54 protein-coding genes (2 of these 54 running past the window's edge) are annotated in these 57,671 nt (G+C 31.5%); 27 read left to right on the forward strand and 27 right to left on the reverse strand.

The window, feature by feature from the left end; genetic code table 11:
• The 5 genes in view from BT107_RS05290 to thrC are tightly spaced (at most 31 nt apart) and all read left to right on the forward strand, a layout consistent with a single transcriptional unit that may run on beyond the window.
• On the forward strand, nt 1-202 hold the 3' end of the coding sequence (locus BT107_RS05290) for a tetratricopeptide repeat protein (RefSeq protein ID WP_072302698.1). Its footprint begins 1,199 nt before the window's first position; 202 of the gene's 1,401 nt are visible here — the last part of the coding sequence; the start codon falls outside the window, past its left edge; the stop codon is at nt 200-202.
• A 29-nt stretch (nt 203-231) separates the two neighbouring features.
• Nucleotides 232-1,152 carry a polyprenyl-phosphate transporter gene (locus BT107_RS05295; protein ID WP_072302699.1) on the forward strand — a complete coding sequence of 307 codons (921 nt, stop codon included), beginning with the start codon at nt 232-234 and terminating at the stop codon, nt 1,150-1,152.
• 6 nt (nt 1,153-1,158) lie between these two features.
• The gene (locus tag BT107_RS05300; protein WP_072302700.1) at nt 1,159-2,178 is read left to right on the forward strand and encodes a DUF368 domain-containing protein; all 1,020 of its coding nucleotides are present in this window, start codon (nt 1,159-1,161) and stop codon (nt 2,176-2,178) included.
• On the forward strand, nt 2,150-2,902 hold the full coding sequence (locus tag BT107_RS05305) for a shikimate dehydrogenase family protein (RefSeq protein ID WP_072302701.1): 753 nt from the start codon (nt 2,150-2,152) through the stop codon (nt 2,900-2,902). Before BT107_RS05300 ends, BT107_RS05305 begins: the two co-directional genes overlap by 29 nt.
• Before the next feature lie 31 nt (nt 2,903-2,933).
• Nucleotides 2,934-4,229, forward strand: a complete 1,296-nt coding sequence (gene thrC, locus BT107_RS05310) for a threonine synthase (RefSeq protein ID WP_072302702.1) — start codon at nt 2,934-2,936, stop codon at nt 4,227-4,229.
• Here the strand turns inward: thrC and BT107_RS05315 are convergent, their stop codons facing one another.
• Nucleotides 4,230-4,880, reverse strand: a complete 651-nt coding sequence (locus BT107_RS05315) for an SDR family oxidoreductase (protein ID WP_072302703.1) — start codon at nt 4,878-4,880, stop codon at nt 4,230-4,232.
• Between the two features lie 238 nt (nt 4,881-5,118).
• Between BT107_RS05315 and gcvT the strand changes: the two genes are divergently transcribed.
• Genes gcvT through BT107_RS05335 form a run of 4 tightly spaced genes read left to right on the forward strand, consistent with a single transcriptional unit; the run spans nt 5,119 to nt 8,321 of the window.
• Nucleotides 5,119-6,204 (forward strand): glycine cleavage system aminomethyltransferase GcvT, encoded by a 1,086-nt coding sequence (gcvT, locus tag BT107_RS05320; protein WP_072302704.1) that lies wholly within the window; start codon nt 5,119-5,121, stop codon nt 6,202-6,204.
• Nucleotides 6,205-6,211: 7 nt separating this feature from the next.
• Complete coding sequence (locus tag BT107_RS05325; RefSeq protein ID WP_072302705.1) at nt 6,212-7,126, forward strand: glutaminase; 915 nt, start codon at nt 6,212-6,214, stop codon at nt 7,124-7,126.
• Between the two features lie 16 nt (nt 7,127-7,142).
• Nucleotides 7,143-7,976, forward strand: coding sequence for a sugar nucleotide-binding protein (locus tag BT107_RS05330; protein WP_072302706.1), 834 nt, complete (start codon nt 7,143-7,145; stop codon nt 7,974-7,976).
• Nucleotides 7,977-8,033: 57 nt separating this feature from the next.
• Nucleotides 8,034-8,321: a 4a-hydroxytetrahydrobiopterin dehydratase gene (locus BT107_RS05335; protein ID WP_072302707.1), complete on the forward strand. Its 288-nt coding sequence runs from the start codon at nt 8,034-8,036 to the stop codon at nt 8,319-8,321.
• Nucleotides 8,322-8,363: 42 nt separating this feature from the next.
• On the opposite strand, the gene BT107_RS05340 is transcribed toward BT107_RS05335, so the two are convergent.
• Complete coding sequence (locus BT107_RS05340; RefSeq protein WP_072302708.1) at nt 8,364-9,323, reverse strand: bile acid:sodium symporter family protein; 960 nt, start codon at nt 9,321-9,323, stop codon at nt 8,364-8,366.
• 163 nt (nt 9,324-9,486) lie between these two features.
• Here BT107_RS05340 and BT107_RS05345 point away from each other — a divergent pair, with 163 nt between their 5' ends.
• Nucleotides 9,487-10,251: an exodeoxyribonuclease III gene (locus BT107_RS05345; RefSeq protein WP_072302709.1), complete on the forward strand. Its 765-nt coding sequence runs from the start codon at nt 9,487-9,489 to the stop codon at nt 10,249-10,251.
• Nucleotides 10,252-10,322: 71 nt separating this feature from the next.
• Here the strand turns inward: BT107_RS05345 and BT107_RS05350 are convergent, their stop codons facing one another.
• The 5 genes from BT107_RS05350 to BT107_RS05370 form a co-directional block, all read right to left on the reverse strand.
• A complete protein-coding gene (locus BT107_RS05350) occupies nt 10,323-11,705 on the reverse strand; it encodes a TlpA family protein disulfide reductase (RefSeq protein ID WP_072302710.1) in 1,383 nt (460 codons plus the stop codon).
• Nucleotides 11,706-11,719: 14 nt separating this feature from the next.
• Nucleotides 11,720-12,796, reverse strand: coding sequence for a TlpA family protein disulfide reductase (locus tag BT107_RS05355; protein WP_072302711.1), 1,077 nt, complete (start codon nt 12,794-12,796; stop codon nt 11,720-11,722).
• Between the two features lie 43 nt (nt 12,797-12,839).
• The gene (locus BT107_RS05360) at nt 12,840-14,237 is read right to left on the reverse strand and encodes a RagB/SusD family nutrient uptake outer membrane protein (RefSeq protein ID WP_072302712.1); all 1,398 of its coding nucleotides are present in this window, start codon (nt 14,235-14,237) and stop codon (nt 12,840-12,842) included.
• Between the two features lie 12 nt (nt 14,238-14,249).
• On the reverse strand, nt 14,250-17,753 hold the full coding sequence (locus BT107_RS05365; RefSeq protein ID WP_084639124.1) for a SusC/RagA family TonB-linked outer membrane protein: 3,504 nt from the start codon (nt 17,751-17,753) through the stop codon (nt 14,250-14,252).
• 135 nt (nt 17,754-17,888) lie between these two features.
• A complete protein-coding gene (locus BT107_RS05370; RefSeq protein ID WP_084639126.1) occupies nt 17,889-19,061 on the reverse strand; it encodes a FecR family protein in 1,173 nt (390 codons plus the stop codon).
• Between the two features lie 102 nt (nt 19,062-19,163).
• Here BT107_RS05370 and BT107_RS05375 point away from each other — a divergent pair, with 102 nt between their 5' ends.
• The 4 genes from BT107_RS05375 (at nt 19,164) to BT107_RS05390 (ending at nt 22,604) form a co-directional block, all read left to right on the forward strand.
• The gene (locus tag BT107_RS05375) at nt 19,164-19,766 is read left to right on the forward strand and encodes an RNA polymerase sigma factor (RefSeq protein WP_084639128.1); all 603 of its coding nucleotides are present in this window, start codon (nt 19,164-19,166) and stop codon (nt 19,764-19,766) included.
• Between the two features lie 150 nt (nt 19,767-19,916).
• On the forward strand, nt 19,917-20,942 hold the full coding sequence (locus BT107_RS05380) for a COX15/CtaA family protein (RefSeq protein ID WP_072302715.1): 1,026 nt from the start codon (nt 19,917-19,919) through the stop codon (nt 20,940-20,942).
• Nucleotides 20,943-20,978: 36 nt separating this feature from the next.
• Nucleotides 20,979-21,491, forward strand: a complete 513-nt coding sequence (locus tag BT107_RS05385) for an IS1096 element passenger TnpR family protein (protein ID WP_072302716.1) — start codon at nt 20,979-20,981, stop codon at nt 21,489-21,491.
• Between the two features lie 54 nt (nt 21,492-21,545).
• Entirely contained in the window at nt 21,546-22,604 is a 1,059-nt protein-coding gene (locus BT107_RS05390) for a nucleoid-associated protein (RefSeq protein WP_072302717.1), read from the forward strand.
• 60 nt (nt 22,605-22,664) lie between these two features.
• On the opposite strand, the gene BT107_RS05395 is transcribed toward BT107_RS05390, so the two are convergent.
• Complete coding sequence (locus tag BT107_RS05395; RefSeq protein WP_072302718.1) at nt 22,665-23,750, reverse strand: hypothetical protein; 1,086 nt, start codon at nt 23,748-23,750, stop codon at nt 22,665-22,667.
• 170 nt (nt 23,751-23,920) lie between these two features.
• Between BT107_RS05395 and BT107_RS05400 the strand changes: the two genes are divergently transcribed.
• The 5 genes from BT107_RS05400 (at nt 23,921) to uvrB (ending at nt 33,120) form a co-directional block, all read left to right on the forward strand.
• A complete protein-coding gene (locus tag BT107_RS05400) occupies nt 23,921-26,374 on the forward strand; it encodes a DUF11 domain-containing protein (protein WP_084639130.1) in 2,454 nt (817 codons plus the stop codon).
• Between the two features lie 102 nt (nt 26,375-26,476).
• The gene (locus tag BT107_RS05410; protein WP_072302719.1) at nt 26,477-27,379 is read left to right on the forward strand and encodes an ABC transporter ATP-binding protein; all 903 of its coding nucleotides are present in this window, start codon (nt 26,477-26,479) and stop codon (nt 27,377-27,379) included.
• Nucleotides 27,380-27,406: 27 nt separating this feature from the next.
• Complete coding sequence (locus BT107_RS05415; RefSeq protein WP_072302720.1) at nt 27,407-28,240, forward strand: ABC transporter permease; 834 nt, start codon at nt 27,407-27,409, stop codon at nt 28,238-28,240.
• 30 nt (nt 28,241-28,270) lie between these two features.
• On the forward strand, nt 28,271-31,000 hold the full coding sequence (locus tag BT107_RS05420; RefSeq protein ID WP_072302721.1) for a T9SS type B sorting domain-containing protein: 2,730 nt from the start codon (nt 28,271-28,273) through the stop codon (nt 30,998-31,000).
• A gap of 134 nt (nt 31,001-31,134) precedes the next feature.
• On the forward strand, nt 31,135-33,120 hold the full coding sequence (gene uvrB / locus BT107_RS05425; RefSeq protein ID WP_072302722.1) for an excinuclease ABC subunit UvrB: 1,986 nt from the start codon (nt 31,135-31,137) through the stop codon (nt 33,118-33,120).
• 102 nt (nt 33,121-33,222) lie between these two features.
• Here the strand turns inward: uvrB and BT107_RS05430 are convergent, their stop codons facing one another.
• Nucleotides 33,223-33,645 (reverse strand): Hsp20/alpha crystallin family protein, encoded by a 423-nt coding sequence (locus tag BT107_RS05430; RefSeq protein ID WP_072302723.1) that lies wholly within the window; start codon nt 33,643-33,645, stop codon nt 33,223-33,225.
• A 218-nt stretch (nt 33,646-33,863) separates the two neighbouring features.
• On the reverse strand, nt 33,864-34,316 hold the full coding sequence (locus BT107_RS05435) for a TerB family tellurite resistance protein (protein ID WP_244543099.1): 453 nt from the start codon (nt 34,314-34,316) through the stop codon (nt 33,864-33,866).
• A gap of 88 nt (nt 34,317-34,404) precedes the next feature.
• On the opposite strand from BT107_RS05435, the gene BT107_RS05440 reads away from it, so the two are divergent.
• Nucleotides 34,405-34,794: a DUF1456 family protein gene (locus tag BT107_RS05440; RefSeq protein ID WP_072302725.1), complete on the forward strand. Its 390-nt coding sequence runs from the start codon at nt 34,405-34,407 to the stop codon at nt 34,792-34,794.
• Between the two features lie 68 nt (nt 34,795-34,862).
• On the opposite strand, the gene sucC is transcribed toward BT107_RS05440, so the two are convergent.
• Nucleotides 34,863-36,053 (reverse strand): ADP-forming succinate--CoA ligase subunit beta, encoded by a 1,191-nt coding sequence (gene sucC / locus BT107_RS05445; RefSeq protein ID WP_072302726.1) that lies wholly within the window; start codon nt 36,051-36,053, stop codon nt 34,863-34,865.
• A 214-nt stretch (nt 36,054-36,267) separates the two neighbouring features.
• Between sucC and lysA the strand changes: the two genes are divergently transcribed.
• On the forward strand, nt 36,268-37,515 hold the full coding sequence (lysA, locus tag BT107_RS05450; RefSeq protein ID WP_072302727.1) for a diaminopimelate decarboxylase: 1,248 nt from the start codon (nt 36,268-36,270) through the stop codon (nt 37,513-37,515).
• Nucleotides 37,516-37,548: 33 nt separating this feature from the next.
• Here the strand turns inward: lysA and BT107_RS05455 are convergent, their stop codons facing one another.
• On the reverse strand, nt 37,549-38,220 hold the full coding sequence (locus BT107_RS05455; protein WP_072302728.1) for a hypothetical protein: 672 nt from the start codon (nt 38,218-38,220) through the stop codon (nt 37,549-37,551).
• 196 nt (nt 38,221-38,416) lie between these two features.
• Between BT107_RS05455 and BT107_RS05460 the strand changes: the two genes are divergently transcribed.
• Nucleotides 38,417-38,950 carry a thioredoxin family protein gene (locus BT107_RS05460; RefSeq protein WP_072302729.1) on the forward strand — a complete coding sequence of 178 codons (534 nt, stop codon included), beginning with the start codon at nt 38,417-38,419 and terminating at the stop codon, nt 38,948-38,950.
• A 69-nt stretch (nt 38,951-39,019) separates the two neighbouring features.
• On the opposite strand, the gene BT107_RS05465 is transcribed toward BT107_RS05460, so the two are convergent.
• The 12 genes from BT107_RS05465 to BT107_RS05520 form a co-directional block, all read right to left on the reverse strand.
• Nucleotides 39,020-39,529: a DUF3124 domain-containing protein gene (locus tag BT107_RS05465; RefSeq protein ID WP_072302730.1), complete on the reverse strand. Its 510-nt coding sequence runs from the start codon at nt 39,527-39,529 to the stop codon at nt 39,020-39,022.
• 53 nt (nt 39,530-39,582) lie between these two features.
• Entirely contained in the window at nt 39,583-40,623 is a 1,041-nt protein-coding gene (gene arsB / locus BT107_RS05470) for an ACR3 family arsenite efflux transporter (protein ID WP_072302731.1), read from the reverse strand.
• Entirely contained in the window at nt 40,623-41,237 is a 615-nt protein-coding gene (locus BT107_RS05475) for an arsenate-mycothiol transferase ArsC (RefSeq protein WP_072302732.1), read from the reverse strand. The genes arsB and BT107_RS05475 overlap by 1 nt, the downstream gene beginning before the upstream one ends.
• 23 nt (nt 41,238-41,260) lie before the next feature.
• On the reverse strand, nt 41,261-41,731 hold the full coding sequence (locus BT107_RS05480) for a DUF6428 family protein (protein WP_072302733.1): 471 nt from the start codon (nt 41,729-41,731) through the stop codon (nt 41,261-41,263).
• 22 nt (nt 41,732-41,753) lie between these two features.
• Nucleotides 41,754-42,086: an ArsR/SmtB family transcription factor gene (locus BT107_RS05485; protein ID WP_072302734.1), complete on the reverse strand. Its 333-nt coding sequence runs from the start codon at nt 42,084-42,086 to the stop codon at nt 41,754-41,756.
• A gap of 118 nt (nt 42,087-42,204) precedes the next feature.
• Entirely contained in the window at nt 42,205-43,677 is a 1,473-nt protein-coding gene (guaB, locus tag BT107_RS05490; protein ID WP_072302735.1) for an IMP dehydrogenase, read from the reverse strand.
• A gap of 59 nt (nt 43,678-43,736) precedes the next feature.
• Nucleotides 43,737-44,441, reverse strand: coding sequence for an Insecticidal toxin complex protein (locus tag BT107_RS05495; RefSeq protein WP_072302736.1), 705 nt, complete (start codon nt 44,439-44,441; stop codon nt 43,737-43,739).
• Nucleotides 44,442-44,475: 34 nt separating this feature from the next.
• A complete protein-coding gene (locus tag BT107_RS05500; protein WP_072302737.1) occupies nt 44,476-44,973 on the reverse strand; it encodes a hypothetical protein in 498 nt (165 codons plus the stop codon).
• A complete protein-coding gene (locus tag BT107_RS05505) occupies nt 44,973-45,509 on the reverse strand; it encodes an FMN-binding protein (protein ID WP_072302738.1) in 537 nt (178 codons plus the stop codon). The genes BT107_RS05500 and BT107_RS05505 overlap by 1 nt, the downstream gene beginning before the upstream one ends.
• Before the next feature lie 97 nt (nt 45,510-45,606).
• A complete protein-coding gene (locus tag BT107_RS05510) occupies nt 45,607-46,785 on the reverse strand; it encodes a hypothetical protein (RefSeq protein ID WP_072302739.1) in 1,179 nt (392 codons plus the stop codon).
• Nucleotides 46,786-46,933: 148 nt separating this feature from the next.
• On the reverse strand, nt 46,934-47,800 hold the full coding sequence (locus BT107_RS05515; protein WP_072302740.1) for a hydroxymethylglutaryl-CoA lyase: 867 nt from the start codon (nt 47,798-47,800) through the stop codon (nt 46,934-46,936).
• Between the two features lie 33 nt (nt 47,801-47,833).
• A complete protein-coding gene (locus BT107_RS05520) occupies nt 47,834-48,460 on the reverse strand; it encodes a LysE family translocator (RefSeq protein ID WP_072302741.1) in 627 nt (208 codons plus the stop codon).
• A gap of 85 nt (nt 48,461-48,545) precedes the next feature.
• Between BT107_RS05520 and BT107_RS05525 the strand changes: the two genes are divergently transcribed.
• Nucleotides 48,546-48,965: a Dabb family protein gene (locus tag BT107_RS05525; RefSeq protein WP_072302742.1), complete on the forward strand. Its 420-nt coding sequence runs from the start codon at nt 48,546-48,548 to the stop codon at nt 48,963-48,965.
• Here BT107_RS05525 and BT107_RS05530 read toward each other — a convergent pair.
• The gene (locus BT107_RS05530) at nt 48,962-49,999 is read right to left on the reverse strand and encodes a quinone-dependent dihydroorotate dehydrogenase (RefSeq protein WP_072302743.1); all 1,038 of its coding nucleotides are present in this window, start codon (nt 49,997-49,999) and stop codon (nt 48,962-48,964) included. The genes BT107_RS05525 and BT107_RS05530 overlap by 4 nt on opposite strands.
• A 161-nt stretch (nt 50,000-50,160) precedes the next feature.
• On the opposite strand from BT107_RS05530, the gene pepT reads away from it, so the two are divergent.
• A complete protein-coding gene (gene pepT, locus BT107_RS05535; protein WP_072302744.1) occupies nt 50,161-51,384 on the forward strand; it encodes a peptidase T in 1,224 nt (407 codons plus the stop codon).
• A gap of 221 nt (nt 51,385-51,605) precedes the next feature.
• Here the strand turns inward: pepT and BT107_RS05540 are convergent, their stop codons facing one another.
• On the reverse strand, nt 51,606-54,239 hold the full coding sequence (locus BT107_RS05540; protein ID WP_072302745.1) for a valine--tRNA ligase: 2,634 nt from the start codon (nt 54,237-54,239) through the stop codon (nt 51,606-51,608).
• A gap of 194 nt (nt 54,240-54,433) precedes the next feature.
• Between BT107_RS05540 and BT107_RS05545 the strand changes: the two genes are divergently transcribed.
• Entirely contained in the window at nt 54,434-54,832 is a 399-nt protein-coding gene (locus BT107_RS05545) for a DUF1573 domain-containing protein (RefSeq protein WP_084639132.1), read from the forward strand.
• Nucleotides 54,833-54,884: 52 nt separating this feature from the next.
• On the opposite strand, the gene BT107_RS05550 is transcribed toward BT107_RS05545, so the two are convergent.
• Nucleotides 54,885-56,213: an aspartyl protease family protein gene (locus BT107_RS05550; RefSeq protein ID WP_072302747.1), complete on the reverse strand. Its 1,329-nt coding sequence runs from the start codon at nt 56,211-56,213 to the stop codon at nt 54,885-54,887.
• Nucleotides 56,214-56,359: 146 nt separating this feature from the next.
• Between BT107_RS05550 and BT107_RS05555 the strand changes: the two genes are divergently transcribed.
• Together BT107_RS05555 and murB are read left to right on the forward strand one after the other, a co-directional pair.
• Nucleotides 56,360-57,550 (forward strand): pyridoxal phosphate-dependent aminotransferase, encoded by a 1,191-nt coding sequence (locus BT107_RS05555; protein WP_072302748.1) that lies wholly within the window; start codon nt 56,360-56,362, stop codon nt 57,548-57,550.
• Nucleotides 57,550-57,671: the 5' portion of a UDP-N-acetylmuramate dehydrogenase gene (gene murB / locus BT107_RS05560; protein ID WP_072302749.1), read on the forward strand. It continues 895 nt past the right edge of the window; only the first 122 of its 1,017 coding nucleotides appear in the window; it begins with the start codon at nt 57,550-57,552; the stop codon falls past the right edge of the window. Before BT107_RS05555 ends, murB begins: the two co-directional genes overlap by 1 nt.

Here is a 57,671-nt window from a genome sequence, read left to right on the forward strand (position 1 = left end):
CCCTAGCAATTCAGATGTTTTGTATAAAATAGCTGGTGCACATATGGTGTTAGATCAAACTATAAAGGCAAAAGAATTTTTAGTTAAAGCCTTAAAAGCCAATACTAAAAAAGTTGCTATGTTTAAATTGGAATTTCCTCAGTTTAAAAATAATGTTTGGATAAACAACATTATTCTAGAATTTGGCAACTCTTCCAAATAAATCTATATTTTTACGTTTTTATTATAATTATGAAAGAACGTAGCATATTACAGTATTTTTTTATCACTCTTAAAGGTTTAGCAATGGGCGCAGCAGATGTTGTTCCTGGAGTATCTGGTGGTACAATTGCATTTATCTCTGGTATTTATGAAGAACTTATAGAGACCATTAACAATGTTAATTTTTCACTTTTTAAAACTTTAAAAGAAGAAGGTTTTAAAGTAATGTGGACTAAATTAAACGGTAACTTCCTAGTAGCCTTATTTTTAGGAATTGGTATTAGCGTACTTTCTCTAGCAAAAGGTATTAGCTGGCTTTTAGAGAATCATCCTGTTTTAGTTTGGTCTTTCTTTTTTGGTCTTGTAGTTGCTAGTATTATCATTATAGCTAAATCTATAGAAAAATGGAATGCTGCAGCTATTATAGGTCTTATTTTAGGTGCTGTAGTTGCATATTACATTACAACACTACCTGTTAGTGACAACTCTGCTAGTCTACCATTTTTATTTTTATCTGGTGCTTTAGCTATTTGCGCAATGATTTTACCTGGTATTTCTGGCGCATTTATACTTGTACTATTAGGTTCGTATAAAACAATATTAGACGCAGTTCACAGCTACGATATAAAAACTATAGCTATTGTAGGTGCTGGTGCCATTTTTGGATTATTAAGTTTTGCACGATTATTAAAGTGGATGTTTCATCACCAAAAAAACTTAACACTAGCTGTATTAACTGGTTTTATATTAGGTTCATTGGCTAAAATATGGCCTTGGAAAACAGTACTAAAAACTAAAGTTTTTGGTGACAAAATAATACCTGTAGTTGAGCAAAACGTTTCTCCTTTTTCTTTTAATGGCGACAACCAATTATTAGCTGCTGTATTACTAGCTGTCTTAGGATTTTCGCTTATTTTTATACTAGAAAAAGTAGCTTCAAAAAACAAGTAGATAACAATGGCACATACTAGAACATTTATAGACAAGCTTCTCCTTGTTGTAAAAGGACTATGTATGGGCGCCGCAAATAAAGTTCCTGGAGTTTCAGGAGGTATTGTAGCCTTTGTTGGTGGTTTTTATGAAGAGTTTATATACTCTTTACAGAAATTTAATTTTAAAGCTTTAAAGCTACTTTTAAACGGCAGATTAAAAAGTTTCTACACTTATATTAATGGTACATTTATTACGCTACTAATTTTTGGTATGCTTATAAGTTACTTTAGTGTTTCTAAAGTTTTAGACTATTTTTTAGAACATAATGAGCTTAATGTTTGGGCTTGTTTTTTTGGGATGATTATTGGATCTATTTACTACATAGCAAAGGACTTTGACCACTGGAATAAAAAAACCTTCTTTGCTGCAATTGTTGGTTTGGCAATAGGAATTTCAATAAGCTTTTTAAATCCTGCTACAGAAAATGATAACTTATTCTTTATATTCTTCTGCGGAATTATTAGTGTTTCTGGTATGACGCTACCAGGTTTATCTGGCTCTTTTATTTTAATTTTATTAGGTAACTATGTACTTCTCTTAGTAGACTCGGTTAATGCATTGTATGATACATTTGCAGAAATAATTAAAGGAGATTTTAGTTTTACTAAAAACTCAGAACGCTTAAACACCTTAACTATACTTGGTGTTTTTACAGCTGGCTCTGCTGTTGGCTTGGTTAGTTTATCTCACATTATAAGTTATGTTTTAAAACATTTTAAACATATAACAACTGCTGTTATTCTAGGCTTTATTACCGGCTCTTTAGGTGTTGTTTGGCCTTGGAAAAAAACAGTTTACAAACTAGATAACGTTGGGAATACTTTAATAGACTCTAACGGAAACGAAATTATCAAGAATTATTCGCGCTATTTTCCAGATTTTGTGATTTCTGAAACATGGTGGGCAGTTTTTTTTGTAGTTATAGGAATAAGTATTTTATTAGGTCTAGATTGGTATGGAAAACACAGAAAAGCAACAGCATAAATATGGGCTAATAGGAAAAGATATAGAGTATTCTTTTTCTAGAAATTACTTTACCCAAAAGTTTAAAAATCTTGGCCTTTCTAATTACGAATACGTAAATTTTGACTATCAAGAAATTGACGAATTTAAAACCACGTTAGCGAACAACCATAACATTATGGGTTGTAATGTTACCATACCATACAAAGAAAGTATTATTCCGTTTTTAAATGATTTAGATGTAAAAGCTAAAGCCATTGGTGCTGTAAATACAATAAAGTTTACAAAAAATGGACTAGTGGGTTACAATACAGATGCATACGGATTTAAAAAATCTATAGAACCTCATCTTAAAAAACACCATAACAAAGCTTTAATTTTAGGTACTGGAGGTGCTTCTAAGGCAGTAAAATATGTTTTAGAAGAACTAGGTATTGTATGTACATATGTCTCTAGAACAGCAAAAGAAAATCAATTTACATATACAGATTTAAATAAAAATAAAATTGAAGAACATACTGTTATTGTTAATTGTTCTCCATTGGGCACACACCCAAACATCACAGAAAAACCAGCTATTCCTTATCAATATCTAACAAAAGATCATTTACTTTTTGATCTTATTTACAATCCAGAAAAAACAGCTTTTTTAAGTGCGGGACAAGCACAAGGAGCTGCCATTAGTAACGGACAACATATGTTAGAACACCAAGCAGAAGAGTCTTGGAAAATATGGAATAGTTAAATAGAATATTAAATTTTAGAATAGCTTAAAAATGAATTATTACTCGTTAAACAAAAAAGCACCTAACACTACATTTAAAAATGCAGTTGTAAAAGGTTTGGCTCCAGATAAAGGTTTATACTTTCCAGAAAGCATTACTCCTTTGCCTGAAGATTTCTTTAAAAACATAGATCATTTATCTAATTCAGAAATTGCGTTTACTGCAATTAAACAATTTGTTTCTCCGGAAATTCCTGAAGCTATTCTAAAAACTATTGTAGAAGAGACATTATCTTTTGACTTCCCAGTTGTAACGTTAGATAAAAACGTATCTACTTTAGAGCTTTTTCACGGTCCCACAATGGCATTTAAAGATGTCGGCGCTCGTTTTATGGCTCGTTGTCTTGGCTATTTTAATAAAGATAATACTAATGAGGTTACTGTACTGGTAGCTACATCTGGAGATACTGGCGGCGCTGTTGCCAATGGCTTTTTAGGAGTAAAAGGTGTAAACGTAGTTATTTTATACCCAAGCGGAAAAGTAAGTGACATACAAGAAAAGCAATTAACTACTTTAGGACAAAATATTACAGCTTTAGAAGTAGACGGTGTTTTTGACGATTGCCAGGATATGGTAAAACGTGCATTTTTAGACGATGAATTAACTAGTAAAATGCAGTTAACATCTGCAAACTCTATTAACGTAGCACGTTGGTTACCACAGCTCTTTTATTTTATATTTGCCTATAAGCAACTACACAACACCCATAAAAATATTGTTTTTTCTGTACCTAGTGGTAATTTTGGAAATATATGTGCAGGTATGGTAGCACAGCAATTAGGTCTGCCAATTAAGCATTTTATAGCATCTAACAACGAGAACAATGTTGTAACTAACTATTTAAAAACAGAAGATTACAACCCTAAACCATCTGTGCAAACTATTAGTAATGCTATGGATGTAGGTAACCCAAGTAACTTTATACGTATACAGGAAATTTATAAAAATAATTTTTCTGCTTTAAAAGAAAACTTATCTTCTTTTAGTTTTTCTGATAAAGAAACTAAGGAAGCATTAGCTACTATTTACAAAGAATACAATTATGTAGCAGATCCGCACGGAGCTGTTGGTTACTTAGGCTGCAAAGCATATCTAAAAAATAATGAAGATGTACACTGTGTATTTTTAGAAACTGCACACCCAACTAAGTTTTTAGATGTGGTTGAAGAAGTAATTAAAGAAAAACAACCATTACCAGAACAGATACAGTCGGTAATACATAAAACAAAAGTAGCCACCAAAATTGGCAGCTACAATGAATTAAAATCTTTTTTATTAAAAAATTAATTAAGCATTTACAGTAGAAAATTTATCTAAAGCTTCACCTATTAAAGTATTTCCTTTAATAATTTCAAAAGTGGCTTTGTTTGCTACATCATCATTTAGAGTTCTAACTAATGTTTGTGCAACATCACTTCTACTAATTTCACCTCTTTTATTTAACTTTCCTTGGAGCTCTATTTCATTATGGGGCTCTTCGTTAGTTAAAGATCCCGGGCGTACTATACTATAATTTAACCCGCTGGTTTTTAAGTATTCATCTGCATTATGCTTTGCTTTTAAATACTCTTGTAATTGTTCTGCTTCTTCCGGCTTATCTGCCCCCATAGAACTTAACATTACAAACTTTTTAATATTGTTTTGTTTAGATGCATCAATTAGTCTCTTTGCTCCTTCTTGGTCTACTTCTATTACTTTTTTTCCCCCAGAACCAGCTGCAAATAAAACTTTATCTACACTTTCCATTTGGTTAAATACTTTGTTTATATCGCCCTCTAAATCACCAAGAACAGTATCTATATGTTTTGCTTTAAAATATTCTTTCTGCTCTTCTTTTCTAACCATTGCAATAGGGTTAAAATATTGAGATTCTTTTAAAAGGTTCACTATTTGTTTTCCTGTGGTACCGTTGGCACCGGCTACTAATATGTTTTCCATACTCTAGTATAACATTCAACAACGCCAATTCCTAATATATTAAGTGGTTTAACGTTAGTTTAATACAAATTAACAAAGCCTTTGCACTACTTTTCTTTACTAAAATTAGCAATCTTAAAAAAGGAATAGATCAACCTAGAAACAACAAATTTTTATACATACACAGGTTTATAAAAACGAACAATTTTCGATACCTTTGAAAAAAACTAACTATAGTCTAATTATATAAATTGTTTTAATGAAAAATACTGCATTATCATCTACTCACGAAGCTCTTGGCGCTAAAATGGTTCCTTTTGCTGGTTATAATATGCCTGTTTCTTACGCTGGTGTAAACATAGAACATGAAACTGTACGCAAAGGTGTTGGAGTTTTTGATGTATCGCATATGGGAGAGTTCTTAATTGAAGGTCCAAATGCTTTAGACTTAATACAGAAAGTTACATCTAACGATGCTTCTAAATTAGTTATTGGTAAAGCTCAGTATAGCTGTTTACCAAATGAAACTGGTGGTATTGTAGATGACCTTATTGTTTACAAACTTAAAGATGAACAATATTTATTAGTAGTTAATGCATCTAATATTGATAAGGATTGGAATCATATTTCTAAATACAACGAAACTATAAAAGCAGAAATGCGTAATATTTCTGAAGGATATTCTCTTTTAGCTATCCAAGGCCCTAAAGCTATTGAAGCTATGCAGTCTGTAACATCTGTAGATTTAGCTGCAATTAAATTTTACACTTTTGAAGTAGCAGATTTTGCTGGTGTAGAAAATGTAATTATTTCTGCAACTGGGTATACTGGTTCTGGAGGATTTGAAATTTATTGTAAAAATGAAGATGTAAAACAAATTTGGGATAATGTTTTTAAAGCTGGTGCTGAGTTTGATATTGCTCCTATTGGTTTAGCTGCTAGAGACACATTGCGTTTAGAAATGGGTTATTGTTTATATGGTAACGATATTAGTGACACTACGTCTCCGTTTGAAGCAGGTCTTGGGTGGATTACTAAGTTTACTAAGGACTTTGTAAATAGTGAGGCTTTAGCTAAGCAAAAAGCAAATGGCCCAGAACGTAAATTAATTGCTTTTGAACTTACAGAGAGAGGTATTCCTAGACACGATTATGATATTGTAGATGCTAATGGCGCTAAAATTGGTATTGTTACTTCTGGTACTATGTCTCCTTCTTTAAACAAAGGTATTGGCTTAGGTTATGTACCAACAGCAGTATCTAGTGCTGGTTCAGAAATATTTATACAAATTAGAAAAAAAGCAGTTGCTGCAACTGTTGTAAAATTACCTTTTTATAAGGCTTAATTTTTATATGACAGATTTTCAAAGTATTATCAACAACATCCATAACCAATTAATTAACGAAGAAGTTAAGGGTGTTGTTGCATCTTACATTCCGGAACTTTTTAAACAAGATATAAATAGTTTCGGTATTTTTTTACAACATATAGATGGTAGCACTTATTCTGCCGGACAAGCAGAAACTCCATTCTCTATACAAAGTATTTCTAAAGTACTTGCGCTATCTAAAGCTATTGCTTTTGAAGACAATCGCATTTGGCAACGTGTAGACGTAGAACCGTCTGGCAACCCATTTAATCATTTATCTTTATTAGAGTTAGAAAATGGTATTCCTAGAAATCCGTTAATAAACTCTGGCGCATTGGTTATTGCAGATATACTACTAACACATTTAAAAAATCCTAAAGAAGACTTTTTAAACTATGTTAGAACAATTGCAAATGACCAAACTATAAATTATAATACAAAAGTAGCAGCATCAGAAAAAAGAACTGGCTACACCAATTACGCAGCAGCAAATCTTTTAAAATCTTTTAAAAATCTAACTAATGATGTAGATGATGTTTTAGATTTTTATTTTCATCAGTGTTCTATAGATATGAGTTGCTCCCAACTAGCTAAAGCTTTCTATTTGTTTGCAAATAGTGGTAAATGCGTAAACAATATACAACACATACCAGTTAGCCAAGCTAAACGTATAAATGCTATTATGCTTACTTGTGGTTTTTATGACGAGGCAGGCGAGTTTGCTTTTAGAGTTGGTTTACCTGGCAAAAGTGGTGTTGGCGGCGGTATAGTTGCTTTGCTACCTAATAAATTTATTATCTCTACTTGGGCTCCTGGTCTTAATGCTAAAGGAAATTCTTTATTAGGAATGCAAGCATTAGAACTATTTACGACTCAGACTAAACTCTCTATTTTTTAAGTCGACAAACTGAGTAATGAAAGAGAAAAAATCTAAACATAGAATTTTAATTCTGGGTGCAAGTGGCTTTGTTGGTAACTCTATATACAAAGAGCTACACGCTTATTACGATACTTACGGAACGTATTGTTACAACGAGAAGGATTATAAAGATAATGGTCAGTTTTACCATTATAATGTAGAAGAGACAGACATTTACGAATTATTAGAAATTGTAAAACCAGATTATATTATATCTGCCATACGAGGTAATTTTGCTGCACAGGTATTGGCACATCAACATATAATAGAATACGTTACCACACATAATACCAAATTACTGTTTTTATCTTCTGCTAATGTTTTTGATGCGTATAGCAAATACCCATCGTATGAGTTAGATAAAACATTATCTCTTAGTATTTATGGTCGATTAAAAATTAAGATTGAAAATATGTTGTTAAGATTACCAAAGAGCAAAGCAATTATTATACGCTTGCCAATGGTTTTTGGTAACAACTCTCCCCGAATTAAAGAAATTAAAACGCTATTACACAACAAAGAAGCTATAGAGGTTTTTCCTAATTTAATTTTTAACGTTACGCACATAGATAAGGTTACGCAGCAAATACACTACATTATTAATCACGATAAAACAGGTGTTTTTCATTTAGGGAGTAGCGACTTGGTACATCATGAAGATTTTATAAAAGAAATAATTACCAAAATTGGTTTGTACAACCCTATATACAAAAGAGTGTTTGCTTCTAATGAAGATAGATATTTAGCAGTTTTACCAAAAAGCAACAAACTGCCTAAACATCTACGTACCACATACCAAGACACAATAGATCATCATCTTTTCTCTTAATACTTGTTTTAACGTTGTTACTTCTTGTAACTTTGCGGTACACTAAATTTTAGAAAGATGCAAAAATATACAACTGAAGAAATAACTAGTAAATTAAATAATTTAGACGGTTGGGATTATACTGATGGTGCTTTAGAAACTACATTTGAATTTAAAAACTTTAAAGAAACATTCTGTGTAATGACTCGTATTGCTTTTGAATGCGAAATACAAAATCATCATCCAGATTGGAGTAACTTGTACAACACATTAACCATACGTTTAAGCACACATGATGCAAATGGTGTTACAGAAAAAGACTTTGTATTAGCTAAAACTATTGAAGAAATAATAGACAGCGAGTAGCATTAAAAAATATAAAGCCTAGCCATTATGTGCTAGGTTTTTTTATGCTTCTCTTTTAGCAAGCTTAGTTGCTACAACACTTATTATTAATATTTGTATAGCGTGAAAAAGCATTATTGGCAATAACACAATACCTATAACGGCCATATTACCAAATATAATTTTAGAGAAAACTGTACCGTGAACCAAGGACTTTTTTGTGCCACAGAACTGAGCAGTAATTAAATCTTCTTTATTGAAATTTAATTTTGACGCTATAAAACCTGTACTAAAATATGCTATGGTAAATAAGATTAGTACGCCTAGTAATATTAGTACTAAATCTAACATAGATACAGTACTAAAAATTTTATCATTAAAGGACGATGCAAAACTTTTGTATATAATTAATAAAATAATAGACTTATCAAACAACGTAATTTTACTACTGTGTTTTTGTGCAAAGTCACCCAAATAACGTTGCAACAATACTCCTACCACAACTGGTAAAATAATTTGCACAATAAGCTTGGTATAAATATCTACAAAACTAAAGCCAGCTTGGTCACTAGTCACAAACAAGCCCATCCATAAAGGAGTTACCAAAATACCAATTATACCAGAGATACTAGCATTAAAAATAGCTGCAGGTATATTTCCTTTTGCTATAGAAACCATTACCACAGATGATGACACCGTAGATGGTAATGCTGCTAAAAAAAAGAAAGCCAACCATATTGTTTCTTGTTCTTGGCTTTGCAACAATGGCCTAACTAATAAAACTAGTAACGGAAATAAAATAAATGTAGATGCTTGTATTAATATATGAAGCTTCCAGTTTTTTAAGCCGGCTTTAAGTTTAGACGGACTTAGTTTTAATCCATAAAAAAAGAATATTAAAGATATACCAACACTGCTTATAGTGTTAATAGGGATTAAACTGTCTTTAGCTCCCCATTGCGGAAAAAAATAAGCCACAGTAATTACAGCTATAATAAATAAGACAAACTTATCAATCTTCATTTTTATTCTTTGTTTTTTACCCTACAATATTAAGTACTTGTAGTTAGATTGAGAAAGATAATTGCTTTAAAATATCCTCTTTTTTTAAGGTTAAACCAATTCTATTATTTAATTTCATCCTAGAATTACATAATTCTATTTTTAATTTAAAAAGTATAGAGAAATGCATATAGTATCTTGGAATGTAAATGGTGTACGTGCTGTTGTAAAAAAAGAATTTTTAGAATCTGTTGCTAGTATGCAACCAGATATTCTTTGTTTACAAGAAACTAAAGCACAAGATGATGAGGTTGCCAAGGCCCTTGATCCATTAAAAGATTTTAGTTTAGCATCTAACTCTGCAGATAAAAAAGGATATTCTGGAACTGCTACGTTAAGCAAAGTAAAAACTTTAAGTAGTAAGGCAGATATAGGTATAGAAGAGCACGATTTAGAAGGTAGAGTACTTTGTACAGAATACGAGCATTTTTATGTGGTAAACGTATATGTACCTAATTCCGGACAAAAACTAGACAGATTAGAGTACAGAAAGCAATGGGATAAAGATTTTTTAAATTATTTAAAAGAGCTAGAAAAGAAAAAGCCTGTAATTGCATGTGGCGATTTTAATGTAGCACATACTGCTATAGATTTAAAGAACGATAAAAGCAATTACAACAAAACTGCTGGCTACACACAGACAGAAATAGATGGAATGGATAATTTTATTGCTGCCGGCTTTATAGACTCTTACAGACTATTACACCCAAAAGAAGTAGCGTATACTTTTTGGAGCTACCGTTTTAAATCTAGAGAACGTAATACGGGTTGGCGTATAGATTATTTTTTAGTGAGTAAATCTATTGCAGACAAAGTTAAGGAGGTAACCATTTTCTCTGGCATTATGGGATCTGACCACTGCCCTATTGGTTTAAAAATTAATTTTTAAATAATATAAGTAAAGTAAAAACGCCTAAAGAGTTTAATTCTTTAGGCGTTTTTTATTGTAATTAATTAAGTCTAAATCCCCAGCTCATTAAACAAAGTAATTAAATCTTTGTTAGATGGTTTTGGTGCATTGCTTCTAACAATTTTTCCTTCTGGATCTAATAAAATAAACTTAGGAATACCTTTTATAACGTAATCTTTAGCAAAGTCCGAGTCAAAAGATTTATTAGCATACAACTGTACACCTCCCATACCTTTTTCCTCTACCATCTTTTTCCATTTGTCATGGTCTCTTTCTGCATCTACAGAAATGCTCACAAACTCTATGTTTTTATTATGGTATTTTTTTTCAATTTCTTGTAAAAAAGGAACCTCATATAAACAAGGTCCACACCAAGTTGCCCAAACATCTATAAAAACATATTTTCCTTTATAGTCGTCTAAAGAGCTAGTACCTCCTTTATAATTTTCATAACCTATAAACTTAGGTGAAGGTTGCCCTTCTGCTGTCAATTGCAGTTCGTTATATAGTTTTGTTATTTGCCCATTGTTTTCTTCATTAGTAGAATACTTTAAAAAATCGTTATAATACGTAGTCTTATCAAAAGTAAAAGTTAATGTAAACTCAGCTGCCTTAAACAAAAGTGTATTTCTAATGTAATCGTTGCTGTTTTCACCTACTGCATTTAAATACGATATATCATAATCTTTGCCTTGTTCATCTTGTATTTTTTTTGCTTCTTTTTGATAATGAGAAGCTACTAACCCTTGGTAAGTAGCAGAATAATTATAAACTTCCTCTTCTTCTAGAGATATATTTTCTACATCTTTTAAAAAATCTTTAGAAACTGTATAAGTAGAATCGTTAGCAAAATACCTATACATTTCTTGATGCTTTAAAAGCATATCTAACCTAAAATAATTTAGATCTTTTTTTTCTAAAGTTTTAAAAGTTGAGTCTATTCCTGAATCGGTATCTAAAACTTGCTCTAATTTAGTTTTAAATTTTTGCAACCTATTCTCATATTCCTTTTCTCCTGAAGCATAAAATTTTTGTCCTATTTCTCCGTAAAACTGTTCCTTTTCTTTAGATTTTAAGATTAAAAAATTAGTCTCGGGTGCACCAATACCAGTAATAGTTAAACTATTTTTAAAATCGCTTGCATTAAAATTGATATTAATATTACGACCTTCTTTTATGTAAACTGGTATAAAATTTTTACCAGCCTGAATGCTATAAGTATCCGTACCTAACCTAAGCGTATCTGTAAAAGTACCATCTGTGTTAAGAGTAATTTCTGCTACAGATTTGTAATTTTTATTTACTTTTAAAGAAGCCTCTGGCGAGTTTTCTATTTTACCAGAAACTAAAACGTAATCTATAGTTTCTTGCTTATTCTCTTTACAAGACGTTACTAAAACTAGAGTTAAAAGTGTATATATTATTTTTCTCATTCTAGGCTTTTAGATTAATTATTGAATCCATATTTAGCTAATTCTTCCCAAATTTTTTCTTCATGGAAATTTCCTCTAGATACAATAACACCTTCTGGGCTAATAATTACTAAATGAGGAATTGCTGTTATATTAAAGCTATTAGATACTTTTTTAGTGTCTAATAATTGTATCCACGGCATTTTTTCTTCTTCTACTGCTTTTTCCCATGCACCTCTATTAGCATCTGTAGATATACTTACAATTTCTAAGTTTTTAAATGCTTTATGTATCTCTTTTAAGTTAGGGATTCCTTTACGACAAGGACCGCACCAAGATGCCCAAAAATCTATTAAAACATACTTACCTTTGTAATCTGATATTTTAAAATCTCCTTCTTTTTCTGCATACGGAATTGTAAACAAAGGAGCTTTTTGACCAACTGCGGTAGTTAATTCTGATTTAAGTCTTTTATCTAAAGACATTAAATAATAAGAATCTTTAACGTCTGGAGAGAAACCATCAAGTATTTTTTGTAATGTATCTGCCTTTGCTCCCCAAAACTCCTGATTAATTATTGCTGGCAAAACATAACTATTAGGGTACTTATCTATTGCTTTTAATAAAGATGGGGCATAGCCTGCCTTAAAAATAGAATCGTTAGCGACTAAATTTCTTTTATACTTTAATTTAGACATTCTTTGGTATCCTAATTCTTTACCAATACTTAAAAACTCTTTTTGGTAATCGTTTTCTTCAATTACAAATTCGCCGTTTTCTAATCTAATATTAATAGCTAAAGGACCTGTAAAAACTTCTAATTTATAATACTTTTCTGCTAATTGTATATTTACAGTACGTAATACTTTAGTTGTATCTAAGTTTAGTCTAGTTTCAGAAGAATTTATCTCTTTAGTTATTGTTAATTTCTCTGCTTCTTCTCTAGATGAAAGAATTTGATACGGATAAACTACCACTTTACCTTCTTTTACATTTCCAGTATGTATTGTAATAATACATTCTTGTGCTTTGCTTACTTTCTCTTTTGGCTGACAGCTAACTACACTGCATAGAAATACAGATAGCATAAGCGCTATAAATTTTATTTTCATCTTAAATAATGTGTGTTTTTATAAAAAAACATAAGAGATTAAATTAATCTCTTATGTTGTCACCTATTGCTGGTGTAGCGTTAATATATTTTTTAGCTATTGGTAAAGCCCAATTTTTTCCGTTTGCTTGTAAGTTATATGTTTCACCGTTTAAGCTTCTAGACAATGTAATGTTTGCATTATCAAACTCATTATAACGTTTTAGATCAAAAAAGCGTAAACCACTACCTACTAGTTCCATTCTTCTCTCATTCTTAACTATATCTAAAACTTCTGCTTTATCTGTACTTACCAAAGGTGTATATGTACCAGTTTTAAACCTGTTTTCCCTAATTAAGTTTACATCTGCTAAAGCCAAGTTTAAATTATTTAGACGAGCATTACACTCTGCCCTAATTAACAATACTTCTGGTACTGTAAAACCAGAACCTCTATAGTTTGTAAAAAATGGCGCCCCAAACGCATTACCTTCTTCTTGTATTCCGAATAAGAAAGAAATTGGTGAAAACATTGTCTTACGTAAATCGTCTTCTGTATACATAGAAAATAATTCATCGCTTGCTACTAATAAACTATATGTATTAGGAGACCCTTTTGACCATAATAATTGTTTGTCATTTTGTGGTTGATCTAGATATAGAACATCTAAATAAAAACCATAATCATTATAATTATTTATGGTATTATATATTGCGTAAGAACTATTTGCTGCATCTAATGCTTTTTCATAATCTGCCATATATAAATATATTCTTGCTAAAAAAGCATACGCATTTACTTTAGATGGCCTGTGTTTATGATTATTACTTTCTGGTACATCTGGTAAATTAGCAATAGAGCTCTCTACGTCTTCTATTATTAAGTTATAAACTTCTTGTACAGATTTTCTAGATAAATCTGCTCCTTCTAAATTAGAATCTAAACGCATTGGCACTCCTGGATTAGAAGCTGCATCTGTATTGTAATGTAAACCATACAAGTTTACCAAAGCAAAATAACTAAATGCTCTTTGTATTTTTGCTTCTGCTAGAATTTCTAACTTTTCTGACTCGGACCCATTAGTTGCAGACATTATCTCTTCTACAATAATATTTGTTGGATATATTTGACCATATAATGTTGCCCAATCGCTATCTTCTTCGTTTGCTAAATACAAATCGTTATCCCAAGTATATGCTCTTATAACCTGCGCTCCAAATCGATTAGACGTATTATCATTAATTGTAAAATCGTCTGACATATAATCTGTGTTAGCATACGTATCTCCAAAGCCTGGAGATACTCCTTGATAGGCCCTCCCTACTTGATCTAACAATAAACGATAATCTTTTACCGTTGTTGGTATTACTTCTCCTTTTGGCTGAATTTCTAGCCACTCTTCTTTATTACAAGATGAAATTAATACTAATACAAGTATTAATACTGAATATTTTAGTTTCATATATACTGTATTTTAAAAATTAAGTGTAAAGTTTAAGGTAAACGTAGGAGTTGTTGGTAGATAAAAGCTTTCTGGATCTTCATTCCATTTATTAAAGTTTATTAAGCCAATATTTCTTGCTTGTAAACTAATTCTAAAGGCATCTAATCCTGTATTTTCTAAAACTTTAGAATCAAAATTATATCCAAAAATTATTTCTTTAAATCTAATGTGCGATGCAGAGTCTATAAACTGATCTCCATATGCATAATAGTAGTACCCCGAACTTCCAACATCATTTGGTCCTGTTGGAACTCTGGGAATACTTGTTGTGTTTTCATCTCCCGGGTTTTGCCATCTATTTTCAAAATCTGAATGAATATAAGCTGTCGTTTGTCTTCCATAATCAAGTACATTATCATTTCTAAATACGTGTCCTAATTTATAGGTTACTAATGTTCTTACATAAAAATTCTTATAACTAATATTATTTACCCATGATCCATAGTACTTAGGTGTAGTTGTACCGCTATAAACCAATGCATCTGTATTTTGTATAGGTGCCTCTTCTAAAGTACCATCTACATCTATTCTACCATTTACATCTACTAATTGTCCATTTTCGTTTAATGTTAACGGATCTCCGTTTGCATCTAAACCAGCAGACTCAAAACTATAAATATATCTTAAAGGTTTACCTTCTAATGGTTGCCCTAATAAATATGTGTCTACTGTTTCTTCTGGCACATCTACTTTTGTAACTGTGTTTTTATTATGACTAAAACGTAATGTAGTACTATATTTAAGGTCTGTTTTTTGAGCAACACTAACATTTAAGTTAACATCTACACCTTCATTTTCCATTTCACCAACATTAATTGTGGCATTATTAAACCCGTATACAGACGGAAAAGAAACTGGAGATAATAAATCTGTACTCTTTTTATAGTAATAATCTACATTACCACTTACAACATTGTTAAACAAACCAAAATCTAAACCTAAATTAGTTACATAAACTTTTTCTAAACGTAACTCTGGGTTTTTAACATTTCTTATATAAGCAAATTCTACATCTGTAGCATAGTGTCTTGAGTTTTCTGCAATTAAATGAGGCCCAGTAGTACGGTCTACATTGCCATTTACACCATAAGTACCTCTTAAAGAAAGGCTATTAAATATATTTCCTTTAAAGAAATCTTCATTGTGTATATCCCATTTACCACCAACTGAATATAAAGGTATATTTCTATAATCTTTACTTGCTCCAAACAAATTGGTATCGTCTAACCTAATACTACCTGTTACTGTATATTTATTAAGATATGTATACGCACCGTTTGCGTAATAAGACACAAACCTATTTTCTAAATAAGTAACAGATGCTGGGTTTATTACACTTCTAGTACCACCACCACTAGCAGTAACTGGCACTCTTTCTCCAAATGCCATAGAAGCAGAAGTTAATGCTTGTGGATCAAAACCATACAATGTATTACTATTAAAGGTGTTTTTAACCTGTCTAAGTTCATACCCTGCCAATGCCGTTACCCTATGCTTAGCATCATCAAAAGACTTATTAAAGTTTAATTGTATTCTTCCTTGTCTTGTTTTGTTGGTTCCGTTACTGTAACTATAAATACTACCTTTATTTATATGGCTTATTAAATCACCATCCTCTTCTCGTGTAAATGTATTTACAAGGTTTCTAACGTAATATGTGTTTTCATTATAAAGAGAACTCCCTTCATAATTACTCCACTCATATTGGTAAGATCCCTGAATAGATAAGTAGTCTAATAATTTATAATCTATAGCAGTTTGTATACGCATAGAGGTACCTTCTACAGTATTGTCTTTATTATTAAACTCTTGCATTAAATTATAGTCCCAATTATAAGGGTAACCTTCTGCTACTTTTTCCTCTTTAAACTCTTGGGCTAAACCAAAAGGTTGCACTATTTGATTTCCATTAACATCTAATATTTTTTGATATTGATAATGGTTTCCGTAGTCCCCAGAAGACATACCATTATTTTTTTGCTTGCTAGAGGTAAAGTTAAAATCGTTAGAGATTGTTAACTTAGGAGTTACATTAAAAACACCTCTTAAATTTGCTATTAATTGGTCCGAGTCGTTATTTTTAAAAAAGCCGTTGCTCTCATTTTTATTGTATGACACAGAACTTCTGTACATACTATTTTCGCCACCACCGCTGATTGCAAAATTGTATTGAGACCAGTAAGAGTCGTTCATAAACAAATCTTGGAACTCATTACGACTATCTACCCCTCTTAAACCGTTAATAATACCATCTGCATCTGCTTGCGAAATTAACCCTTCATTTAATTTTAAGTATGTTTCTAAACCAGCTCTTAATGGTGGCTGATTACGGCCTTCTGGCAATAATGCCCATCCATTATCCGCCTTATGTTTTTCATACTCTAAAAAACTACTAGTAGATGCGTAGTTTAAGTCTTCTAAGTTGTTTTTAGGTGTTACAGAATAGTTTGTAGAAAACTCTATAAGAGGTTTTCTATTTTTATTTCCTTTTTTAGTTGTAATAACAATAACACCATTTGCTGCTCTAATACCCCAGATAGATGCAGCAGCGGCATCTTTTAAAACTGTAATATCTTTTACATCGTTAGGGTTAATAGATTCTAATCCTTGAGATATAGGAAAACCATCTACCACTACTAATGGCGTAGCACTTACTTGTAAAGAACCAATACCTCTAATTACCGGACCATCTGCATCATCAAATAAAAGACCAGATAATTCCCCTTCAATTTTAGATAAAATATCCTGAGAAATTTTAGTCTCTAAAACTTTGGAGTCTACCTTATCAAAAGAACCTGTAGCTCTTTCTTTAGATATTTTTTGGTATCCTGTACTTAAAACTACTTCATCTAATTGTGTTGCATTTCTTAACAATACTGCATCTATAACAGTAGCATCTGTTACTTCTTGTTCTATAGCCTCAAAACCAACATAAGAAAAACTTATTACATCTCCTTTAGCTGCGTTTATACTATATAAACCATCAAAATCTGTGTATGTTCCTTTTTTAGTTCCTTTTACTAAAACCGTAACACCCAATAATGGCACACCGTTTACATCTGTAATTTTACCTGTAATTTTTTGCTGTATTGTAAAACTAGATCTTTTGGGACTTATAATTATTGTATTGTTCTTTGTTAAAGAAAAATCATATCCTTCCACATTAAAACAATTATTTAATAACTCATTGGTTTTTATACTCCCTCTTTTTACTGTTAAGAAAGGAAAACCCTTAAATAAGTCTTCGTGGTACAGAAAAGTATAATCTGTCTGAGTTCTTATAATATTAAAAACCTCATCAACAGAAATTACTTTATCGGCATCTATATAGACTTTTGCTGTCTGAGAAAAAACCTCATTGGACGAAAAACTAAATACGGTTGTACAAAATAGAAACAGAAATATTCTCATAATAAACTTCAAGACACCTGCTCTCTTGCGAAAGTAAATGGAGTTAATAACTTTTATTTTCATAAATTTGAGTTGTTAGTTGGTTAAACATTTAGTTGATTAATTAATTGATAATTTTTTTAAAGAGGCAGGGTCTTAACTTTCCACGGCATAGACTCTGCTCTTTTCTTTTTACTCTTTGTTGTTCTCTCTTCTTTTTTAATTTAAAATTATACTTGTATTATTTATTTTATATGATGTAATAAACCCTGAATTTTTAATGGATAATAATATATCTTCTAAAGGAGAATCTTTACTTATAACCCCCATAAATTTGGCATTTTTCACTTCCTCATTTGTAAATTCAAAATCTACATTATACCAACGAGATAAAACTCTTGTAATCTCTTCTAAAGGTTTACTTTTAAAGCTAAACACTCCGTTTTTCCAAGATGTAACATCGTAAACATCTACAATATCTTTACTATAACTTTTAGTATCTACATTAAAAGCAATTTGTTCATTTGGTTTTAATATATCACTGTTACCATTTAGCGTAAGAGCCACCTTACCCTCTACTAAAGTTGTATACACTGTATCTTCATTTGTATATGCTTTAATATTAAACTCGGTTCCTAAAACTTCTACTTCTTGGTACTTAGATAGGACTTTAAACTTACTTCCTAAGTGGTTTGTACTTGGAGACACATCAAAATAAGCTTCACCATAAACCAATTCAACTTTTCTTGTTTTGCCTTCTGTAAAATGTTTTGGATATTTTAATTGAGATTCAGAGTTTAACCAAACTTTTGTTTCATCAGATAACTTCACAAAATATTGTCCTCCTCTTGGTACAGTTAAATAATTGTATTCTATTGTAGCATTTGGTTTTATATTGTTATTTGTATAAACCAATTTGTTTTTAGAAGAACTAACAGAACCGTTTTCGTATATACTATCTTTCTGCAAAACTACATCTGTACCATCTTCTAATGTTAAAATAGCTTTTTCTGTTCCAGGAGTTATTGTATGTTCTGTTGCAACAACTTCAATTAGTTCATTTTTAGGAGCACTAGTATTAAATAAATAGTAAGCTCCTAAACTTGCAAAAACAATAAATACAGCTGCATACTTTAAAAAAGAAACAAACTTTTTCCTTTTTAAACCCTTATCACTATCTTTAATTAGCTGAAGCAGTTTTTCTTTTTCTTTCTCTGTCTGAAAATCTTTCATACAATAATCAACTATGTAATTTGCTTTAACATAGCTTTTAAATAATTCTTTGTTAGACTCTTCTTTTAATGCATCTAGTAACTTATCTAAATCTTTTTCTGTACTAGATTTAGATAAATATTTAGTTATAATAATTTCTATGTTTTCTGAATTTGGCATTATTATGCTCTTTTTAACTAATGACGCAACTATTTAACACTACCCCAACGTTTTTTTATTTTTTTTTTTACATTGCACTAATATTTATTAAAAAAACGAGCTATGAAGATGATTTTTACTAATGAAGAAGAGCTTAAATCCGAACTAAAAAAAGGTAATGAAAAAGCATTATCTTATTTAATGGATACCTACCACCAACCTCTATGCCTATACGTTTATAGCCTAAGTAACGACTCTGACAGTGCCAAAGATATTGTGCAAAATATTTTTATTAGACTTTGGGAAAAACGAAATAAAACAGACGGCATTATTTCTATAAAAAGATTTTTATACAAATGCTGTTATAATGAATTTATAAATCAATATAGAAAAGATAAAAAAATTTTAGCTTTTGAAGTAGAACATGTAAATGCCCTTGAAGAACTTATTAAAGATGAAAATGAAGCTTTACTTAAAAGACAAATAGAACTACTAAAAAAAGAAATACAAAATTTACCTCCGCGTTGTAAAAAAACATTTTTACTCAGTAAAGAAGATGGACTTTCTAATATGGAAATTGCACATAAAATGGACGTTACTATAAAAACTGTAGAGGGGCAAATTACAAAAGCTTTTAAAATATTAAGATCAAAATTGGGAGACCAGATAAACCCTGTTTTATTTTTGCTTTTTAATTCCAAAAAATTTAATCCAAATATATTTTAAACTCACTTTTATTATAATGTTACTCTTCTTTTAAAAGTAAGCCTAAAAACAAATATACATTTGTATTGGTTGGTAAAAAGATAGCTTTTAAAACTTTATTTTATAGTAAAAGAGGCTTATTTTTGCATTCTATTTTAGACTTCCAAAAAAATGCAAAAAACTTTTATAAAAACAGCTAAGATATCCTTAGTTTTTGTTTACCTCGTTATTATTGCTGGTGCAGTAGTTAGAATGACTGGTAGCGGAATGGGGTGTCCTGATTGGCCAAAATGCTTTGGACAATACATACCACCAACAGATATCTCAGAATTACAATGGCAACCGTTTTCGTTCTTTAAAAAAGGAGAAGTGATTATAGTAGATAAAACATTGCAAGTTGCAAGTACCGATTTTACATCTAGTGCCCAGTTTAACAAAACTAATTGGCAAACCTACACAAAACATAATTATGCCATTTTTAATGCCACACATACCTGGATAGAATATATTAATAGACTATTTGGAGCTCTTGCTGGTTTAGCTATATTTTTTCTAGCTCTTTTATCTTTTAAATACTGGAAGAATAAAAAATCTATAACAATATTGTCTTGGATTCTTGTTTTTGCAATGGGTTTTCAGGCTTGGTTAGGAGCAACTGTAGTTTATTCTCTTTTAAATCCTGTTAAAATTACAATACATATGGTTATGGCTTTAGCAATTGTAGCTATTTTGCTATACATAATTTATAGTATAAAAGACAAAACAGTAACGGTTTATAAAGACAAAAAAACAAGACAACTTATTTTGGTTGCTTTACTTTTAACTCTAATACAAATAGTTTTAGGAACACAAGTTAGACAAATGGTAGATGACCAAGCAGACATAGTTGGCGATGCTGCAAAAAACTTATGGCTAGACAATGTTACCGTTACATTCTACATACATAGGTCTTTTTCTATACTCGTTGCCTTATTAAATCTTTTCATTTTTTATAGAATTACAAAACTAAAACTAGGCTTAACTAAAATAAAATGGGTGTTATTACTGTTATTATTAGAGATAATTACAGGTGTAGCTATGAATTATATTCACTTTCCGTTTGGGAGTCAAACACTTCACCTTGTTTTAGCCTCTCTCCTATTTGGAGTTCAGTTTTATATGGTTTTAGAACTATTAAATACTACTAAAAAGAATTAAAACTTTGTAACTTTGCAAACCCGCAATATTTAAAAAATGATTTATAAAATTAGAATTATCCTAGATGCAAAGGATGATGTTTTCCGAGATATAGAAATTGAAGATAACAAAACACTAGAAGATTTTCACAATGCAATAACACAAGCCTTTGGTTTTTTAGGTAGTGAAATGGCTTCTTTTTACACTTGTGATGAAGAATGGAACCAAGATGAAGAAATTGCTCTTTTTGATATGAGTGAAAGTGGTTCTGATGTTAAACTTATGAATGAAGTCTTTTTAGAAGATATACTTACAGAAAAAACACCTAAATTAATTTACGTGTACGACTTTTTAAGTATGTGGACTTTCTTTGTAGAACTTGCAGACATTGTAGAAAAAGAAGATGGCTTAGCATACCCTAATGTACTGTTTAGCTTTGGAGAAATACCAGATAGCCCACCAGAAAAAAACTTTGAGGCTGACGGGCCTAAAGAAGGTGATTTTGATGATGAATTTGGTGAAGATTTAGGCAGTTATGAGGATTTAGATTTTGATGAAAATTGGAACTAAACTCTTAAACGAAAAGCATATTTTTACAACAACTAATATTAAAACAATATACCATTGATAAATTTATATTCTACCCAAATAGAAAGTATTTCTATACACCGTGTTGGTAATAAAAACAAAGGAGAAGGCGCTTTTTTATCTAATCAGCCTTTTACTTTAAACGATGAAACAACTGGTCTTTTAAAAGAGTATTTCTTTAAACCATTTAGAGAAAAAGAAGAAAACTACTTTAAGTTTACAAATGAGGTAGATGTAGAATTTAATGAAATATACAAATTAGCTGCAGAAATTTTTGACGCTCCAGAAAGTTGCCATGCTGTTTCTAAAAAAGTAGCAACACACTTGTTTGAGCAATCTAATCACCCACATATAAAAAGTGGAGAATTATATGTAACGCATTTAACAGATGTATTACTAGATAACAAAAAAGTAGATGCCATTGGTATATTCAAAAGCGAGCTTAAGCACGATTTTCTACAGTTAATAGAAGATGGTGAAAATATAGACATTAATATTCTACAGGGAATAAATATTAATAAATTAGATAAAGGTTGCTTAATTTTTAATTCTCATAAAGAAGAAGGCTACAAAGTTTTATCTGTAGATAGCAACCGTTATGACACCAAATATTGGCTAGAAAACTTTTTAGGAGTAGATGCTTTAGCTGATGAAACATTTTACACTAAAAACTACCTTAAATTCTGTCAGAATTTTGCAAAAGATGTTGTTTTACCTGCCGAAGATAAGCAACAAGAAGTTTTGTTTATGAACAAGGCTGTAAACCATTTTGCAAAAAACGATTCTTTTGAAGAAACAGACTTTTTAAACGATGTAATGGAAAACCCTGAGCTAATACCAGAGTTTAAAAATTACAAAGTAGAAAAAGGACCTAAGTTTAGTGTAGAAGATGTATCTAACTTTAATATTGCTAACAAAGCAGTATCTGATGTCCGTAAAAAAATTAAAAATGTTATTAATTTAGATACCAACATCCAGATAAAAATGGACTTTATAAACCCAGAGTCTGCAGAAAAATTTGTAGAAAAAGGTTGGGATGAAGAGCGCCAGATGTATTATTACCTAGTTTACTTTAATAAAGAAGAAAAAAGCTAAAAACTACTTACTTAGTAACTTTTAGCTTTACATATATTTTAATTGTAATGGAGAATCGAATTAATCAATTTTAATTCTGTTCTCCATTATTTGTTTCATACTAACATCTTCATAATTACGCTTTACAAAATCTAAAGCTAAATCTAAAACTCTACCCATTTTTCGGCATTTTTTAAATTGCATATCTAAAGTTAACTCATAAATCTGCTCGCGTAGCATTTTAATATTTTCTGGTGTAGAAATTGTATCTTTTTTACAAATAGCTCTTAGCTTTTTAATTCTATTACCAGAACTTTTAATTCGTTTTGCTACTATAGATCGTTCCTCTAATTTATATTGGTCTACAGAGCTTATTAAAAGTTTTTTACGAACCAATTCTACCATTTGAAAGTTTTCTTTAAAAAACTGAGGTCTATATACCTTTAATTTACCTTCAAAACATTGCTGATCAAAATCTATTGCTCTTATACGGTACACTACATGATCAAAATCATGCACAGGTACAATTACATAGTTATAAGATCTCATATCACCCAAAAGACGAATCATACAACGTTCATTAAACTTTACAAACTCTTTAGCTAGTTGTGCTTTTTCAGACTCTGTACATTTGGGTAACATATCCTTGATAAAAACATCTCCGGGAATACCAGCTATATGCTCCTCTATTAAAGTGTCTTTATACACTAAAAAGTTAAGGTTATAGGGAGATAACATATGCTCTAGCTCTAAGCCATAAATTCTAGATGCATCCGTCTTTTTTATATAGAAATACGTAAAGTTATCATTTAAAATATTACGTACTTTTATCCTAAAAGGCTTAGAGTTTCCAAAAGTGCAAAAATCTACAGCATCAATATTTAAGTACTGTATAATATTATCTCCACCATCAGAAAGTAAAATAGAATACACTTTTTTTAAGCTTAAATCTATCTCTACTCTATCATATTCAGAATAATAAACACGCACCCATAGTGTATCGTTATCGTCTGAGTCGTATACAACTACCGAGCCTGAAAAACGTAACAAATCTTCATAAAAAATAGGAATCTCCATTTTTCTATTATAATGTTCTAAATAAGCGTCTAATTGACTACTTACTGGGTAAGCAGGTTTCTTTTTAGACATTAGTTTTTCCTCTGACATTAACTTCTAATTTTATTACAAAATAGTCAAATAGTTGAAATAAAAAAGAAAAATATTCTTTTATTAAATTCCATTATCACATATCACAACAGTATAAGAAGCCCTTACAACATTTATTAAGATACCAGAAAATCTATTTGTTATTTTGCAAATACAATAAAATATAAACAATGCCTATACATCAAAAACATTTCAAATTAATCTTAGTTTTATTTGTCTGTTTTTTAAATTATTTTGGATATTCTCAATTAAGCGATTTACACTATTTACCACCTTTAAAACAAGGAGGAAACAACCAAGCTGTTAGAGAACAGGCTGTATATTTATCTACTCCAGAAACTGCTGTTTTTACGGTAAACGTTTACCAAGGTACAATTACAACACCCATAGCCACTTTAACCCTTTCTAATGGCGCTCCTGCTACATACAACTTAACAAATGGAGATAATGACATTACATTAGTTAAAAATGCAAATACAGGTATTGTATTAACTCAAAGTGGTTTACGTTTTGAATCTCCTGGAGGAGAAAAATTTTATGTAAACTATAGAGGTAGTTCTGGATCACAATCTACATCACTTACAAGTAAAGGTAGACAAGCAATGGGGCAAATTTTTAAATGGGGTGGTATTCCTAACCGTGGCACCCACAACAGTTTAACAAACGCTCTAGGGATAATGGCTACTGAAGATAACACAGTAGTAAACTTATCTGGCTATGACCCAAACAGTGAGTTTAGACTAGGAAATAATGCTGGTGGTATTACAAATGATACGTACCAAATAACTTTAAATAAAAATGAATCTTTTGTTTTTGAAGCTTACGTAAAACAAACTACAGCAAATATAGATGGTTGGCTAGGAGCAACAATACAATCTACAAAAAACATTGTAATTAGTAATGGTGGTTTAAATATTGGAGTAAGAGTAGGAAATGCAAGCAGAGATGCTGCTATTGACCAACCAGTACCAGAAAATAAAATAGGAAAGGAATATGTTTTTATTCGTGGTAATGGTAATAATGAAACAGAAAAACCAATAATTATTGGCACACAAAATAGTACTGCTATTTTTGTAAATGGTTCTACAACACCTATTGCTACTATAAACAACGGGGATTATTTTGAGATTCCAGAAAGCAATTATTCAAATTCTGCATCTGGTGGCAATATGTTTGTTACAACGTCTAAAGATGCTTATGCTTACCAATCTTTAGCTGGTGGTAGTTCTATAGTTACTGTGGGCTTAAATTTTGTTGCTCCTGTAAACTGCTTATTACCAGATAACCTAGATAACATTCCAGATATAAAAGATGCAGCTGGTATTACAATGAATGGAGGTGTTACTATTATTGCCTCAACTTCTACTCCAGACTCAAATATTAGCGTAACAGATGGTAACGGAAATGTAACCTTACCTGCAGCATCAACTGTTACAGGCTCTCCTGACTGGAAAACATTTTATGTACCAAATTTAACAGGTAATGTATCTGTACAATCTACAGGACCTATTGCTGTTGGCTTTATAGGTTTTAATGGCGCTAGAGGTATTGCTGGATATTTCTCTGGTTTTGATACTGTACCAGATGTAGATTTACAAGTCTCCGGTGGTGGTTGTTTACCAGGATCTATAATACAAGTAAAAGATCCTAATTTTGATGCCTACCAATGGTACCAAAATGGTACAATTGTACCTGGGGCAATATTCTCTAGTTACACTCCTAATGAAGCTGGTGATTATTTTGTTCGAGTTACAAAAGGTGGCTGTACATACGATTCTCAACCAATTGCAGCTTATTATTGTTTGCCAGATATTGTTGTTAAAAAAACAGCCGATCTAAATTCTGTTTTAGAAGGTGATATTGTTAAATTTAAAATTACAGTAGAAAGTCTTGGTGTTAATAATGTTACCAATCTTAAAATTAGAGACGTTTTACCTGCTGGTTTAACATTGTTATCTGCTAGTCCAACAGTAGGTAGTTGGTCTGCACCGCAATGGACAATAGGTACCCTTAGTCAAGGAGAACTAGTTTCTATTATATTAGAGGTGCAAGTAGATGAACTACCCTTTAATTCTACTATAACATCTTATACCAACACAGTAACTAATACTCAAAACCAAGTAGATAGCAATACAACACCAGATGATATGTCTGAAACACTAACTGTTGCTAATAATGAAATTATAATATCTAAAATTGCTTTAGCTGCACCAGATGGATCTTATGACAGTTTAAATGAAGAAATTAGATATTTACTAGTGGTAACAAATAATGGTCCAAATACACTAACAAATGTAACTATTACAGATCCCATAGCAGATGCTGGTAGCATTAGTCCGACTTCTGTAGCAACACTAGCCCCTTCTAGATCAGCAAAATTTACATTAACACATAGCATAAATAATACCGATTTAAGTGCTTTATTAGTTACAAATACCGCAACAGCACAAGGAGAATTACCAAATGGGTTTAGTATATCTGATACTTCTGATGATCCAAATGAAAATGCTAATGTAGATAACAATGACGATGGGGAACCAGACGACCCTACTATTGTAATTTTAGGAAGACCTAAAACAGTTATTACGAACAGAAAAATAACGCATAGGGTAAAACTTAACTAAAAACCTTTGTATCATCTAAATTTTAAAACATTTTGTAAGATTTTGTAACAAATTCTTGAACCGCTCGTCTTATGACCATAACAATCATAAAACCAACGACCCTTGGAAAAAATACTTACAGTTAAAAATCTTACTAAAAAATTTGGCTACTTAACCGCAGTAAAAAACCTGTCCTTTACCATAGAAAAAGGGAATGTATATGGTATTTTAGGCCCAAACGGAAGTGGTAAATCTACAACTCTTGGTATTGTACTAAATGTAGTAAATAAAACTTCTGGAGATTTTAGTTGGTTTGATGGAAGCATAAATACACACCAAGCCTTAAAAAAGGTTGGTGCAATTATAGAAAGACCTAACTTTTACCCTTATATGACTGCGGTTCAAAACCTGAAGTTAGTTTGTAAAATTAAAGAAGTTAGCGAGGATAAGATTGAAGAAAAACTTGCTTTGGTTGGTTTATTAGATCGCAAAAACAGTAAATTTAAAACCTATTCATTAGGTATGAAACAGCGTTTAGCTATTGCTTCTGCTCTACTTAACGATCCTGAAATACTTATTTTAGATGAGCCTACTAACGGTTTAGATCCTCAAGGAATTCATCAAATTAGAGAAATTATAAAAATAATTGCAGCACAAGGAACTACTATTCTATTAGCTTCTCATTTGTTAGATGAAGTAGAAAAAGTATGTAGTCACGTTGTAATTTTAAGAAAAGGAGAAAAATTATATTCTGGCCGTGTTGATGAAATGATTGCTAGCTATGGCTTTTTTGAATTAAAAGCTGAAGATAATGAAGCGCTTTTATCATTTTTAAAACTAAATCCAAATTTTAGTTCTTTGGAAGAAGAAAATGGCATAATCACAGCTAATCTAAAGACTGAATTAAGTGCTACTGAATTAAATAAAGAACTATTTAATAGTGGTATAATTTTATCGCATTTAGTAAAACGTAAAGAAAGCTTAGAAGAGCAATTCTTAGAACTTACTAAAAACGAATCTAACTAATCAAATCAACCAAAAAACTATAAAATTATGTTACGCTTACTACAAATAGAATTTATAAAATTATGGAACAATAGGGCAAGTAAAGTATTAATACTTTCTTACTTTATTTTAATGGTTCTTATTGCCGGAATATCTATGATAAAAGTAGACTTTGGACCTTTAAAGTTTCATATTGCAGATGTAGGTATTTTTAATTTTCCTTACATATGGCATTTTAATACCTTTATGGCTGCTTTTTTAAAGCTATTCTTAGCCATAGTTATTGTATCTATGATTGCTAATGAATATAGTAACAAAACAATAAAACAAAACCTAATAGACGGCTTATCTAAAAAGGAATTGATACTTTCTAAATTTTTAACAATTGGGGTATTTTCTTTAGCTTCTACTGTCTTTATATTTCTAATATCTTTAATACTTGGCTTAATCTACTCGGACTTTAATGAAGTTTCTATTATTTTTTCTGACTTAGAATACCTCCTAGCCTATTTTGTAAAACTAATTGGTTTTTTCTCTTTTTGCTTCTTTGTCGGGGTACTAGTAAAACGATCGGCTTTTGCTTTAGGATTTTTATTTATCTGGTTTATTGGAGCGGAAATTATCCCTTACACATACTTAGCATCAAAATACTCTAAAGAAGTTGCAGATTCAGTTTCTAGGTTTTTTCCTTTTGGATCTATGTGGAGTACAATAACAGAACCTTTTAGCAGATTAAATGTTATAAAATCTGCTGCACAGCAAGTTGGTGAGGATATCTCTAGAGATTATAGTGTGCAACCTTTACAATTACTAATTGTATTATGTTGGACCACTATTTTTATATATTTATCATATGTGTTGTTAAAAAAGCGAGATTTATAAGTATATTGAAGCGTTATAGAGAACGCTTATATGAAACCAACCGTAAAATTACTCGCATTAGCTTTGCTTTTGCCTATGCTATCTATTGCGCAAAGTCAAGCTTCAAATTGGTACTTTGGAGATGGTGCAGGTATACGTTTTAACGATAATGGTAGTGTTACCGCTCTTACAGACGGAAAACTAAACACTAAAGAGGGCTGTGCTACAATATCTGACGATGATGGTAATTTGTTATTTTACACAGACGGCATACGTGTTTATACAAAAGACCATGTTATTATGCAGAATGGTAACGGGTTATATGGTGATCCTTCTAGTTCTCAATCGGCTTTAATTGTTCCAAACCAAAAAGACACAAATATTTTTTACATTTTTACAGTAGATACAAGTGTTTTTGAAGCAGATCCAGATTACGGTTTAAATTACTCCACCGTAGATATGTCTTTAGATGGCGGCAAAGGAGCAGTAACCATTAAAAATACTAAGCTTTTAGATTATTGCTCAGAAAAAATTACTGCAGTATTAAAAGATTGTTTTGATAAATCTGTTTGGGTAATCACATACGCTAATGAAAATGGTAGCGAAGGTGTTTTTAATACTTTTCACGCTTTTGAGGTTAATGATAGTGGTGTTGTAACTACATCTGTAAAATCTAAAGTAAATAGTTTTGTTTCTGATAAAAGAGGGTATTTAAAATTATCTGCAGATGGTAGCAAAATGGCCTCTGCTAATGTTAGTGAAGGTTTATTTTTATATGATTTTGATGCTGATACTGGTACACTTACAAATGAGCAGCGAATAAACATTAGCGCTACTAATAAAAATCCTTACGGATTAGAATTCTCTCCTAACAATGAGCTTCTTTACGTACACACTTATAATGCGCAACAAGGTTTAGCTGTAGAGTCTTCTAATTTATTGCAGTACAATTTAACTGCTGCAAATATATCTGCTAGTGAAGTTGTCTTAGACGAACAAAATATTTTTAGAGGTGCATTACAACTTGGTGAAAATGGTAAAATATATAGATCTGTAGCTAACTCTTATGATCAAGGCACAAGTTATTTAGGGGTTATTAATAATCCTAACCAAGTTGGTACAGCTGCTGGTTACCAGCATAACGCTATTAGCTTACAAGGCAAATTAGCTACCCAGGGATTACCTCCTTTTATTCAGTCTTTTTTTGCTAAAGAAGATTTAGTAAAAAACACAGATGGCAGCACAAGTGCATCATTAACTATTTGCGAGACCGAAGAACTTACTTTAGAAGTAGATGCTATTCCGGGAGCAACATACACTTGGTCTCTTAACGGATCTGTTTTAATTGGAGCTAACAGTAATACTTATACAGTTGCCACAACAACTATGACAGATGCCGGAAAATACACTTTAGAAGTAACTCCTGCAGATCCGTCTGAATGCCCTATTATTGGTGAGGCTCAAATTAATATAAATCCATTACCTGTAATTAACAACGCAACATTAACTCAGTGCGATTTAGATGCCTCATCCACAGATGGTTTTGCTATTTTTAATCTTGAACAAGCTAGTTTTGATATTTCTAACGGTATAGCAGAGAATACGGTTAGTTTTTATGCCAACCAAGCAGACAGAGATTCTAATATACCTATTACAACCCCTATTGGTTTTACTAATACAACTGCTACAAACCAAACTATATACACTAGTGTTACCAATAAAAACGGGTGTATAGTCTATGCTGAACTGGCTTTAGAGGTGCAACCTACCACGAGTAGCCTACCAAAAGCATTACCATATTACGCTTGTGATATGGATTCTTATGATGCTGAGCAAACCGGAATGTTTGACTTAGAGTCTATAAAAACAATAGATTATCCTGGTCTAGAGGTTAGTTTTTATGTTTCTATAGAAGATGCCGCTTTAGAATTAAATCCTATCTCTGACGAAAATTATATTTCTACAACTGCTACTCTATTCGCTAGATTAGAAGCAAGCAACCAATGTCAAGGCGTAGAAGAAGTTAACTTAATTGTACAACCAACTCCTGTAGTTGTTATTGAGGATGAATATTATTTTTGCACAGACAATCCTATTTTAGAACTTACAGCAGAACTTGGTTTTGATACGTACAAATGGTTTAAAATTGAAGACAATGGTACAGAAACTTCTATATCTAGTTCGGTTAATACAACTATTACCAATGTTGGAAACTACAGATTAGAACTTGGCTACAGTTACAATAGTGGTGCGCAAATCTGTACTAACAGTAAAGAATTTAAAGTTACACCATCTAATATTGCTGTAATAACTAATGTTGAAGTAAAAGATATAAGAAAAAACAACTCTATTACAATTTTAGTTAGCGGAGATGGTGATTATGAATATGCTATTACAGACCCGTTTGGACCATACCAAGACAGCAATAATTTCAATAACGTACCTGCCGGAATTTTAGAGGTTTTTGTTAGAGATAAAAATGGCTGTGGTACTACAGAACCTTATGACGTTTCTGTTATTGGTTATCCTAAACTATTTACACCTAATGGTGATGCAATTAACGAAACCTGGCAAATTAGCGGTATTAGCAATACATTTTTAGCTAAAAGCGATATTTATATTTTTGATAGGTATGGAGTTCTTGTTGCTAAAATAGATCCTAGTTCTGCTGGCTGGAACGGTACTACTAGAGGTATACCTGCACCTGAGTCTGACTATTGGTTTAGAGCCAAGCTAGAAGACGGTAGAGATTTTAACGGTCATTTTTCTTTAAAACGATAAGCTGCGCTAGGGATTGAAGCGGCACCACGTATTTGCCTTTTTGCAAAACGTAGTACAGCGTAAAGCCCGCTCGAGCGCCCAAAATACCTGACTAATTTGTATGCTGTTATTGCGGTATTTGTTACTTTTAATCTATGAAATTTAAAGTTGTATCAAAATTTGAGCCTACTGGTGACCAACCCCAAGCAATTAAGGAGTTGGTTAAAGGCGTTAATGAAGGAGAAAGACACCAAACTTTACTAGGAGTTACAGGCTCTGGAAAAACATTTACTGTTGCCAATGTAATAGAAGATTTACAAAAACCAACCTTAGTTTTAGCACATAACAAAACGTTAGCAGCCCAATTATACTCGGAGTTTAAACAGTTTTTTCCTGAGAATGCTGTAGAGTATTTTGTGTCTTATTATGATTATTACCAACCTGAAGCATATATACCAACTACGGGTACTTTTATAGAGAAAGATTTATCTATTAACGAGGATATAGAGAAGTTACGTTTAAGCGCCACCTCTTCCCTATTGTCTGGCCGTAGAGATGTTATTGTTATTGCGTCTGTATCTTGTTTGTATGGTATTGGTAACCCTGTGGAGTTTCAGAAAAATGTTATTTCTATAAAAAAAGATCAAATAATTTCTAGAACTAAATTTTTGCATCAACTAGTGCAAAGTTTGTATTCTAGAACTACTGCAGATTTTAGAAATGGTAACTTTAGAGTTAAAGGTGATGTTGTAGATGTTTTTCCTAGTTACGCTGATCACGCTTTTAGGATTCACTTTTTTGGAGATGAAATTGAAGAGATTGAAGCTTTTGAACCTTTGCATAATAAGGTTTTAGAGGTATACGAAACATTAAACATTTACCCTGCTAATATGTTTGTTACTTCCCCGGATATTTTGCAAAATGCTATACACGGTATACAAGCAGATATGGTTAAACAGGTTGAGTATTTTAAAGAAATTGGAAAACATTTAGAAGCAAAACGTTTAGAAGAACGTACTACGTTTGACTTGGAAATGATACGTGAACTTGGCTATTGCTCTGGTATAGAGAACTACTCTAGGTATTTAGATGGTAGAGAACCTGGCACAAGACCATTCTGTTTATTAGATTACTTCCCAGATGATTATTTAATGGTGATAGATGAAAGTCACGTTACTATACCACAAGTACACGCAATGTACGGTGGAGATAGAAGTAGAAAAGAAAACTTAGTAGAATATGGTTTTAGGCTACCTGCTGCAATGGACAATAGACCATTAAAGTTTGAAGAGTTTGAAATGATACAAAACCAAGTAATACACGTTAGTGCAACACCTGCAGATTATGAGTTGCAATTAAGTGGTGGTGTATATGTAGAACAGGTTATTAGACCAACTGGCTTACTAGACCCTATTATAGAAGTTAGGCCAAGTTTAAACCAAATTGATGATTTGGTTGAAGAAATACACTTGCGAATAGAGAAAGACGAACGTACTTTGGTGACTACGCTTACCAAACGTATGGCCGAGGAATTGGCTAAATACCTAGATCGCATTAGTGTACGTTGCCGTTACATACATAGTGATGTAGATACGTTGGAGCGTGTAGAAATTATGCAAGATTTACGAAAAGGTTTGTTTGATGTGCTTATTGGTGTAAACCTTTTAAGAGAAGGTTTAGATTTACCAGAAGTATCTTTAGTTGCTATTTTAGATGCTGACAAAGAAGGTTTTTTACGTAGTGCACGTTCTTTAACGCAAACTGTTGGTAGAGCTGCTAGAAATTTAAATGGCAGGGCTATTATGTATGCTGATAAAATAACTGCTAGTATGCAAAAAACTATTGATGAAACTAACTACAGAAGAGAAAGACAAATTGCATACAATACCAAACACAACAAAAAGCCAATGGCTTTAAATAAAAGCTTAGATAGTGTGTTGTCTAAAAATTCGGTTTCTACATATCATTTTGAGAAAGAAGAAATGCGTGCTGCAGAACCAGATATGGCTTATTTGACTACGGACCAAAAAGAAAAAATGATTCGTGAAAAGCGAAAAGCTATGGAGATAGCTGCTAAAGATTTAGATTTTATGCAAGCAGCAAAGCTTAGAGATGAAATTAAAGCTTTACAAGAGAAATAAAAAAATGCCCTAAACAACCACGTTTAGGGCACTTTACAAAAAACTAACCAACTTAATCAACCATTGTTTTATGTAAATACATAAAACAAAACCTTAAACTTATTATGCAATATCTAATGACCTTTTTGGCTTAGGTAATGCTTCTTCTTTTTTAGGAAGTGTAAATTTTAGAATTCCGTTTTCATACGCAACACTTATACTTTCTTCTTTAATAGTATCTGGCAAACTAAACGTTCTTTTAAAGTCACTAATCTTAAATTCTTTTAAAGAATACTTCTCTTTTAAGTCTGTATTTATTTTTTCGCTTGTTACAGACACAGATAAAATATCTTTATCAATTTCTACTTTAAAGTCTTCCTTGTTTCTACCTGGGGCTAATAACTCTAACGAGTAATCTTTTTCGTTTTCCTTAATATTTACTGGTGGTATAGTTGCTGTATTAGCTTCTAAACCTCCGTACCAATCTGTATTTAATAACTCGTTTAATAATGATGGAAAAACTGTATTTTTTTTAACTAAACTCATAACTAACAATTTTAAATTTAATATTTATTCTTGTTAGGTTACATTTCAAATGATGTACCAACTACAGAAATCAGACTTTTTGTCATTTTCACACCAACAAACAGTGACAAAATGTCGTTATTTTATTTAAATAAACGACAGAAAGCCACTTATTGCATCAAAAAAATGCAATAGTGAGTTATAAACTATTCGTAAATGGGTTTGTAAAAAAACTTAATTTAGTTCTGTTGCGCTTTAAAAGCTTCTTCTATTACAGATAAAGGAACTTCTTTATTAGGGTAATTATGCATTATAGATAATACTTGTTGTATAGCCATTGGAGATAAGCCCATACTTAATCCTAATTTGTGCAATTTATTAATTTCTAATATAGATTGCTTATCATCTACATTCATCAATTTTATTAAATTACAAAAATGACTTACTTTTTCTGCTTCTGTACCTGGTTTAATTCGCTCTATTTTTGTCTGAAAAAGAGAGTCTAAAACCACAGCATCTACACCTAAATCCTCTGCTACTTCTAATAAAAAGTCGTATTCAGATTGGACTAAGCCATCTACCTTAGCTAAATCAATTAAATCTAATAATATGCTTAATTTCTTTAAATAATTGGTTTCTACAGACATAGTAAATTTTATAGGCAGCAATATACAGTTTTTCTTAAAAAGCATACAACTAATTTAATAGAAATGTATAACTGTCACATCTTTATGTATCAATGGTATATTTATAGTAACTTTGTGCAAAATATTTTTATATATGACAAATAATGATACTCTAAAAAAACTAAGGGTGGCGCTTATGCTACGTGATGATGATATTGTAGAAATTTTAAAGTTGGTAGATTTTAAAATTACGACAAGTGAACTAGGTGCTTTTTTTAGAAAAGAAGATCATCCAAAATATATGGAGTGCGGAGATCAAATTCTACGTAACTTTTTAAATGGGCTTGTAATATACTTGCGTGGCTCTAAAGAGAACCCTACTACACCTGCAGAGGCATTAGCTAAAAAAGGAAAAACTACTACTGCACCTAAGAAAAAGATTTATGCTAGCAATAAGCCTAAACCTGTATATAAGGATAGAGTTAGAGAAAAAAATAAGAATCAAGATCTTAGTAGTGTAAAATATAAGAATAAGAAGAAGTAATTTAATTCTTAAGCATAAAAAAAGGGACAATCTTACGATTGTCCCTTTTTTAGTATCTAAATTTTAGCTTAAGCTAAAACAGCTTTTACTTTATCTGCAGCTTCTTGGAATTCTACAGCAGACTGTACATCTAAGCCAGAATTATCTATTAATTCTTTAGCTATATCTGCATTAGTTCCTTGTAAACGTACAATAATAGGCACATTTATAGTTCCCATATTCTTGTAAGCATCTATAACACCTTGTGCAACACGGTCACAACGTACAATACCACCAAAAATGTTAATTAAGATTGCTTTTACAGCAGGATCTTTTAATATAATTTCAAAAGCAGCTTCTACACGTGCAGCATCTGCAGTACCACCAACATCTAAAAAGTTAGCTGGCTCACCACCTGCTTGCTTAATTAAATCCATAGTAGCCATTGCTAAACCAGCACCGTTAACCATACAACCAACGTTACCGTCAAGATCTACATAGTTTAAACCTAATGCTCCTGCTTCAACCTCAATTGGGTTTTCCTCACGCAAATCTCTCATTTCTGCGTACTGCTTTCTTCTGTATAATGCATTATCGTCTATAGATACCTTAGCATCTACAGCCATTATTTTATTATCTGATGTTTTTAACACTGGGTTAATTTCAAACATACTAGAATCGCTTTCTACATACGCTTTGTATAATGAAGCAACAAATTTTGTCATTTCTTTAAAAGCTAATCCAGATAAACCTAAGTTAAAAGCAATTTTACGTGCTTGAAAAGCTAATAAACCTGTAGAAGGATCTATTTCTTCTGTATAAATTAAGTGCGGAGTTTTTTCTGCAACTTCTTCAATATCCATACCACCTTCAGTAGAATACATAATCATATTTCTACCAGTAGCTCTGTTTAACAATACAGAAACATAAAATTCTGATGTCTCACTTTCGCCAGGATAGTAAACATCTTCTGCTACTAAAACTTGGTGAACTTTTTTACCTTCTGCAGAAGTTTGCGGAGTAACAAGGTTCATCCCTATAATACTTCCTGCAATTTCTTCAACTTCGTTTAAATTTTTGGCAAGTTTAACTCCACCACCTTTACCTCTACCACCAGCATGTACTTGTGCTTTTATCACATGCCATCCAGTACCAGTTTCTTCTGTAAGTTGCTTTGCAGCAGCAACAGCTTCTTGTGCATTATGTGCAACTATTCCGCGTTGTATACGTACGCCAAAGCTTGCTAAAATCTCTTTTCCTTGATATTCGTGAAGGTTCATATATAATAGGTATATTTTGTTCTGGTACAAAAATAAGAAACCAAGGTCAATTTCTCTAATTAATTTTAAGTAAGCTTTCTATAATTACAACCTTTACATCGAATTAAATTTAAAAAATGTTTTATTTATAACAAATTGTTATTTTTTAATAATATTGCAACCAATTTTTTGATGCGTAAAATAACTATCTTAGTTTTGTAAAAAAAAATATACTATGCAGGCATCCGATTTATTGAAGATTGCAAAAACATACGGCGATCCCGTTTATGTTTATGATTCGGAAAAAATAATTTCCCAGTACCAAAGACTTACAAATGCGTTTAAGGGCGTAAAAAAGTTACAATTAAACTACGCCGCTAAGGCATTATCTAATATATCTATATTACGTTTAATGAATTCTTTAGGTAGTGGTTTAGATACCGTTTCTATACAAGAAGTAGAATTGGGTTTACTTGCAGGCTTTAAACCAGAGTCTATTATATTTACACCAAACGGTGTTTCTCTAGAAGAAATAGAAAAGGCTGCTGCTTTAGGCGTACGTATAAACATAGATAACCTATCTGTGCTAGAACAATTTGGTGGTAAACACCCAAATGTACCTGTTTGTATTAGAATTAACCCACACGTTATGGCGGGCGGAAACTCTAATATATCTGTAGGACATATAGATTCTAAGTTTGGTATTAGTATTCATCAGATTCCACACTTATTACGTATTGTAGAACTTACTAAAATGAATATTAACGGTATACATATGCATACTGGTAGTGATATTTTAGATATTGATGTTTTCTTATATGCGTCTGAAATACTTTTTGAAACAGCTAAGAATTTTAAGAATTTAGATTTTATAGATTTTGGTAGTGGCTTTAAAGTTCCTTATAAAGAAGGTGATATTGAAACTAATATTGAAGAATTAGGAAAAAAATTAAGCTCTAAATTTAACTCGTTTTGTAAAGAATACGGAAAAGAATTAACTCTTGCTTTTGAACCTGGTAAGTTTCTTGTGAGCGAATCTGGTTTCTTTTTAGCAAAAGTAAACGTAGTAAAACAAACTACATCTACCGTATTTGCTAGTATAGATTCTGGTTTTAACCATTTAATTAGACCAATGCTTTATGGATCTTCTCATAAAATAATAAATATCTCTAACCCTAAAGGAAGAGAACGTTACTATTCTGTTGTTGGCTACATCTGTGAAACAGATACTTTTGCTAGCAACCGTAGAATTAACGAAATATCTGAAGGTGATATTTTAGCTTTTCATAATGCAGGTGCTTATTGTTTTACTATGGCAAGCAACTACAACTCTAGATTTAGACCACCAGAGGTTTTATGGCACAAAGGTGAAGCCATATTAATACGTGAACGCGAAACTTTTGATGATTTAATAAAAAATCAAGTAGACGTTAAAGACCTTTTTTCTAAAAAGGAAACTAAAAAAGAAAAAGCCACTGTTTAAAACAGTGGCTTTTGCCTTTTAAAAAGGATAAATTTACAAACTATCTTCTAACTTATTTTCTAATTGCTTATTAAAATCGGCTTCAAACTTTTCTTTAAAGTTGACTTCTAATTCCAAATTACCTTCTAAATTTTTCTTTACATTTAATTTATTAGTTGTAGATGATATTGTTAATACATTAACAACTTCTAATGCCTCTTTACCATCTTTATAACCCCCAATATTCTTTAAACTCTGCATTAAGCTTGAAAAGAACTGTTGCATTTGAAATTTTTCAATTTTAGAATCTTTTACTTCCTCTAAAGCTGTATTTACTAGTGTAACACCAAATGTGCTTTTTAAATACTCTTCAATCTTTCTTTGTTTTCTTTTTAATTCTAATGGTGTTGGCACCAATTCATCCTTTACCTCAAAATAAGTATCATCAGTTAAAATATCGACAAAACGTGTAAAATTTATAATACGAATACAGTCTATTTGCGTGATTTGCAAATAGCTAATTTCTTCTCCAGAAATAATTACTAGAATATTATTCTCTGTATTTATTTTAATTGGAGTACCTTCTAAATAAATACCAGAACTTAAATGTAAAGAAACTACAGCTTTGTTTTTTTGATTCTCTACTGCATTATGTTCTATAATTTTATCTAAAATAACTCTTGGAGTTTCTACCAATAAAGACGGAAAAAGTTTTTGTATATCCATTATATATTAACTTATATTAAACTTGTATTAAACTTGTATTACAATGCAAAATTAAGCTGATTACACACCATAAAACACCCCAATTTCTGCTAAAATAACTCCCTGTAAACAGGGTGTTTTATATTTTAATAAAATAAATACCCTAATTTTTCGTTAGCTTTGTTAAGGTTGATGGACTAAAAACAAAATATCTACTATGAAATTAAAATCTTTAAACACCATAAAAATTTGTGCTATACTTTTTTTAGCATTCACTTCTTTTACAACTAGTGCCCAAGAGGTAGAGTGGTTAAGCTGGGAAGAAGCTGTTGAATTAGCAAAAACAGATAAAGCACCTAAAAAAATGTTTATAGATGTTTATACCGACTGGTGTGGCTGGTGTAAAAAAATGGATGCAGATACTTTTCAAAATCCTGAGGTAGCTACATATATGGCCAAGAACTATTATATGGTAAAGCTAGATGGAGAACGAAAAGAACCTTTAGAATACAAAGGACAGACTTATAAATTTGTTGCTTCTGGTAGAAGTGGTTACCACGAATTTGCTGCGGCATTAATGCAAGGTAAAATGAGTTACCCAACAACTATTTTCTTAGATGAAAAACAACAAATGCTTTCTCCTGTTCCTGGATACCAAAAACCAACGCCATTTTTAAAAATAGCGAAGTATTTTGGAGAAGATATTCATAAAACTAAAAAATGGGCAGAATACGATACTAAAGCCGAATAAAACCTATTTTACAAAATAAAAAAAGCGCTCTAAATTAATTTAGAGCGCTTTTTTTAAACTATAATTTTACTATTCAATTGTTTTACCTTGACTAACAAAAGATAACCCTTGCTGACCTTTGGTAGAAATAAAAACACCTTCAAAAATTGGCTCGCTAGTTTCTTTATTTATTTTCCAGTCAAAAATAAAATTACCTCCGGTACCACCTTCTCTATTGTCCTCTTCTATAACAATTGCAATACTTTCCATTGGAGCTACAAATATTTTATCTTTTGTATAATTACGAATAGATTTACCCGCTGTATCAAAATATTCTGCGTGTAAAATATATAACGTATCTGTGCTACTTGTGTTACGCATACTTATTGTTGCCGTTAAATTGTGCGTAGTATGTTCAGTCTGACTATACACTTGAGAGTAAACAGACAAATATGTTTTACCTGCTTTTGAGGAGTCAGATATTTTATAATTTACACTTCTTTTACTCCAGTTAATTTCACTGTTAACATCTACATCTTTTGGCTCTATACAAGAACTAAAAGTAATAGTCAAAATCAGTAATAAAATAAGGCTTTTCATCTATCTCTATTTTAAAGACTAAGTTACGTAAAATTAAATTCTATAAACACTTTTTATGCTTTAGTAAAGTACTTTTTTCTTAACCAAAAAGATACTTTAACCAAAAGTATTAACGCTGGAACCTCTACTAATGGTCCTATGACACCTGTAAAAGCTTGACCAGAATTTAATCCAAAAACTGCAATTGCAACTGCAATTGCCAATTCAAAATTATTACCTGCTGCCGTAAAAGCCACTGCCGTTGTTTTATCATAACTAGCGCCCGATGCTTTTGTTACAAAAAAGCCAATAATAAACATTAATGTAAAGTAGATTAATAATGGTACTGCTATAATTAAAACATCCATAGGTATTTCTACTATTAACTCTCCTTTTAAAGAGAACATTAAAACAATAGTGAATAGCAACGCAATTAAGGTTAATGGTGAAATACTTGGTATAAACTTAGTGTTGTACCACTCCTCACCTTTTAATTTCACAAGTATTAATCTACTTAAAATACCTAATAAAAAAGGCAAACCTAAATAGATTGCGACACTTTCTGCTATAGCACCTACAGAGATGTCTACAATAGCACCTTCAAACCCAAAATAAGGAGGTAACACAGTAATAAACAACCACGCATAAAAACTATATGCAAATACCTGAAAAATACTATTTAAAGCTACTAAACCAGCTCCATACTCACTGCTACCTTCTGCCAAGTCGTTCCAAACTAAAACCATTGCTATACAACGTGCCAAACCAATTAATATAAGACCAACCATATATTCTGGGTAATCTCTTAAAAAAGTAATAGCCAAAACAAACATTAATACGGGTCCTATTATCCAATTTAGAATAAGAGATATTGATAAAATCTTTGTGTTTTTAAATACCTTAGGTAGTAATGCATAATTAACTTTTGCTAACGGAGGATACATCATCACTATTAAACCAATAGCAATAGGTATATTAGTTGTACCTACACTAAAAGAATCTATAATTTCTGGAAAAGTAGGCACAAAATACCCTATACCAACACCTAAAACCATTGCAATAAAAATCCACAAGGTTAGGTAACTATCTAAAAAACTTAATTTTTTACTAGCCATTATTTCTTAATATTTGAAAATAAATAAAACATTTCTGAAGCTATTTGTAAACTTCTCTCTTGGTATTTTTCTGCTTGTTGTGGTGTACCATCAAAAGCTTTTGGATCTTCAAAAGTTATAGGAACACGCTTTTCTGCCCCTGCAATAAAAGGACAACCGCCATCTGCCTGTGAACACGTCATTATTGCTGCAAACTGTGATTCTGGATTAAAAGCATCGTCATATTTTTTAGAAAAACCAATAATTGGTTGTGCATTTGCTGCATACTTAATACTGTAAACCGGATTGGTAGTATCTGCTAACTTTTCAATTTTAAAGCCTGTATTACTTAACGTTTTAGCAACCATAGGAAAAAGTGCTGTAGCTTCTGTACCTCCAGAATAACATACCACATTTTTAATGTTAAAATATGCTGCCATTGTTTGTGCCCATACCTGAGACAAATGACTTCTTCTAGAGTTGTGCGTACAAATAAAATTTAAACGTACTTCTTCGTCTTTTTCTACTTTAGCTTGCACAAAGCCTATCAATGGTTTTAATATAGCTTTTCGCTCATCACTAACAGCTACTTCTTTTAAATTACCAATAAAGGAATTAATTTCTTCAAACATCATTATAAGTATTTAATTATTTAAGTCTAGCAACAACCAGAATTTGGTTCACAACTATTACCAGATGCTTGTATGCTAGCTAATTTTACTTTTTCTTTCTTATCTGGAATACCACATTTATCTTTAGCCAAACAATCTGTTAATTTTGAAGTTAGTAAAAAGTTAGTTCCATCAAAATCTAATCCGTATCTACCAATAGTATCTCCCTGGTACTCTACTTCTACCTCTAAATCTTCAATTCCTAAAACTTTTTCAGATAATTCTATAATGTTCACTAGTTTCTCTGGGTGCAATCTATGATCGTAATCTTGCTCATTCCATAACTGAAAACTTACAGCTTCTTCATTCCTAACCGTACCACCACAGTCTATAAAGTTTTTTGTAACCTTACCCACTTCTGTGACGTGAAAATGACTCGGTACTAAATCACCATTAGGTAATTGAAATGCAATTTTATCTAAACTTTTTAAATTTGCTTTAACTTCTGATAATTTCATATTATTCTATTTTAAATTATACTTAACAACAACCGTTGTCTATTTCTAAATCTTGATCTAAAAACTGATTCATTACAGTTTTCATTTTTGTCCAATTTTCTGGGTGTATACAGTAACAAACACTGGTACCTTCTACACTACCTTTTATCAACCCTAATAATTTTAATTCTTTTAAATGCTGAGAAATGGTTGGTTGTGCCAAACCAATAACACCAACTAAGTCGCCACAGATACACATATTAATTTTAAACAAATGCTGAAGTATTGCCACACGTGCAGGATGACTAAAGGCTTTAGCATAAATTGCTATTTGATTTTGTTCTTCTGTAAATATTTCTGTCTTGGCTAAACCCATTTCTTTATTTGTTTATTGCAATATTACGATTAATAAGAATGCAAATGAAAAATAAACACAAAAAAATGCGACATAACTTTTAAAGCTATGCCGCATTTTTATAATTTATCTTCTAAAACTATCTGCTATAATTAGGAGACTCTTTAGTAATAGTAACATCATGAGGGTGACTCTCATTAATACCACTTGCAGTAATTTTCACAAATTTACCTGTCTCTTTTAAAGTCTCTATATCTTTAGCACCACAGTAACCCATACCAGCACGTAAACCACCTACAAATTGATGAATACTCTCGTATAACTCACCTTTGTAAGGTACGCGACCTACAATACCTTCTGGTACTAATTTTTTAATATCATCTTCTACATCTTGAAAGTAACGATCTTTACTACCTTGTTTCATAGCTTCTACAGAACCCATACCACGATAAGACTTAAACTTTCTTCCTTCGTAAATAATAGTTTCTCCTGGAGATTCTTTTGTACCTGCCAATAAAGAACCTAACATAACAGTATCTGCACCAGCAGCAATTGCTTTTGGAATATCTCCTGTATATCTAATTCCGCCATCTGCAATTACAGGAACACCACTACCTTTTATAGCAGCAGCAACCTCTAAAACAGCAGAAAACTGAGGAAAACCAACACCCGCAACAACTCTTGTTGTACAAATAGACCCTGGTCCAATACCAACTTTAACCGCATCTGCACCAGCTTCTACTAAATATTTAGCAGCTTCTGCAGTTGCAATATTACCTACTATAACATCTAAATATGGGAATTTCTTTTTTACCTCTTTTAATACAGTAACCACACCTTTGGTATGTCCATGAGCTGTATCTATAACAACAGCATCTACACCTGCATTTACTAAAGCTTCTGCACGTTCTACAGCATCTGCAGTAACTCCTAAAGCAGCAGCTACTCTTAATCTACCATAAGTATCTTTATTTGCAATTGGCTTTAATGTAAGTTTTGTAATATCTCTAAACGTAATTAAACCAACCAACTTATAATTCTTATCTACAACTGGTAATTTTTCAATTTTGTTAACTTGTAAAATATCTTCTGCTTGCGCCAAAGAAGTGCCTTCACTAACAGTAACCAAGTTTTCGGTAGTCATTACCTCTGCAATTGGTCTATCGTTATTTTTTTCAAAACGAAGATCTCTGTTGGTTACAATACCAATTAGTTTACCATCGCCATCTACTATAGGAATACCACCAATACTATACTCTTTCATATTAGCTTTTGCATCGCCAACAACAGAGTTTAACGGTAAAGTTACCGGATCTATAATCATACCACTTTCTGCACGCTTTACTTTACGTACTTTAGCAGCTTGTTCTGCTATAGTCATATTCTTATGTAACACACCAATACCGCCTTCTTGCGCCATAGCAATAGCCATACGAGATTCTGTAACGGTATCCATTGCCGCAGAGACAATTGGTACATTTATAGTTATGTTTCTTGTGAATTTTGCTTTTATACTTACTTCTCTAGGAAGTACTTCTGAAAAAGCGGGAACTAAGAGTACGTCGTCGTAAGTTAGACCTTCTCCTACAATTTTATTTAGGTGAGCTTGCATAGCAATTAGAGATTAATTGCGTGCAAATATACAATTTATAAATCTAAACAGCCATATTTTTACCAATAAGAGTTTTCACAATGTTTTCTTAACGTTTCGGTAGCATAGGTATACCTATCTTTAGGACTAGTTAAATCTCCTTTAAATCTAATTTTTTTAGGTACAACCAAACCATAAAAAAATTTCCCTTTAGCTATACGTTCTAATCTTTTTAAAGTTTTAGCATCCATTTCTTTATATATAGCTACAATCCAAACATATTGTTCTTTATATAAAAGGTTATTATCCCAAATTTTACTCTCTTCTTTGCTTAATATTTTATCTTGAAGATATAATTTCTTTAAACTTTTAAAGGCCGAATTAAATACTTTTTCACTACCGTTTTTAGATGATAAAACAACATCTTTTTTCACTACTATATTGTAAGGAAAACGAGAGGTTAAACTTAATTTTGAAGATATAAAATGTGCCATTCTTGGCCATACAACCTTATGTCCTTTTTCTTCTATTGACAATGCAAACCATTTGTAAAAATCTCTTCTTTCTGCTATAGTTTGATATTCTAAAAATAGATTATTAGTTAGATTGAAACTATTTGCCTGTTGCCAAACAATAGTATTCCTTAATCTATCCTTAGTTAACCAATCTTGTGAAGTAAGTATTGTATCTCCTGTTTCTTGTCGATATTCTTTTAGGTTCTTCCACTCGGCAGCAGAGCCATCAATAAAAATTAAAAAAAGAATAAGATTTAAGAAGTAACGCATAGTTGTATAAATCTACTAAACTATACGGTAAAAACTATGTTGTGGCTTGCTTTTTAAAAAGTTGTAATAAAACAACCAATACAGACATAGTAAAAGTAAGCGTCATTAACATACCAGAAACCATAACAACATACTTCATCCATAGCATACCAGACCATAGCATATAAATACCTCCAAAGGTTAGTATTACAGATAAAAAAGGTTCTACTGTTAAAAATAACTTTAATTTTTTAGGAAGCTTTGTTATCCATACTAAAGCACCTAATAAGAAAAAAATAAAAGACATAGATAATATATGCGTATGTACAGTAGTAAGCATTTCTCTTTTGCTTTTCTTAAACTTCATTACTTCTGCATCTTCATCTTGCTCGTTACCTAAGTAACTTTCTTCTATACCTCCTGGATTAGATTCTGTAGTTTCATTAACAAATAGAAGTCCACTATAAAAACCAATAGATAAGATAACCACAAAGGCTCCTATAAATAGTTTTATTTCTGATGGAAAAGTGTTAAGTAGTCCGTTGTAGATCATTATAAAACTTTACGCTCTTGAAGCATACCAATGGTTTGCAAAAGATTATCCATTGCATTAGTCATAGACCTAACTGAAATTGTAGCACCAGAAATAGCATCTATATTTGTATTTAAACTAACACGGTCTTTACCTGTTTTACCTAGAAATTGTTTTAACCATCTAGAACTTCCTATTTCACCACCATATTCTTCTCTATAAATTAAAACTTTAGAACTTACAACTTCTAAGTTTTCATTAAAAAGAACTAAATAATCAAATTTAGCTGTCTTACTAGATGCCTGGTCTACAAAAACGTAGCCAACTAATTTATTATCTTTTAATAGGCTGTAAAAATTATCTTCAGTAATTTTTACAGGTAAATCTTTATTTAGTTCACCAGAGACAGATACAGATTTTAGCGTAGCATCTTCTACTCCAAAAACTTTTACAATCTCTTTTTTTACTTTTTTATGAATAGCTCCAGATAATCCAAAACCAAACAAAGTAAAAGAAAAAATCAAAATAGCTACCGTATATAATCTACTTAACTTCATAAAGCAAATATACTAATTTAGAATCATTTTTAATAAAAAAATAAGGCTATCCCAAAAAATATAGGATAGCCTTTAGTTATATAATCATTACTTACTATTAGAACCAAACACCAATTCCAAAATTAAGCTGATTATCTACGTTATCTCCATTTAAAGCATTATCTCTAAACTGGTAATCACCTTTTAATACAACACCAGGAGCAATATGGTAAGATAATCCAGATGTAATATCTGTTCTATTATATGCATCGTTACGCACTAATGCACCATCTGTGCTGTTGTGTGTATCGTACTGCTCGTATCTTGTAAATACAAATAATTTTTGATCGTTAGATCTTGGCAGTAAATTGTATGCCCCTTCAACATAAAAACCTTGCATTGCACTACCTAAATCTTTTCCTGTTGCAGTATTATATTCTTCTGTATCTGATAATGATGCGTGTATAAATTGACCTCTAGCTGTAAATCTATTGTATGCATAACGAGCGTCTAAACCTACCATAGAAATACCAACATTAGCACCATCTAAACCTTCTATATCATCATCTGCTTGTGTTTTTCCAAAATAACCAGACAAACCTAAACGTAAACCTGGTAATCCGTAATATTCTAACTTAGTAGAAAAAGTAGGACTATCTACTGTGGATTTAATTCCTTTTTGTCTTCCGCTTCTTAACCCGTTAGAACCTTTTAAAACACCTGTTAAACCTCCAGCGCCATCTGACATTGTAGATCTAAATCCGTTAAAAATATACGCTTGGTACCCTAAAGAAGCTGAATTTAATTTACCACTTACACCAACACCTAATTCTCTCCATGTAGTTGGTACAATAACATTATCCATTGCCGGACGTTCTACTCCGTTAAAAGTAGTTGGCTCGTGATACTCATTTACAATACCCATAGGTATTAGCATTAAACCACCTCTTAAGTTTGTATTGTTTGCAACGCTATAGTTTACAAAAGCTTGCTCAACAAACACTTCCTCTACGTGTTCAAACTCAATTTCCGTAAAAAACTGAGTCTTATCGTTAAACCTATACCCTAACAATAAAACCAAACGTTGTACATCTAATTCTCCGTTTTTACCTTCTGGCTGATTATATGTCATTTCGCCATAAGCGCCAACTGTTACGGCTGACCCATAGTTACCAGATAAAATACGTTGTGCAGAGTTTAATTGTTGCTGTGGATCTAGCATTATAGAATCTGTTGCTGTCTGCCCAAATGCAACAACTGCAAAACAGATAGCTAAAAGTGATGTTATTTTTTTCATTATAAAACAGTTGTTTTTATTTAGATTAATTCTTGTTAATGAATTTCAGGGCGCAAATATAAGCGTGAAAATTTATTTCACAAATTTATTTGTATTAAATCTAAATAAAATTAATTACTGCATTAGGAAATAAAAATAGAAAAGTCTTTTAGTGATATTTTAAAAACAACTCAGTTGCTTTATTGTACGCTGCTTCAAACACCATCCAATTTACATTAGTATCAACTTTTTCTGCTGTAAAATAAGACAACATTTTTTCGGTAGGCATATTACCTGTTAAATCGTCTTTTGCCATTGGACAACCACCAAAACCTTGAATTGCACCATCAAACCTAACACAACCTGCCTTATATGCTGCATCTATTTTCTCTTGCCACTTAGTTGGTGTAGTATGTAAGTGTGCTCCAAATTTAATATCTGGATACTTTGGTATTAAATTAGAAAACAAATAGTCTATAACATCTGGCGTAGAAGAACCAACTGTGTCTGATAATGATATAATATTAACTCCCATATTAGAAAGTTTCTCTGTCCACTCACCTACTATTTCTACATTCCAAGGGTCACCATAAGGATTACCAAACCCCATAGAAATATAAGTTACCACCTGCTTATCTGTTTTATTAGCTATATCTAAAATTTCTTTTAGTGTTTCTACAGATTGCGCTATGGTTTTGTGTGTATTACGCATTTGAAAATTCTCTGAAATTGAAAACGGATACCCTAAATAATCTATAGGTTTATGTATACTTGCATCTTGTGCTCCACGCACATTAGCAACTATAGATAACAGCTTACTTTGTGTATTAGAAAGATCTAACTTATCTAAAACCTCTGCAGTGTCTACCATTTGCGGTATTGCTTTTGGAGAAACAAAACTACCAAAGTCTATAGTGTCAAAACCACAATTCAATAAAGACTGAATATATTTCACCTTTAAATCTGTAGGTATAAATTCTTTAATACCTTGCATTGCATCTCTTGGGCACTCTGTTATTTTTACTTTAGTAGACATACACATTTGTTGTTGACTTTTTCAAAATTACTATTATTTATCCGATAAAAGGATATAAATTCCTAAGCCTATAAAAACAACAATTTGTAGCCATTTAAAAATTAATCCAACCTTTTCATTTTTAGTGATGTAACTAGATATAGAACCAGCCAAAACTGCTATTAGCCCAAAAATCATAAAAGAAACCAACATAAAAAGAAGGCCTAAAATATAGAACTGAACAACTGTACTAATACTATCACTAAATAAAAACCCAGGAAAAAAAGCTAAGAAAAACAAAGCTACTTTAGGGTTTAAAACATTCATTATAAAACCTTGTCTAAAAAGTGCAGGCATACTCTTTTTAGGTGCATTACCATTAGATACTATAAGACTAGCATCACTCTTAAAAACTTTATAAGCAATAAAAAAAAGATACAATGCCCCAAAAATCTTTATACCCAGAAACAAATTATCATTAGCTTTAATTATGGCAGACACACCAAAAGCTAAAAGTGTAGTATGTACCAAACAGCCAGACATTAGACCTGCTACAGTAGCTAAACCAGATTTTTTACCATTAACCAAACTTTGCGTTAATACATAAATGTTGTCTGGGCCAGGAAAAAAAGCTAGTAATGCCGTTGCAGACATAAAGGCAATAAGTATATCGTAATTCAATTTTAGAAATTTTTAAGAATGAAAAATACAAATTTTAAAGAACTAAGCTTTCTAATTTTATATCTTTCAATAAAATTAGTCCGTAATGAAAAATTTAGCAATCTTTATTTGTATTAGTCTTAGTATAACTTGTTATGCTAATAAGCCAAAAGACAACATAGATTCTACTGTACCAAACAAAGTTTTAATGCAAAAACAAGATAGCGTCCTAAGACACGTAGTTATTTTTAAATTTAAACCAGATGCTACAAAAGAACAAATAACTAATGTAGAAAAAGCGTTTAGTGCTTTACCATCTAAAATACCACAAATAATGAGTTATGAGTGGGGATTAAACAATAGTCCAGAAGGTTTAAGCAAAGGTTTTACTCATTGCTTTTTTGTTACATTTAAAAATGAAAAAGACAGAGCTACTTATTTACCACATCCAGACCATAAAGCTTTTGGCACTTTATTAAATCCTATTTTAGAAGATGTTTTTGTTTTAGATTATTGGTCTAATTAGCCCTTAGCCAAAATTGCTTTATTTATTCTTTTTACAAGACCTGGTCCTTCATAAATAAAACCTGTCCATATTTGTATTAAGTCAGCTCCTGCGTCTAATTTTTCTAAAGCATCTTTTTCAGAGTGTATACCTCCTACTCCAATAATAGGGAATGCTTTATTGCTTTTTTCTGATAAAAAACGAATAACCTCTGTGCTTCTGTTTGCAAGTGGCTTACCACTTAAACCTCCATTTTCTTTAGTAACACTCTCTGGAGATTTTAAATTGTTACGCTCTATGGTTGTGTTGGTTGCTATAACACCATCAATCTTTGTAATTGCAACAATATCTATAATATCTGTTAACTGATCGTCTGTTAAATCTGGAGCAATTTTTAATAGTATAGGCTTAGCTTTTACACCTTTTTGCGTAACATATTTTTTATTTTCAGTAACAAGTGCATTCAGTAAATTTGTTAACGGTTCTTTATCTTGTAACTCTCTTAAACCAGGAGTATTTGGAGAACTTACATTTACAACAAAATAATCTACGTGAGCGTATAAAGCTTCAAAACAAATTAAGTAATCTTCAACAGCACCATCATTAGGTGTAATCTTGTTTTTACCAATGTTACCACCAATTAAAACATTGTGTTGCGCCTTTAAACGTTCTACCGCTTCTAAAACACCTCCATTATTAAAGCCCATACGGTTAACAATAGCACTATCAGCTTTTAATCTAAATAATCTTTTTTTAGGATTTCCAGATTGCGGTTTAGGAGTTAATGTTCCTATCTCTATAAAGCCAAATCCAAAATTAGAAAGCTCTTTAAAAATCTTAGCATCCTTATCAAAACCAGCAGCTAAACCTACAGGGTTTTTAAACTTTATTCCAAAAACTTCTTTCTCTAAACGTTTATCTTCTACCACATACATAGCTCTAAATAAACCTCCAAATCCTATTTTAGAAAAAAACTTGATTAACGAAAAAGATAAGTGGTGCACCTTTTCTGGATCCATCAAGAAAAATAAGGGCCTAATAATTACTTTGTACATAGATTTTTAAACTTTTGGCAAAAATACAAACTACTAAGAAGTAGAACTATTTTAACATTGCTTTTTATTAACAGTTTTTATAATTTTTATAACTAAAATACAGAGCTATAAATCTATTTAAAAAACGAAATAAACTGTATTTTTGAGTAAAATTTAAACTCATGCAAGATATTCTAGATAGATTTTTAAGTTATGTTAAGATTGATACGCAAAGCGATGCCAGTTCTAACACTACTCCCAGTACAGCTAAACAATGGGATTTAGCCAATAAATTAGTTACAGAGCTTAAGGAAATAGGAATGCAAGATGTTACTATAGATGAAAACGCCTATATAATGGCAACTTTACCTAGCAATGTAGACAAAGATGTACCTACAATAGGTTTTGTTGCACATTTTGATACTACTCCTGATTTTTCTGGAACAAACGTAAACCCGCAAATAATTAGAAATTATGACGGTAAGGATATTGTTTTAAATGCTGAAAAAAATATTATTCTATCTCCAGATTATTTTGAAGATTTAATGCAATACAAAGGTCAGACTATTGTTACTACAGACGGCACGACTCTTTTAGGTGCAGATGATAAAGCTGGAATTACAGAAATAATGACAGCTATGGAATACCTAGTTGCACACCCAGAAGTAAAACACGGTAAAATTAGAGTTGGTTTTACACCTGATGAAGAAATTGGTCGCGGAGCTCATAAATTTGATGTTGAAAAATTTGGTGCAGAATGGGCATATACTATGGATGGTAGCCAGATTGGCGAATTAGAATACGAAAATTTTAATGCTGCAGGTGCAAACATTAAGATTCACGGTAAAAGTGTACATCCTGGTTACGCCAAAGGTAAAATGATAAATGCCATAGGTATTGCACAGGAAATTATGGCTGCTTTACCTAAAAATGAAGTTCCAGAACAAACATCTGGAAGAGAAGGTTTTTACCATATACACACTATTAAAGGTGAAATTGAAAATGCTGAATTAGGTTTAATAATTCGTGATCACGATAGAAACTCTTTTGAGAATCGTAAAAAAGGATTAGAAACAATTATTTTTAAGCTAAACGAAAAATACAACAACTGTATTGAGCTTTCTATTAAAGACCAATACTTTAATATGAAAGAAAAAGTTATGCCTGTTTACCATATTGTAGAAACAGCAAAAGAAGCTATGGAGGCATTAAATATTACTCCTATTATAAAACCTATTCGTGGGGGCACAGATGGATCGCAGTTAAGTTATATGGGATTACCTTGTCCTAATATTTTTGCAGGCGGACATAATTTTCACGGTAAGTACGAGTACGTTCCTGTAGAAAGTATGGAAAAAGCAGTAGAGGTAATTGTAAAAATTTGCGAACTTACTGCAACTAAATAATTTAGAATAGGAATTCCTATATATGCTGTTGGCAGAAAAAATGTAGCAGGAATTTTAGCTTACAAGCATCCTTTTTAAATATTGTTTTACAATGCAATGTTTTTAAAAGACTCTAAAAAAAGTGTTGCAAAAACACGTAAGAAGGCAAAATCAAAATATAAGAATAAAAAAAGCTACTCCATATAGAGTAGCTTTTTTATATTTTAAGTAATCTAAAAGATCTACTGTAAACCTTTTAAACTTTTTTCTAAAGTTTCAATTTTAGCCTCAGCATCTGCCTGCTTATTACGTTCTATTTCTATCACCTTATCTGGCGCATTGCTTACAAAACGCTCGTTACTTAATTTCTTTTGTACTGAAATTAAAAACCCTTTAGTATACTTTAATTCTTCTTCTATTTTTTTAATCTCAGCTTCTATATCAATAGCGCCAACCATAGGAATAAAATACTCATTAGATTTTACTCTAAAAGAAAGTGCCCCATCTACAGCTGCATCTGTGTAAGAAATTGAAGAAACGTTAGTAAGCTTAGAGATAATTACGTCCCAATCTTTAGAAACACTTTCTGCATCTAACACAGACAACTCTAAAGCTTCTTTCATAGGAATATTTTTCTCTTTTCTTATAGTCCTAATGCCTGAAACAACCTCAGCAGCAAAATCGAAATTAGAAATAATAGTTTCATCTACCTCTTTTTGCTCTGGCCATTTTGCAACAACTAAAGCTTGCTCTGGAGTACGGTCTGTAACATGTTGCCAAACCTCTTCTGTTAAGAATGGCATAAATGGATGTAATAATTTTAAATTCTCTTCAAAAACAGAAATTAAAGCATTATAAGTTGTTCTATCTATTGGTTGTTGGTATGCCGGTTTAACTATTTCTAATAACCAAGAACTATAATCGTCCCAAACCAATTTATAAATAGACATTAGAGCATCAGAAATACGATATTTACTAAAATGATCTTCTATCTCTACTAGTGTTTTATTAAACTTAGCATTGTACCATTCTAATCCAATTTTAGAAGCTTCTGGTTGTGGTAAGTCAGCAACTTCCCAACCTTTTATCAATCTAAAGCCATTCCATATTTTATTAGCAAAGTTTTTTCCTTGCTGACAAAGAGCTTCATCAAACATTAAATCGTTACCAGCAGCAGAACTTAATAAAAGTCCTACTCTAACACCATCTGCCCCATATTCTTCAATTAATTTTAAAGCATCTGGAGAATTTCCTAGAGATTTAGACATTTTACGTCTTTGCTTATCCCTAACTAAACCTGTTAAATAAACATTCTCAAAAGGTTTTTGGTCTTTATACTCGTAGCCAGCAACTATCATACGGGCAACCCAGAAAAATAAAATATCGGGACCTGTAACTAAATCATTGGTTGGATAATAGTATTTAATTTCTTCGTTTTCTGGCTCTAGAATACCATTAAAAACACTCATTGGCCACAACCAAGAAGAAAACCAAGTATCTAATGCATCTTCATCTTGACGAAGGTCTTCTATTTTTAAGGTCGTATTACCAGATTTTTCTTGAGCTAATTTTAAAGCATTTTCTTTGTTTTCTGCTACAACAAAATCATCTGCACCATCGCCAAAATAATAAGCAGGTATTTGTTGTCCCCACCATAATTGACGAGAGATATTCCAATCACGAATATTCTCCATCCAGTGACGGTATGTATTCTCGAATTTCTTAGGGAACAATTTAACTTCTGCATTTTCACCTAAAACGGCTTCTATAGCTGGCTTAGCTAATTCTTCCATTTTTAAAAACCACTGATCTGACAATCTTGGCTCTATAACAGCCTTTGTACGTTCTGATGTGCCAACTTTATTTAAATGTTGTTCAGTTTTAACTAAAAATCCTTTTTCTTCTAGCTCTTTAGAAATTTCTTTACGTACAACAAACCTATCTTTACCTTCATAATGCAAGCCAAAACTATTTAAAGTTGCATCTGCATTAAAAATATCTACTACTTCTAAATTGTGCTTATCTCCTAAGTTTTTATCGTTTACATCATGTGCTGGTGTAACTTTTAAACACCCAGTACCAAATTCTAAATCTACATACTCATCTTCTATAATAGGTATAACTCTATTTACAATTGGTACTATTGCTTTTTTACCTTTTAAATGAGTAAAACGCTCATCATTAGGATTAATACAAATTGCTGTATCTCCAAAAATAGTTTCAGGACGTGTAGTTGCAATAGTTAACGTATCATTAGAACCTTCAATTTTATAATTAATATAATAAAGGTTTCCTTGTTTTTCTTCGTGGATTACTTCTTCATCAGACAAGGTAGTTTGTGCCTCTGGATCCCAGTTTACCATACGGTAACCTCTGTATATTTTTCCTTTATTATAAAGATCTACAAAAACCTTTATTACAGACTCCGACATATGGTCGTCCATAGTAAAAGAGGTACGTTCCCAGTCACAAGAACATCCTAATTTTTTAAGTTGATCTAAAATAACACCACCGTACTCGTCTGTCCAGTCCCAAGCGTGTTTTAAAAACTCTTCTCTAGATAAATCTGCTTTGTTTATACCTTGTTCTTTTAACTTAGCAACAACTTTTGCTTCTGTAGCAATAGACGCATGGTCTGTACCAGGAACCCAACAAGCATTTTTTCCTTGCAAACGAGCTCTACGTATTAAAACATCTTGTATTGTATTATTTAACATATGCCCCATATGTAGAATACCTGTAACATTTGGCGGCGGTATTACTATTGTATATGGCTCTCTATGATCTGGCGTAGAATGAAAATAATTATGCTTTAACCAATAGTCATACCATTGGTTTTCAGATTTCTGTGAGTCGTATTTTGATGCTAGTTCCATTCTTTGGTATAGTTTTTGAATTACTCTTAACGTTGAGTATTTAATTTTAATAGTAAAGCCCGCAAATTTAAAGAAAATAAAGGATTTTAACTGTGTTTAAATACGAAACAAAAATAAGCAACGTTATTACATAACAAAAGAATTTTTAAAGGTTGAATTCTAAATAGTATATTTGATCTTAATTAAAACCCAAAATGATGAAAAAAATAGTATTAGTATTATTTGTAGGCCTACTTGCATTTAACCTAAGTGCACAAGAAAAGAAAGCCAAAATTGAATTTAAAACAGAAACTGTAGATTACGGTAAAGTTGAGCGTGGTGGAAACGGTGTTAGAGTTTTTGAATTTACAAATACTGGTAATGCACCCTTAATTATTAGCAAAGTAAATTCTAGCTGTGGGTGTACTATTCCTAAAAAACCGAAAGATCCTATTATGCCTGGAAAAACTGGTATAATTGAAGTAAAGTATGACACTAAAAGACCTGCTGGTCCTATTAGAAAAGCTATAACAGTTATTTCTAACGCAGATACACCAACTAAGGTTTTAAAAATAAAAGGAGAGTTAGTAGAGCCTAAAGCGGTTGCACAATAACTAACAATACCTAAATAGCATTAAAAAAGGCACTCTAACCGAGTGCCTTTTTTTATTTAAATAGTTTTTTAATTCGTAAATTAAACAGTAATTTTTCTCCTCTACGTTCTATAAGTACCCTAACCTTTTTGCCTGGCAGATCGTCTACCATATGTGTTAGCTCTTGTAGTTTATATTTATGGGCTTCTTTTTTATTAACTGCTAAAATAACATCTCCTACTTCTAAACCTGCATTTTTTGCAGGACTATCTTCTCTAAGGTCTGACACTATAATTTGTGGCACCAAACTAATAACAACTTCTTTATCAAAACTAATTTCGACTCCGTTAGAACCTGCATACTTACTTAATCCTTTAACCTTATTATTACCACTTGCTTTATTCTCTTTTATATAACGCATACCTCCGTGTTGCATTGCCATTCCACTAGTTCTAAACCAAAAGGGCTTTTTATAGTTAGAATTTTTCTTAAAATAAATTTTACGTCTAGGATAATCTAACACCCAATTAAAACGTTTTAAAACTTCACCTCCTATACTACCGTTTCTCTCTCCAAATTTGGTTATAAACTTTATAGAAGTGCTATCCGGAAATGCTGTCTTTGTATCTTCAATAATAAAACTGCCAAGCTTTAAATGATCTATTTTTGTCCTTTTACCATATATATCACCACTTAGACCTTTACCTAAAAAATCTCCAAAATATTTATGAGGAACAGAAATTCCTTTATTCTCATTTTCAAAAAGCCAAACCGCATCACTACTACCAGAATCTACTAATAGCTTAACAGGAACATTCTTTTCACCTAACAATGCAGTTGCATTTACATATGCTTTTTTTCGTTCTATATGTAAAGGAAGTGATTCTAACCTTTTACTTTTTTTATATTTATAAGCTAACGGATTACATACCTTTAAGTAGCTATTTGTGTAATTGATTTCTACTATATATTTTCTAAAAAAATCGTAACCTAAAATACCGTGGACAGGTATTCCTAACTTAGAAGAAAAGTTTAACTCTTTATCCAACACCACATATATTTGCTGATTGTTGTTTTTGAAAGATTCTAACTCAAATGTATTCCCTTTAGAGCTAAGAGCCTTTACAGGTTCCCCACCACCGAGCCCTTTTATATTAATTTCCGAGACATTTTTAATATCAATAGAATCTTGGTCAGAAAAATTAAATAATATAGGTTTACTTACTCCTGTATCTAAAATAAATGTAAGCTCTGTTCCATTAATCTTTGCAGGAATAACAATAAGGTTATTAATCAGTTTAAACTTAATTTTTTCATAACTCTTCCCCTCTGGCAATTCAAAAGTTTGCGCTCCAGATATAAACGGAAAAAACATACATAAAAATAAGATTCTTAGTGCCATAAGTACTGTTTTACAACCCAATCTCACTTAAAATACAAAAAAAAAAGTTAAAGACCTTATTTTCAACCTTAAAATAGATAAAAATTAAGCATTATGATGTTGTTTTATATGCTTGTATTTCTCATTTTTGCCAAAAATATTTTTTTATGCCGTCAATTTCAACAAAAGGGCTAGCAATGCCAGAATCACCAATTCGCAAATTGGTGCCATTTGCAGAAAATGCAAAAAAAAGAGGAATAGAGGTTATTCACTTAAACATTGGACAACCAGATATTAAAACCCCTAAAGTTGCTCTAGATGCAGTAAAAAATAACACACTAGATGTTATTGCATATAGTAGAACTGAAGGATCTGAAACTTATAGAGAAAAAATAGCAGCTTATTATAAAAAACAAAATATAGAAGTTACTGCTCAAGATATTATTGTAACTACTGGAGGCTCTGAAGCATTAGCTTTTGTAATGGGCAGTATTGCAGATGCAGAAGATGAAATTATTATACCAGAACCATTTTACGCTAACTATAATGGTTTTGCTACAGCAGCTGGTGTAAACGTAGTTCCTGTTGTTTCTAAAATAGAAGACAACTTTGCTTTACCGGCAATTGAGGAATTTGAAAAGTTAATTACACCTAAAACTAAGGCAATTTTAATTTGCAATCCAGGTAACCCTACGGGTTATTTGTATAGTAAAGAAGAAATTAAAAAATTAGCTGCAATTGTAAAAAAACACAATCTATTTTTAATTGCTGATGAAGTATATAGAGAGTTTACTTACGATGGTAAAGAACATTACTCTATTTTACAAGAAGAAGGTTTAGATGAGAATGCTATTATAGTAGATTCTGTCTCTAAAAGATACAGTATGTGTGGTGCTCGTATTGGATGTTTAGTTTCTAAAAATAAAGAACTTGTAAAAACAGCTCTTAAATTTGCTCAGGCAAGATTATCGCCACCGACATATGCACAAATTGCAAGTGAAGCAGCTTTAGAAACACCACAAAGCTATTTTACAGATGTTATTGAAGAATACGTAGAACGTAGAAATATATTAATAGCTGAACTAGAAAAAGTAGAAGGTGTACGCGTTGCTAAACCACAAGGAGCTTTTTATTGCATAGCAGAATTACCTATTAAAGATGCAGATCATTTTGCACAATGGTTATTAGAAGATTTTAATGTTAATAACGAAACAGTTATGGTTGCACCTGCTGCTGGCTTTTACGCCACTAAAGGCTTAGGTAAAAATCAAATTAGAATTGCATATGTCTTAGATAAAGAGCGTCTAAAAAGAGCTGTACAAATTATTAAAGAAGCATTAACCGTATATAAAGGTTAATGAATATAAAAGAAAACATATCATTAAAAGAGTACAACACCTTTGGCATAGATGCTAAGGCAGCATACTTTTGCGAAGTAACTTCTATTAACGAACTTAAAGAAGCTGTTAGTTTAACCAA

The organism is Cellulophaga fucicola, assembly GCF_900119145.1.
Taxonomy (GTDB): Bacteria; Bacteroidota; Bacteroidia; order Flavobacteriales; family Flavobacteriaceae; genus Cellulophaga; species Cellulophaga fucicola.

Bases quoted from the DNA above. Each gene is read 5' to 3' on its own strand.
- BT107_RS05295 (WP_072302699.1), top strand. From the start codon at position 232: ATGAAAGAACGTAGCATATTACAGTATTTTTTTATCACTCTTAAAGGT.
- BT107_RS05300 (WP_072302700.1), top strand. From the start codon at position 1,159: ATGGCACATACTAGAACATTTATAGACAAGCTTCTCCTTGTTGTAAAA.
- BT107_RS05305 (WP_072302701.1), top strand. From the start codon at position 2,150: ATGGAAAACACAGAAAAGCAACAGCATAAATATGGGCTAATAGGAAAA.
- thrC (WP_072302702.1), top strand. From the start codon at position 2,934: ATGAATTATTACTCGTTAAACAAAAAAGCACCTAACACTACATTTAAA.
- BT107_RS05315 (WP_072302703.1), bottom strand. From the start codon at position 4,880: ATGGAAAACATATTAGTAGCCGGTGCCAACGGTACCACAGGAAAACAA.
- gcvT (WP_072302704.1), top strand. From the start codon at position 5,119: ATGAAAAATACTGCATTATCATCTACTCACGAAGCTCTTGGCGCTAAA.
- BT107_RS05325 (WP_072302705.1), top strand. From the start codon at position 6,212: ATGACAGATTTTCAAAGTATTATCAACAACATCCATAACCAATTAATT.
- BT107_RS05330 (WP_072302706.1), top strand. From the start codon at position 7,143: ATGAAAGAGAAAAAATCTAAACATAGAATTTTAATTCTGGGTGCAAGT.
- BT107_RS05335 (WP_072302707.1), top strand. From the start codon at position 8,034: ATGCAAAAATATACAACTGAAGAAATAACTAGTAAATTAAATAATTTA.
- BT107_RS05340 (WP_072302708.1), bottom strand. From the start codon at position 9,323: ATGAAGATTGATAAGTTTGTCTTATTTATTATAGCTGTAATTACTGTG.
- BT107_RS05345 (WP_072302709.1), top strand. From the start codon at position 9,487: ATGCATATAGTATCTTGGAATGTAAATGGTGTACGTGCTGTTGTAAAA.
- BT107_RS05350 (WP_072302710.1), bottom strand. From the start codon at position 11,705: ATGAGAAAAATAATATATACACTTTTAACTCTAGTTTTAGTAACGTCT.
- BT107_RS05355 (WP_072302711.1), bottom strand. From the start codon at position 12,796: ATGAAAATAAAATTTATAGCGCTTATGCTATCTGTATTTCTATGCAGT.
- BT107_RS05360 (WP_072302712.1), bottom strand. From the start codon at position 14,237: ATGAAACTAAAATATTCAGTATTAATACTTGTATTAGTATTAATTTCA.
- BT107_RS05365 (WP_084639124.1), bottom strand. From the start codon at position 17,753: ATGAAAATAAAAGTTATTAACTCCATTTACTTTCGCAAGAGAGCAGGT.
- BT107_RS05370 (WP_084639126.1), bottom strand. From the start codon at position 19,061: ATGCCAAATTCAGAAAACATAGAAATTATTATAACTAAATATTTATCT.
- BT107_RS05375 (WP_084639128.1), top strand. From the start codon at position 19,164: ATGAAGATGATTTTTACTAATGAAGAAGAGCTTAAATCCGAACTAAAA.
- BT107_RS05380 (WP_072302715.1), top strand. From the start codon at position 19,917: ATGCAAAAAACTTTTATAAAAACAGCTAAGATATCCTTAGTTTTTGTT.
- BT107_RS05385 (WP_072302716.1), top strand. From the start codon at position 20,979: ATGATTTATAAAATTAGAATTATCCTAGATGCAAAGGATGATGTTTTC.
- BT107_RS05395 (WP_072302718.1), bottom strand. From the start codon at position 23,750: ATGTCAGAGGAAAAACTAATGTCTAAAAAGAAACCTGCTTACCCAGTA.
- BT107_RS05400 (WP_084639130.1), top strand. From the start codon at position 23,921: ATGCCTATACATCAAAAACATTTCAAATTAATCTTAGTTTTATTTGTC.
- BT107_RS05415 (WP_072302720.1), top strand. From the start codon at position 27,407: ATGTTACGCTTACTACAAATAGAATTTATAAAATTATGGAACAATAGG.
- BT107_RS05420 (WP_072302721.1), top strand. From the start codon at position 28,271: ATGAAACCAACCGTAAAATTACTCGCATTAGCTTTGCTTTTGCCTATG.
- uvrB (WP_072302722.1), top strand. From the start codon at position 31,135: ATGAAATTTAAAGTTGTATCAAAATTTGAGCCTACTGGTGACCAACCC.
- BT107_RS05430 (WP_072302723.1), bottom strand. From the start codon at position 33,645: ATGAGTTTAGTTAAAAAAAATACAGTTTTTCCATCATTATTAAACGAG.
- BT107_RS05435 (WP_244543099.1), bottom strand. From the start codon at position 34,316: ATGCTTTTTAAGAAAAACTGTATATTGCTGCCTATAAAATTTACTATG.
- BT107_RS05440 (WP_072302725.1), top strand. From the start codon at position 34,405: ATGACAAATAATGATACTCTAAAAAAACTAAGGGTGGCGCTTATGCTA.
- sucC (WP_072302726.1), bottom strand. From the start codon at position 36,053: ATGAACCTTCACGAATATCAAGGAAAAGAGATTTTAGCAAGCTTTGGC.
- lysA (WP_072302727.1), top strand. From the start codon at position 36,268: ATGCAGGCATCCGATTTATTGAAGATTGCAAAAACATACGGCGATCCC.
- BT107_RS05455 (WP_072302728.1), bottom strand. From the start codon at position 38,220: ATGGATATACAAAAACTTTTTCCGTCTTTATTGGTAGAAACTCCAAGA.
- BT107_RS05460 (WP_072302729.1), top strand. From the start codon at position 38,417: ATGAAATTAAAATCTTTAAACACCATAAAAATTTGTGCTATACTTTTT.
- BT107_RS05465 (WP_072302730.1), bottom strand. From the start codon at position 39,529: ATGAAAAGCCTTATTTTATTACTGATTTTGACTATTACTTTTAGTTCT.
- arsB (WP_072302731.1), bottom strand. From the start codon at position 40,623: ATGGCTAGTAAAAAATTAAGTTTTTTAGATAGTTACCTAACCTTGTGG.
- BT107_RS05475 (WP_072302732.1), bottom strand. From the start codon at position 41,237: ATGATGTTTGAAGAAATTAATTCCTTTATTGGTAATTTAAAAGAAGTA.
- BT107_RS05480 (WP_072302733.1), bottom strand. From the start codon at position 41,731: ATGAAATTATCAGAAGTTAAAGCAAATTTAAAAAGTTTAGATAAAATT.
- BT107_RS05485 (WP_072302734.1), bottom strand. From the start codon at position 42,086: ATGGGTTTAGCCAAGACAGAAATATTTACAGAAGAACAAAATCAAATA.
- guaB (WP_072302735.1), bottom strand. From the start codon at position 43,677: ATGCAAGCTCACCTAAATAAAATTGTAGGAGAAGGTCTAACTTACGAC.
- BT107_RS05495 (WP_072302736.1), bottom strand. From the start codon at position 44,441: ATGCGTTACTTCTTAAATCTTATTCTTTTTTTAATTTTTATTGATGGC.
- BT107_RS05500 (WP_072302737.1), bottom strand. From the start codon at position 44,973: ATGATCTACAACGGACTACTTAACACTTTTCCATCAGAAATAAAACTA.
- BT107_RS05505 (WP_072302738.1), bottom strand. From the start codon at position 45,509: ATGAAGTTAAGTAGATTATATACGGTAGCTATTTTGATTTTTTCTTTT.
- BT107_RS05510 (WP_072302739.1), bottom strand. From the start codon at position 46,785: ATGAAAAAAATAACATCACTTTTAGCTATCTGTTTTGCAGTTGTTGCA.
- BT107_RS05515 (WP_072302740.1), bottom strand. From the start codon at position 47,800: ATGTCTACTAAAGTAAAAATAACAGAGTGCCCAAGAGATGCAATGCAA.
- BT107_RS05525 (WP_072302742.1), top strand. From the start codon at position 48,546: ATGAAAAATTTAGCAATCTTTATTTGTATTAGTCTTAGTATAACTTGT.
- BT107_RS05530 (WP_072302743.1), bottom strand. From the start codon at position 49,999: ATGTACAAAGTAATTATTAGGCCCTTATTTTTCTTGATGGATCCAGAA.
- pepT (WP_072302744.1), top strand. From the start codon at position 50,161: ATGCAAGATATTCTAGATAGATTTTTAAGTTATGTTAAGATTGATACG.
- BT107_RS05540 (WP_072302745.1), bottom strand. From the start codon at position 54,239: ATGGAACTAGCATCAAAATACGACTCACAGAAATCTGAAAACCAATGG.
- BT107_RS05545 (WP_084639132.1), top strand. From the start codon at position 54,434: ATGATGAAAAAAATAGTATTAGTATTATTTGTAGGCCTACTTGCATTT.
- BT107_RS05550 (WP_072302747.1), bottom strand. From the start codon at position 56,213: ATGGCACTAAGAATCTTATTTTTATGTATGTTTTTTCCGTTTATATCT.
- BT107_RS05555 (WP_072302748.1), top strand. From the start codon at position 56,360: ATGCCGTCAATTTCAACAAAAGGGCTAGCAATGCCAGAATCACCAATT.